This window comes from Streptomyces hygroscopicus subsp. hygroscopicus (genome assembly GCF_030269125.1).
GTDB lineage: Bacteria > Actinomycetota > Actinomycetes > Streptomycetales > Streptomycetaceae > Streptomyces > Streptomyces hygroscopicus_C.
This window is the reverse complement of the sequence record NZ_BSSM01000008.1, coordinates 173014-227405: the sequence shown is the minus strand read 5'-3', so window position 1 is coordinate 227405 and position 54392 is coordinate 173014. Positions and strand designations below refer to the sequence as shown.

At 72.8% G+C, this 54392-nt stretch carries 60 protein-coding genes and 1 pseudogene (2 of these 61 only partly in view); 21 read left to right on the top strand and 40 right to left on the bottom strand.

Annotation, left to right across the window (positions count from 1 at the left end):
- From QSK45_RS19730 to QSK45_RS19700, 7 genes are all read right to left on the bottom strand, one after another.
- Positions 1-190 carry the start of an SGNH/GDSL hydrolase family protein gene (locus QSK45_RS19730; RefSeq protein WP_285558638.1) on the bottom strand. The gene continues 659 nt to the left of window position 1, outside the view, so only the first 190 of its 849 coding nucleotides appear in the window; it begins with the start codon at positions 188-190; its stop codon lies off the left edge, out of view.
- 92 nt (positions 191-282) lie between these two features.
- Positions 283-1296: a hemolysin family protein gene (locus QSK45_RS19725; RefSeq protein ID WP_285558637.1), complete on the bottom strand. Its 1014-nt coding sequence runs from the start codon at positions 1294-1296 to the stop codon at positions 283-285.
- Positions 1293-2633, bottom strand: coding sequence for a hemolysin family protein (locus QSK45_RS19720; protein WP_285558636.1), 1341 nt, complete (start codon positions 2631-2633; stop codon positions 1293-1295). The genes QSK45_RS19725 and QSK45_RS19720 overlap by 4 nt, the downstream gene beginning before the upstream one ends.
- Positions 2634-2796: 163 nt before the next feature.
- Entirely contained in the window at positions 2797-3231 is a 435-nt protein-coding gene (locus tag QSK45_RS19715; protein ID WP_285558634.1) for a GNAT family N-acetyltransferase, read from the bottom strand.
- Positions 3232-3276: 45 nt separating this feature from the next.
- Positions 3277-4161 (bottom strand): LLM class F420-dependent oxidoreductase, encoded by an 885-nt coding sequence (locus QSK45_RS19710; RefSeq protein WP_285558632.1) that lies wholly within the window; start codon positions 4159-4161, stop codon positions 3277-3279.
- Between the two features lie 74 nt (positions 4162-4235).
- Complete coding sequence (locus tag QSK45_RS19705) at positions 4236-6809, bottom strand: ABC transporter permease (RefSeq protein WP_285558630.1); 2574 nt, start codon at positions 6807-6809, stop codon at positions 4236-4238.
- Positions 6810-6813: 4 nt separating this feature from the next.
- Positions 6814-7617, bottom strand: coding sequence for an ABC transporter ATP-binding protein (locus tag QSK45_RS19700; RefSeq protein WP_285558628.1), 804 nt, complete (start codon positions 7615-7617; stop codon positions 6814-6816).
- Between the two features lie 227 nt (positions 7618-7844).
- Between QSK45_RS19700 and QSK45_RS19695 the strand changes: the two genes are divergently transcribed.
- Together QSK45_RS19695 and QSK45_RS19690 are read left to right on the top strand one after the other, a co-directional pair.
- Positions 7845-8087: a toxin-antitoxin system HicB family antitoxin gene (locus QSK45_RS19695; RefSeq protein WP_285558626.1), complete on the top strand. Its 243-nt coding sequence runs from the start codon at positions 7845-7847 to the stop codon at positions 8085-8087.
- A gap of 52 nt (positions 8088-8139) precedes the next feature.
- Positions 8140-8478: a fic family toxin-antitoxin system, toxin component gene (locus QSK45_RS19690; protein ID WP_285558882.1), complete on the top strand. Its 339-nt coding sequence runs from the start codon at positions 8140-8142 to the stop codon at positions 8476-8478.
- Here the strand turns inward: QSK45_RS19690 and QSK45_RS19685 are convergent, their stop codons facing one another.
- From QSK45_RS19685 to bioB, 4 genes are read right to left on the bottom strand one after another with little or no spacing between them, the layout of a single operon-like run.
- Positions 8479-9153 (bottom strand): class I SAM-dependent methyltransferase, encoded by a 675-nt coding sequence (locus tag QSK45_RS19685; protein ID WP_285558624.1) that lies wholly within the window; start codon positions 9151-9153, stop codon positions 8479-8481.
- Between the two features lie 43 nt (positions 9154-9196).
- A complete protein-coding gene (gene bioD, locus QSK45_RS19680) occupies positions 9197-9925 on the bottom strand; it encodes a dethiobiotin synthase (RefSeq protein ID WP_285558621.1) in 729 nt (242 codons plus the stop codon).
- 1 nt (position 9926) lies between these two features.
- Positions 9927-11216 (bottom strand): adenosylmethionine--8-amino-7-oxononanoate transaminase, encoded by a 1290-nt coding sequence (locus QSK45_RS19675; RefSeq protein ID WP_285558619.1) that lies wholly within the window; start codon positions 11214-11216, stop codon positions 9927-9929.
- Entirely contained in the window at positions 11209-12408 is a 1200-nt protein-coding gene (gene bioB / locus QSK45_RS19670; protein WP_285558618.1) for a biotin synthase BioB, read from the bottom strand. Before bioB ends, QSK45_RS19675 begins: the two co-directional genes overlap by 8 nt.
- Positions 12409-12555: 147 nt before the next feature.
- Between bioB and QSK45_RS19665 the strand changes: the two genes are divergently transcribed.
- The gene (locus QSK45_RS19665; protein ID WP_285558616.1) at positions 12556-13683 is read left to right on the top strand and encodes an 8-amino-7-oxononanoate synthase; all 1128 of its coding nucleotides are present in this window, start codon (positions 12556-12558) and stop codon (positions 13681-13683) included.
- A gap of 39 nt (positions 13684-13722) precedes the next feature.
- Here QSK45_RS19665 and QSK45_RS19660 read toward each other — a convergent pair whose 3' ends face one another.
- Both QSK45_RS19660 and QSK45_RS19655 read right to left on the bottom strand, forming a co-directional pair.
- Positions 13723-13947 carry a DUF397 domain-containing protein gene (locus QSK45_RS19660; protein WP_285558614.1) on the bottom strand — a complete coding sequence of 75 codons (225 nt, stop codon included), beginning with the start codon at positions 13945-13947 and terminating at the stop codon, positions 13723-13725.
- A 10-nt stretch (positions 13948-13957) separates the two neighbouring features.
- On the bottom strand, positions 13958-14821 hold the full coding sequence (locus tag QSK45_RS19655; RefSeq protein WP_285558612.1) for a helix-turn-helix domain-containing protein: 864 nt from the start codon (positions 14819-14821) through the stop codon (positions 13958-13960).
- 212 nt (positions 14822-15033) lie between these two features.
- Here QSK45_RS19655 and QSK45_RS19650 point away from each other — a divergent pair, with 212 nt between their 5' ends.
- Positions 15034-15492, top strand: a complete 459-nt coding sequence (locus QSK45_RS19650) for an ATP-binding protein (protein ID WP_285558610.1) — start codon at positions 15034-15036, stop codon at positions 15490-15492.
- A 137-nt stretch (positions 15493-15629) separates the two neighbouring features.
- On the opposite strand, the gene QSK45_RS19645 is transcribed toward QSK45_RS19650, so the two are convergent.
- The 6 genes and pseudogenes from QSK45_RS19645 to QSK45_RS19620 form a co-directional block, all read right to left on the bottom strand.
- Entirely contained in the window at positions 15630-16103 is a 474-nt protein-coding gene (locus tag QSK45_RS19645; protein ID WP_285558608.1) for a C40 family peptidase, read from the bottom strand.
- Between the two features lie 574 nt (positions 16104-16677).
- Positions 16678-16986, bottom strand: coding sequence for a hypothetical protein (locus tag QSK45_RS19640; protein ID WP_285558607.1), 309 nt, complete (start codon positions 16984-16986; stop codon positions 16678-16680).
- Between the two features lie 7 nt (positions 16987-16993).
- Positions 16994-17620, bottom strand: coding sequence for an ATP-dependent Clp protease proteolytic subunit (locus QSK45_RS19635; protein WP_285558606.1), 627 nt, complete (start codon positions 17618-17620; stop codon positions 16994-16996).
- A gap of 394 nt (positions 17621-18014) precedes the next feature.
- A pseudogene (locus tag QSK45_RS38560) lies at positions 18015-18107 on the bottom strand (IS5/IS1182 family transposase); the annotation flags it as partial.
- A gap of 54 nt (positions 18108-18161) precedes the next feature.
- A complete protein-coding gene (locus QSK45_RS38555) occupies positions 18162-19283 on the bottom strand; it encodes an epoxide hydrolase family protein (RefSeq protein ID WP_490993589.1) in 1122 nt (373 codons plus the stop codon).
- A 52-nt stretch (positions 19284-19335) separates the two neighbouring features.
- Entirely contained in the window at positions 19336-20781 is a 1446-nt protein-coding gene (locus QSK45_RS19620) for an MFS transporter (RefSeq protein WP_285558605.1), read from the bottom strand.
- A gap of 51 nt (positions 20782-20832) precedes the next feature.
- On the opposite strand from QSK45_RS19620, the gene QSK45_RS19615 reads away from it, so the two are divergent.
- From QSK45_RS19615 to QSK45_RS19580, 8 genes are all read left to right on the top strand, one after another.
- Complete coding sequence (locus tag QSK45_RS19615) at positions 20833-21417, top strand: CGNR zinc finger domain-containing protein (RefSeq protein WP_285558603.1); 585 nt, start codon at positions 20833-20835, stop codon at positions 21415-21417.
- Between the two features lie 358 nt (positions 21418-21775).
- Complete coding sequence (locus tag QSK45_RS19610) at positions 21776-22063, top strand: type II toxin-antitoxin system Phd/YefM family antitoxin (RefSeq protein WP_285558601.1); 288 nt, start codon at positions 21776-21778, stop codon at positions 22061-22063.
- A 255-nt stretch (positions 22064-22318) separates the two neighbouring features.
- Positions 22319-22621, top strand: a complete 303-nt coding sequence (locus QSK45_RS19605) for an urease subunit gamma (RefSeq protein ID WP_285558599.1) — start codon at positions 22319-22321, stop codon at positions 22619-22621.
- An 11-nt stretch (positions 22622-22632) separates the two neighbouring features.
- Positions 22633-22944: an urease subunit beta gene (locus QSK45_RS19600; RefSeq protein ID WP_285558597.1), complete on the top strand. Its 312-nt coding sequence runs from the start codon at positions 22633-22635 to the stop codon at positions 22942-22944.
- Positions 22937-24658, top strand: coding sequence for an urease subunit alpha (locus tag QSK45_RS19595; protein ID WP_285558595.1), 1722 nt, complete (start codon positions 22937-22939; stop codon positions 24656-24658). Before QSK45_RS19600 ends, QSK45_RS19595 begins: the two co-directional genes overlap by 8 nt.
- Positions 24659-24669: 11 nt before the next feature.
- Complete coding sequence (locus QSK45_RS19590; RefSeq protein ID WP_285558593.1) at positions 24670-25344, top strand: urease accessory protein UreF; 675 nt, start codon at positions 24670-24672, stop codon at positions 25342-25344.
- 85 nt (positions 25345-25429) lie between these two features.
- Entirely contained in the window at positions 25430-26107 is a 678-nt protein-coding gene (gene ureG / locus QSK45_RS19585; RefSeq protein ID WP_285558592.1) for an urease accessory protein UreG, read from the top strand.
- On the top strand, positions 26104-26958 hold the full coding sequence (locus tag QSK45_RS19580) for an urease accessory protein UreD (protein WP_490993591.1): 855 nt from the start codon (positions 26104-26106) through the stop codon (positions 26956-26958). The genes ureG and QSK45_RS19580 overlap by 4 nt, the downstream gene beginning before the upstream one ends.
- A 26-nt stretch (positions 26959-26984) precedes the next feature.
- On the opposite strand, the gene QSK45_RS19575 is transcribed toward QSK45_RS19580, so the two are convergent.
- The 10 genes from QSK45_RS19575 to QSK45_RS19530 form a co-directional block, all read right to left on the bottom strand.
- A complete protein-coding gene (locus QSK45_RS19575) occupies positions 26985-27713 on the bottom strand; it encodes a lysophospholipid acyltransferase family protein (protein ID WP_285558588.1) in 729 nt (242 codons plus the stop codon).
- A 127-nt stretch (positions 27714-27840) separates the two neighbouring features.
- Positions 27841-28476 carry a methyltransferase family protein gene (locus QSK45_RS19570; RefSeq protein WP_285558587.1) on the bottom strand — a complete coding sequence of 212 codons (636 nt, stop codon included), beginning with the start codon at positions 28474-28476 and terminating at the stop codon, positions 27841-27843.
- 94 nt (positions 28477-28570) lie between these two features.
- Positions 28571-29788 carry an ornithine--oxo-acid transaminase gene (gene rocD / locus QSK45_RS19565; RefSeq protein ID WP_285558586.1) on the bottom strand — a complete coding sequence of 406 codons (1218 nt, stop codon included), beginning with the start codon at positions 29786-29788 and terminating at the stop codon, positions 28571-28573.
- Entirely contained in the window at positions 29788-30597 is an 810-nt protein-coding gene (ddaH, locus tag QSK45_RS19560; RefSeq protein ID WP_285558584.1) for a dimethylargininase, read from the bottom strand. Before ddaH ends, rocD begins: the two co-directional genes overlap by 1 nt.
- A gap of 176 nt (positions 30598-30773) precedes the next feature.
- A complete protein-coding gene (locus QSK45_RS19555) occupies positions 30774-31259 on the bottom strand; it encodes an Lrp/AsnC family transcriptional regulator (protein WP_285558583.1) in 486 nt (161 codons plus the stop codon).
- A gap of 45 nt (positions 31260-31304) precedes the next feature.
- Positions 31305-31496 (bottom strand): hypothetical protein, encoded by a 192-nt coding sequence (locus QSK45_RS19550; protein WP_285558582.1) that lies wholly within the window; start codon positions 31494-31496, stop codon positions 31305-31307.
- 66 nt (positions 31497-31562) lie between these two features.
- A complete protein-coding gene (locus QSK45_RS19545) occupies positions 31563-32513 on the bottom strand; it encodes a cytochrome c oxidase assembly protein (RefSeq protein ID WP_285558880.1) in 951 nt (316 codons plus the stop codon).
- Positions 32514-32635: 122 nt separating this feature from the next.
- A complete protein-coding gene (locus tag QSK45_RS19540) occupies positions 32636-33661 on the bottom strand; it encodes a 6-phosphofructokinase (RefSeq protein WP_285558580.1) in 1026 nt (341 codons plus the stop codon).
- Between the two features lie 201 nt (positions 33662-33862).
- Positions 33863-34591, bottom strand: coding sequence for a type 1 glutamine amidotransferase (locus tag QSK45_RS19535; RefSeq protein WP_285558578.1), 729 nt, complete (start codon positions 34589-34591; stop codon positions 33863-33865).
- 21 nt (positions 34592-34612) lie between these two features.
- Positions 34613-35851 (bottom strand): MurT ligase domain-containing protein, encoded by a 1239-nt coding sequence (locus tag QSK45_RS19530; RefSeq protein WP_285558577.1) that lies wholly within the window; start codon positions 35849-35851, stop codon positions 34613-34615.
- A 153-nt stretch (positions 35852-36004) separates the two neighbouring features.
- Here QSK45_RS19530 and def point away from each other — a divergent pair, with 153 nt between their 5' ends.
- Positions 36005-36544: a peptide deformylase gene (gene def, locus QSK45_RS19525; RefSeq protein ID WP_285558576.1), complete on the top strand. Its 540-nt coding sequence runs from the start codon at positions 36005-36007 to the stop codon at positions 36542-36544.
- A 1-nt stretch (position 36545) separates the two neighbouring features.
- Here the strand turns inward: def and QSK45_RS19520 are convergent, their stop codons facing one another.
- The gene (locus QSK45_RS19520; protein WP_285558575.1) at positions 36546-37187 is read right to left on the bottom strand and encodes a TetR/AcrR family transcriptional regulator; all 642 of its coding nucleotides are present in this window, start codon (positions 37185-37187) and stop codon (positions 36546-36548) included.
- A gap of 170 nt (positions 37188-37357) precedes the next feature.
- On the opposite strand from QSK45_RS19520, the gene QSK45_RS19515 reads away from it, so the two are divergent.
- Positions 37358-38587 carry an acyl-CoA dehydrogenase family protein gene (locus QSK45_RS19515; RefSeq protein ID WP_285558574.1) on the top strand — a complete coding sequence of 410 codons (1230 nt, stop codon included), beginning with the start codon at positions 37358-37360 and terminating at the stop codon, positions 38585-38587.
- An 83-nt stretch (positions 38588-38670) separates the two neighbouring features.
- Here the strand turns inward: QSK45_RS19515 and QSK45_RS19510 are convergent, their stop codons facing one another.
- The 7 genes from QSK45_RS19510 to QSK45_RS19480 all read right to left on the bottom strand — a co-directional run bounded on the left by QSK45_RS19510 (position 38671) and on the right by QSK45_RS19480 (position 45604).
- The gene (locus tag QSK45_RS19510) at positions 38671-39216 is read right to left on the bottom strand and encodes a cupin domain-containing protein (RefSeq protein ID WP_285558573.1); all 546 of its coding nucleotides are present in this window, start codon (positions 39214-39216) and stop codon (positions 38671-38673) included.
- A gap of 7 nt (positions 39217-39223) precedes the next feature.
- The gene (locus tag QSK45_RS19505; protein ID WP_285558571.1) at positions 39224-40447 is read right to left on the bottom strand and encodes a cytochrome P450; all 1224 of its coding nucleotides are present in this window, start codon (positions 40445-40447) and stop codon (positions 39224-39226) included.
- On the bottom strand, positions 40444-41508 hold the full coding sequence (locus tag QSK45_RS19500) for a type III polyketide synthase (protein ID WP_285558570.1): 1065 nt from the start codon (positions 41506-41508) through the stop codon (positions 40444-40446). The genes QSK45_RS19505 and QSK45_RS19500 overlap by 4 nt, the downstream gene beginning before the upstream one ends.
- A gap of 364 nt (positions 41509-41872) precedes the next feature.
- Positions 41873-42106, bottom strand: coding sequence for a DUF6213 family protein (locus QSK45_RS19495; RefSeq protein ID WP_285558568.1), 234 nt, complete (start codon positions 42104-42106; stop codon positions 41873-41875).
- Between the two features lie 26 nt (positions 42107-42132).
- Positions 42133-43518, bottom strand: coding sequence for an NADP-dependent succinic semialdehyde dehydrogenase (locus tag QSK45_RS19490; protein WP_285558565.1), 1386 nt, complete (start codon positions 43516-43518; stop codon positions 42133-42135).
- Positions 43519-43595: 77 nt separating this feature from the next.
- Positions 43596-44069: an NUDIX hydrolase gene (locus tag QSK45_RS19485; protein WP_285558563.1), complete on the bottom strand. Its 474-nt coding sequence runs from the start codon at positions 44067-44069 to the stop codon at positions 43596-43598.
- A complete protein-coding gene (locus QSK45_RS19480; RefSeq protein ID WP_285558561.1) occupies positions 44066-45604 on the bottom strand; it encodes an ATP-dependent DNA ligase in 1539 nt (512 codons plus the stop codon). The genes QSK45_RS19485 and QSK45_RS19480 overlap by 4 nt, the downstream gene beginning before the upstream one ends.
- A 122-nt stretch (positions 45605-45726) precedes the next feature.
- Here QSK45_RS19480 and QSK45_RS19475 point away from each other — a divergent pair, with 122 nt between their 5' ends.
- From QSK45_RS19475 to QSK45_RS19455, 5 genes are all read left to right on the top strand, one after another.
- Positions 45727-46302 carry a helix-turn-helix domain-containing protein gene (locus QSK45_RS19475; RefSeq protein WP_285558559.1) on the top strand — a complete coding sequence of 192 codons (576 nt, stop codon included), beginning with the start codon at positions 45727-45729 and terminating at the stop codon, positions 46300-46302.
- A gap of 88 nt (positions 46303-46390) precedes the next feature.
- On the top strand, positions 46391-47356 hold the full coding sequence (locus QSK45_RS19470) for an NADPH:quinone oxidoreductase family protein (RefSeq protein ID WP_285558556.1): 966 nt from the start codon (positions 46391-46393) through the stop codon (positions 47354-47356).
- Complete coding sequence (locus QSK45_RS19465; RefSeq protein ID WP_285558554.1) at positions 47353-48534, top strand: acyl-CoA dehydrogenase family protein; 1182 nt, start codon at positions 47353-47355, stop codon at positions 48532-48534. Before QSK45_RS19470 ends, QSK45_RS19465 begins: the two co-directional genes overlap by 4 nt.
- Entirely contained in the window at positions 48531-49604 is a 1074-nt protein-coding gene (locus QSK45_RS19460; protein WP_285558552.1) for an acyl-CoA dehydrogenase family protein, read from the top strand. The genes QSK45_RS19465 and QSK45_RS19460 overlap by 4 nt, the downstream gene beginning before the upstream one ends.
- Positions 49605-49723: 119 nt before the next feature.
- Complete coding sequence (locus QSK45_RS19455) at positions 49724-49918, top strand: hypothetical protein (RefSeq protein WP_285558550.1); 195 nt, start codon at positions 49724-49726, stop codon at positions 49916-49918.
- Between the two features lie 10 nt (positions 49919-49928).
- On the opposite strand, the gene QSK45_RS19450 is transcribed toward QSK45_RS19455, so the two are convergent.
- The 3 genes from QSK45_RS19450 to QSK45_RS19440 all read right to left on the bottom strand — a co-directional run bounded on the left by QSK45_RS19450 (position 49929) and on the right by QSK45_RS19440 (position 52850).
- Complete coding sequence (locus QSK45_RS19450) at positions 49929-51167, bottom strand: phosphodiester glycosidase family protein (RefSeq protein WP_285558547.1); 1239 nt, start codon at positions 51165-51167, stop codon at positions 49929-49931.
- 75 nt (positions 51168-51242) lie between these two features.
- The gene (locus tag QSK45_RS19445; RefSeq protein WP_285558545.1) at positions 51243-51602 is read right to left on the bottom strand and encodes a DUF779 domain-containing protein; all 360 of its coding nucleotides are present in this window, start codon (positions 51600-51602) and stop codon (positions 51243-51245) included.
- A gap of 615 nt (positions 51603-52217) precedes the next feature.
- Positions 52218-52850: a DedA family protein gene (locus tag QSK45_RS19440; RefSeq protein ID WP_285558543.1), complete on the bottom strand. Its 633-nt coding sequence runs from the start codon at positions 52848-52850 to the stop codon at positions 52218-52220.
- A gap of 222 nt (positions 52851-53072) precedes the next feature.
- On the opposite strand from QSK45_RS19440, the gene QSK45_RS19435 reads away from it, so the two are divergent.
- The gene (locus tag QSK45_RS19435; RefSeq protein WP_285558542.1) at positions 53073-53654 is read left to right on the top strand and encodes an HD domain-containing protein; all 582 of its coding nucleotides are present in this window, start codon (positions 53073-53075) and stop codon (positions 53652-53654) included.
- 147 nt (positions 53655-53801) lie between these two features.
- Positions 53802-54392, top strand: partial view of a SpoIIE family protein phosphatase gene (locus QSK45_RS19430; RefSeq protein ID WP_285558540.1) — the 5' portion only. It continues 573 nt past the right edge of the window; the window shows 591 of its 1164 coding nt (coding positions 1-591); the start codon lies at positions 53802-53804; the stop codon falls past the right edge of the window.

The window sequence follows — 54392 nt, the reverse complement described above, 5'->3', positions numbered from 1 at the left end:
CGATCAGCTTGCCGCGCACGGCGAGATTGGCGTACCGGAAGCCCGGGGTGCTCGTCGCCATCCGCGCGGCGAGCACGTCCGCCCAGCCCCGGTAGGAGCCGTCGGGCAGCAGGTCCGACATGCCCTCGGTGAAGGAGTCGCCGACCGCGACCAGGCTGGTGTATGGGGGAGAAGTGGGATTCGTCTGCATGGCGGAAGCGATGGTATCCCGGCTCCATACCCGTCGGTCGGTCGGTGTGGACAACAGGGGGGAGCGCGGGAGAACCCGGGGACACGCGATGCTCAGGCCGGCTGTCCGAACAGCTCCCGCAGCACGTCCTCCATGGTCACGAGTCCCGCCAGCCGCCCGTCGTCGCCCAGCACGGCGGCCACATGGGTGCGGCTGCCGCGCATCGCCGTGAGCACGTCGTCCAGCGGCGTGCCCGCCCGCACCCGCGCGATGGGCCGCATGTCCCGCAGCTCGAACGGCGCCTGCCGCGGGGCGGCGTCCAGCGCGTCCTTGACGTGCAGATACCCGACGAGCCTGCGGCCCTCGTCGACCACCGGGAACCGCGAGAACCCCGACTCCGCCGACAGCCGCTCCAGCCGCTCGGGGGTCACGCCCACCTGCGCGTACACCACCCGCTCCAACGGCACCACCACGTCCTGCACCGGGCGGCTGCCCAGCTCCAGGGCGTCGTGCAGCCGCTCCTGCGCCCGGTCGTCGATCAGGCCCGCCTCGCTCGCGTCCTTGACGATCTCGGCGAGCTGGGCGTCCGTGAAGGTCGCCGCGACCTCGTTCCTGGCCTCCACCCGCAGCAGCTTCAGCAGCCCGTTGGCGAAGGCGTTCACCGTGAAGATCACCGGGCGCAGCGCCCGGGAGAGCGCGACCAGCGGCGGTCCCAGCAGCAGCGCCGCGCGCACCGGCTCCGCGAGCGAGATGTTCTTGGGCACCATCTCGCCCAGCAGCATGTGCAGATACGTCGCGAGGGCCAGCGCGATCACGAACGACACCGCATGGCCCACGCCCAGCGGCACGCCCACGGCGTGGAACACCGGCTCCAGCAGATGCGCGATGGCCGGCTCGGCGACCACACCGAGGACCAGTGTGCACAGCGTGATGCCGAGCTGGGCGGTGGCCAGCAGCGCGGAGACGTGCTCCAGGCCCCACAGCACGCTCCTCGCCCGCCGGTCGCCCTCCTGCGCGAGCGGCTCGATCTGCGAGCGGCGCACCGAGATCAGCGCGAACTCACCGGCCACGAAGAAGGCGTTGACCACGAGGGTGGCCAGACCGATCAGCAGCTGTACGGCGGTCATCGCGCCCCCTCCGTCGTCTCGTCGCGCTCGTCGTCCAGGGGCGCGTGCAGCAGCACCCGGGCGGCGCGGTGGCCCGAGGCGTCCACCACGTCAAGGCGCCAGCCCGCGATCTCGATCCGGTCGCCCACCTCGGGTATCCGGCCCAGCTCGGTCGCGACGAGCCCGGCCAGGGTCTCGTACGGCCCGTCGGGCACCCGCAGCCCGACGCGCGCGAGCTGGTCGGTGCGGGCGGCGCCGTCGGCCGAGTACAGGGCCCGGCCGCTCTCGTCCGCACCGGCCGGGGCGAGGTCGGGCGTCTCGTGCGGGTCGTGTTCGTCGCGCACCTCGCCGACGACCTCCTCGACGATGTCCTCCAGGGTCGCCACGCCCGCCGTGCCGCCGTACTCGTCTATGACGACGGCCATGGTCCGGCGGCCCGACAGCCGGTCGAGGAGCCGGTCGACGGTGAGGGACTCGGGCACCAGCAGCGGATCCCGCATCAGGTGCGAGACGCGGCGGTGGCGGCGGTGCTCGGCGGGCACCGCCAGGACGTCCTTGATGTGGACGGTGCCGACGACCGAGTCCAGGTTGCCCCGGTAGACCGGGAAGCGGGACAGGCCCGTCGCCCGGGTCGCGTTGGCCACGTCCTCGCAGGTCGCCTGCTCGTCGAGGGCGATGACCTGCACGCGCGGGGTCATCACGTTCTCCGCCGTCAGGTCGGCCAGGTTCAGCGTCCGCACGAACAGCTCGGCGGTGTCCGCCTCCAGCGCGCCCTCCTTGGCGGAGTGCCGGGCGAGCGCGGCCAGCTCCTGCGGTCCGCGCGCGGAGGCCAGCTCCTCGGCCGGCTCGAAGCCGAGCCGGCGCACGACATGGTTGGCCGTGTTGTTCAGCTGCGCGATGAAGGGCCGGAAGGCGGCGCTGAACAAGCGCTGCGGGGTGCCCACCTTCTTGGCCACGGCCAGCGGCGAGGAGATCGCCCAGTTCTTGGGCACCAGCTCGCCGACGACCATCAGGAACACGGTGGACAGCGCGGTGCCGAGCACCAGCGCGGCCGAACGCGCCGCGCCGCCGGACAGGCCCAGGGCCCGGAACGGACCGGCGAGCAGCCCGGCGATCGAGGGTTCGGCGAGCATACCGACGACCAGGTTGGTGACCGTGATGCCGAGCTGGGCGCCGGAGAGCTGGAAGGTCAGGTTCCGTACCGCCTTCAGGGCGCCTGCGGCGCCGCGCTCGCCGCGCCGGGCGGCCCGCTCCAGCTCGCCGCGCTCGACCGTGGTCAGCGAGAACTCCGCCGCCACGAACGCCCCGCAGGCCAGCGACAGCAGGATCGCCACCAGAAGGAGCAGCACTTCGGTCATCGGGTCACCCCCGTCCCATGATCGGACAGGGGACGACGGGACGCGCGGTGTCGCGGGCCGGGGGGCTCGCCCATGGGCGGACGCTCACTACCTCTCACGGAGAACCGAGTGCTCCCTCCAGGGTAAAGGATGGGCAAAGCAACCCCCGATTCCTGTGGACGACTCAGCCGACCCGGTCGGTGAGCGGCTTGACCCAGCGCCGCCACTGCTCCTCGGGCCCGTACCCGGCGGCGCTCCACGCGTGCTTCGCCCGCTCGTTGCGCACCAGCACCATCGCGTCGGCGCGCCGTCCGCCGAGGCGTCCGAAGCGCTCCTCGGCGGCGGCCAGCAGGGCCTTCGCGATGCCCTGCCGCCGCCGCTCGGGAGCCACCGCGAGCCGGTAGAGATGGCAGCGCCAGCCGTCGAAACCCGCGATCACCGTGCCGACCAGTTCGCCGTCCCGCTCGGCCACGATCAGCGCCTCCGGGTCGCGCGCCAGCAGGCCCTCCACGCCGGCGCTGTCGTCGCTGATGCTCGTGCCCTCGGCGGCCGTCCGCCAGAACGCGAGCACGGCGTCGAGGTCAGCGGGGGCGGCGGGGCGTACGCGCAACTCGTTCATGCCGCCACCCTGACCGCGGCCGTGCCCCGCGCGCCGGGGTTTCCATCATGCGGACTCGGCGCGCAGCCGTTCGATCACCGGCGCGAACGCCTCCATCTGGGGCTCCAGGACGGTGAGGTTGGTGAAGCCGTACCGCGCGCGCTGCGCTCTGACCTTCGCCACGACGTCCTCCAGCGGACCCACGAGCATGACGGGCAGCGCCGGCATGGTCTCCAGGGTCAGGTCCGGCCGCCGCTCCAGCACCGGCCTCAGCGCCGACTCGGGGTCGTCGGTGACGGCGACCTGCTGGATCAGCAGGCTCAGCTCGGCGGGCTCCGCCCGCCCGCCCGCCAACTCCTTGTAGCGGCCCACCCGTTCGTCCAACTCGTCGGCGGTGAGCGGTTCGAGCGCCCCCGTGTCCCCCGTCCGGGCGCCCGGGAAGGCGGCGATGTCGGCGTGCTCGGCGGTCAGCCGCAGCATCCGGTCGCCGTTGCCGGCGATCAGCAGCGGCACCCGGGTCTGCTCCGGGCGCGGCCGGTACTCCGGGGAGCCGAGCAGCCGGTCCAACTCCTCGACGGTGCGCCGCAGGTGGTCCACCCGCTCACCCGGGGAGCCGAAGGGCAGCCCGGCCGCCTCGTGTTCCTCCTGCACATAGCCGGTACCGAGGCCGAGTTCGAGGCGTCCGCCGGTGAGCGCGTCCGTGGTCGCCACCTCGCGGGCCAGCAGCGCCGGGTTGTAGAAGCCCGCGTTGAGCACGAGCGTGCCGACCCGGACCCGCTCGGTCGCCTGCGCCGCCGCGACCAGCGCGGGGAAGGGCGCCACCCAGCCGAGATGGTCGGGGACGAGGATCACGTCGTAGCCCAGCTCCTCGGCGCGACGGCACTTGGCCCGCCACTCGGCCGCGGACGCGGGCCTGAGCATGTTGACCCCGAAGCGGAACGGACGCGGCATGAAGTCTCCTCAACCAGAAGCGAATTGACCTTCAGCTGACATTGCATCACGTCCGGTCCTGCGTGCGCGCGCCGTCACTCGTGGGCGATCGCCGCCAGCACGTTCATGCGCGACGCCCGCAACGCCGGCAGCAGGGCGGCCACGACACCCACCACCGCGGAGCCGATCACCACCGCCACGATGGTGCCCCAGGGGATCGCGAACGCCGTCAGCCCGCGCAGCGCCAGCACCTGTTGCATGCACACGCCCCACACCAGGCCGAGGGCGAGCCCGAGCACCGCGCCGAACACCGCGATCACCACCGACTCCAGCCGGATCATCCGCCGCAACTGCCGCCGCCCCAGACCGATCGCGCGCAGCAGCCCGATCTCCCGGGTGCGCTCCACCACCGAGAGGGCGAGGGTGTTGACCACACCGAGCACCGCGATGACGATCGCCAGGCCCAGCAGCGCGTACACCAGGTACAGCAGCACGCTGATCTGGTCGTGCACCAGCTTCTTGTAGTCGCTCTGGTTGCGCACCTGCACCTGCGGGAACGGCTTGAGCGCCTGCTCCAGCCGGGGGCGCAGGTCCTGCGGCCGCGTGCCGGGCGCGGCGTTCACGTACAGCGCGGAGTCCTGCCCGCCGGGCGCGTACCGCTCCAGCGTGCCGAGGCCGAAGAAGACGCCGCCCTGGTTGCCGAAGCCGTCGGTCGTGGACTGCTCGGTGAGCGCGCCGACCGTCAGCTCGGCCCGGCGGCCCCCCGGGAACCGCACCGGGAGCACGCTGCCGAGCCGCACCCCGTGGTCCTCGGCGAAGCTCGCGTCCAGGGCGAGGTGCCCGTCCGCCAGCGCGGCCGCCGAGCCGCCCTTCGCGTAGGAGAGGTGCACGACGTCGTCCAGCCCCGGGCCGTAACCGGCCGCGCCCGTCTCGACCCGGCCGCCGTCGGGCAGCCCTACCGCGATCCGCGTCAGCCGCTGCGCCACGACGAGCCCCGCCCCCCTGGTCGCGGCCACGCGGTCGGCGACCTGCCGGGTGAACGGGGTGAAGTTGGCGTTCTGGACCGTGAAGTCGGCGCCGAGGCGCCGGTCGATCTGCTGGTCGAACGACGCCGACATGGACGCGCTCGCCACCGACATCCCGCCCACCAGGGCCAGGCCCACCATCAGCGCGGCGGCCGTGGCACCGGTACGGCGGGGATTGCGCAGGGCGTTGCGCTGGCTCATCCGGCCGACCGTGCCGAACAGCGCGGGGAAGCCCGCGCCCAGCACCCGGATCACCGGCCGCACCAGCAGCGGCCCGGCGACGACGGTCGCGATCAGCGTCAGCGCCACGCCGATGCCCAGCAGTACGGCGGCGGTCCCGGTCTTCGTGGCCGCCGCGCACCCGGCCAGCGCCGCCGCGCCCACGGCCCCGACCGCAGCGCCGGCGATCGCCCGCGCCCGCAGCGGCCTGCCCACACCGGCGACCTCGGCGTCCGCGAGCGCAGCCATGGGGGAGACGGCCGCCGCGCGCCGGGCGGGCAGGTAGGCCGCCACGAAGGTCACACCGAGCCCGACGAGGTACGCGGCGGCGGGCGTGCCCCAGCCGATCACCATCTGCGCGGCGCTCAGGTTCATCCCGAGCGCCCCCATGAGGCCGATCAGCCCGTACGCCAGCCCGATCCCGGCCGCGAGGCCGAGCGTCGAGCCGACCAGGCCCAGCAGCAGCGCCTCCGTCAGCACCGAGCGCCGTACCTGCTTCCGGTCGGCGCCCAGCGCGCGCAGCAGGCCCAGCTCCCGGGTGCGCTGGGCGATCAGCATGGAGAAGGTGTTGACGATCAGGAAGACGCCGACCAGGAGAGCGACCCCGGCGAAGCCCAGCATGACGTACTTGACGACGTCCAGGAACGTGCCGAGGCTGGCCGCCGCCGACTTGGCCTGCTCGTCCGCGGTCCGCACGTCGTAGGCGGCCGCGGCCGCGCCGAGCGCCGCGACGACCCGGTGCTTGAGCTGCGCGTCGGAGACGCCCGGGGCCGCGTCCACCGAGATGCCGGTGGCCCGCGCGTCCGAGCCGAGGAGGCGGTGCCCGGCCACCGCCGGGTCCAGGAAGAGCAGGGCCGCGCCCGTGTTGGTCGTGGTGAACGTGGCGATCCCGACGACCCGCACCGGGAAGGTCCCGGGCTGCGCCTGCACGGTCAGCGTGTCGCCGATCCGCACGTGCCTCCTGCCGGCCGTGTCGGCGTCGAGCAGTGCCTCGCCGGGACCACGCGGGGCGTGCCCGGAGGTCAGCTCCACCGGACTGTGCCGGGTCGGGTACCAGGAGCCGGCGAGGGTGGGCGCGCCGTTGGTCGGGCTGATGGAGCGGTCGCGGTGGTCGACCACCACGATGTTCTGCACCTGCACGTCGGCGCGTGCCGCCGCCACCCCGTCGGCGCGTGCCACCTTCTCCCGCAGCGCGGCGGGCAGGGTTCCCACCGCGCCGCTCGCCCGCGCGGACATCAGGTCACGCTTCGGCTGCACGGTCACGTCGGCGGCGGTGGAGGCGAACAGCCGGTCGAACGTGCGGGTGACGGTGTCGGAGAAGATCAGGCTGCCCGCGACGAACGCCACGGACAGGACCACGGCCAGCGCCGACAGCGCGAGCCGCCCCTTGTGCGCGAGGAAGCTTCTCAGGGTCGCCTTGAGCACCGGGTCAGTCCTCCCGTGCGGCGCCCGTGCCGCGGGCGCCGTCGAACCGCTTCATCCGCTCCAGCACCCGCTCCGCCGTCGGCCGGGCCAACTCGTCCACGATCCGCCCGTCGGCGAGGAAGAGCACCAGGTCGGAGTGGGCGGCGGCGCCCGGGTCGTGGGTGACCATGACGACGGTCTGTCCCAGGTCGTCCACCGCGCCGCGCAGAAAGCCCAGCACTTCGAGGCCGGCCCGCGAGTCGAGGTTTCCGGTCGGTTCGTCGGCGAAGATCAGCTCGGGCCGGGAGGCCAGTGCCCGCGCGCACGCCACGCGCTGCTGCTGGCCGCCGGACAACTGGCTGGGCCGGTGCGTGAGCCTTCCGCGCAACCCGAGGGTGTCGATCACCTGATCGAGCCACGCCTGATCGGGTTTCCGGCCCGCGATGTCCATCGGCAGGGTGATGTTCTCGGCGGCGGTCAGCGTCGGGATGAGATTGAACGACTGGAACATGAACCCGATCCGGTCCCGCCGCAGCCGGGTCAGCTCCCGCTCCCGCAGCCCCGTGATCTCGGTGTCGCCCAGCCACACCTGCCCGGCCGACACCGTGTCGAGCCCGGCCAGGCAGTGCATCAGCGTGGACTTGCCGGACCCCGAGGGCCCCATCACGGCGGTGAACCGGCCCCGCGCGATGTCCACGTCCACCGAGTCCAGCGCGAGTACGGCGGTCTCGCCCGCGCCGTAGGCCTTGGTCAGCCCGCGGGCGCGGGCCGCGGTCCCCTCGCCCGGCACGCGGCCGGGGGCGTGCCGTGCGGCAGCGGATGTGGACAAGACCGCCTCCCGGTCACCGGTTCGAGCTGTCCTGGGTGAGCCTAATGTGACCGGGGGCACGGGGGAATCGGGGGCCGCGCCGACGCGCGGGCCGGCGGGGTGACCTGCGGAACCCTGCCGGCGCGGCGCGGGCGGCGCTCCGGCGGGCCCGCGGGACGCGCCCGTGCGCCCCCTGGTGCCCCCGTCGGAGCTTGCCCCTGCTAGCACCCTGGCGCTAGCGTCGAGACATGGCGAAGACCCAGCTGAACGTGCGCGTGGACGAGGGCACCGCCCGCGCGGCGCGGGAGCGCGCGCTGGCCCGCGGGATGAGTGTCAACCGCTACATCGAGGAACTGGTCAGACAGGACACCGGCGAGGCGGGCCGCACGTTCGTGGAGGCCGCCGCCGACTTCATGAAGCAGTACGAGTCCGTGTTCGCCGAGGAGTTCACCGAGTCGCGCGGCCCCGCTCCGCGCGAAGGACGCAGCTGATCCCTTGAGCGATTCCCCGAACGGGCTGAGCATCGACCTCGCCTGGCTGCTCATGCTCGCCGAACAGAAGACCCCCGGGGACCCGCAGGTCACCGACTGGGGCGCGCTGATCGCCGCCGTCGCCCGGCACCGGGCGGAGATATTCGGCGTACCGGTGTACGAGACGCCGTACGCGCGCGCCGCCGCCCTCCTCCAGCTGCTCATCCACGTGCCGGCGCTGGAGCGCTCCAACGCGTTGTTCGCCTCCGCCGTCGCCTACGCCTATCTGATCGCCAGCGGCGCGAAGGTCGTCACCACGCCGGAGCAGGTGCGCGACCTCGCCCGGTTGGTGAAGGACGGCGCGGCCAGCGTGGACGACATCGCCCGGGAGCTGCGCCGCTGGAGCCTGTGATCAACCGCCGTCCGGACGCCAGGCGGTCCCGAGCACGCAGTACGAGGCGGGCAGCCTCGGCCCGTGCTCGGGCAGCAGCAGGCTGCGGTACGGCCCGAGTTCGAAGCCGGCGGAGCGCAGCGCGGCCACCGGGTCCCGGGCCAGGTGGCAGCCCCCGGCGAGCGCGGGCCACACCGTGCGGTCGAGGGCGTGCTGGGTCAGCCTCATCGCCCGGCCCCCGCCCCGCCCGTGCTCGAAGAACCGCACCTGCCCGCCCGGCCGGAGCACCCGCCGTACCTCACCCAGTGCCCGCGCCACGTCGTGCACGCTGCACAAGACCAGGGACAGCACGACCGCGTCGAACGCCTCGCTCCCGACGGGCAGCGCCTCCGCCGCGCCGGGCACGACGTCGACCGGCACCGACGCGCGCCGTGCCGCCTCCCGCGCCAGCCGCCCGAGCAGCGGCTCCGGCTCGACGGCGACGACCTCCGTGACGGTGGCCGGATAGCGGGCGAAGTTCAGCCCGTTTCCCGCGCCGACCTCGATCACCCGGCCCGTCAGCCCCGCGAGCAGCCGCCCCCGCACCCCGGCGAAGCCGAGCCGCGTCTCCGCCCCGACACTGCATCGCGCGTAGTACCGCGCGAACACCGGATGCCGCACGGACTCCCGCCCCGCCGCCTCGGACCTCAGCCGCACACCGACCTCCCGGACATCCCGAACCTGGGGGAAGTGTGCGCCCTCAGGCCCCCTGCCATGCCCCTTCCCGCGCTCTGAACGCCTCCGCGTCCCACGTTCCGTCCAGACGCGGGGAAAGCCAACCGGGGGCCGACGCCCTGAAGCCGGCCGGCGGCAGCGCGCCCGCGCCCGCCGGGAGGGCGCCCAGCAGGGGCGTGGCGGAGACCTCGGGGAGGTCGGCGAGGTTGCAGCGGGTGGCCAGGTCGGGGGCGGCGGGCCAGCTGCCGATCACCACGCCGAACGGCTCCAGGCCACGGCGGCGCAGCTCGCGTGCCGTCAGCTCCGTGGCGTTCAGCGTGCCGAGGCCCGCCTGCGCCACGATCAGCACCGGCGCGCCCAGCAGCCGCGCCGCGTCCGCCAGCGTGCCGCCCGCCGCGTCGAACCGTACGAGCAGGCCGCCCGCCCCCTCGACCAGCACCAGATCGTGCTCGGTGGCCAGCTTGGCGGCCCGCTCGGCCACCTCCTGCGGATGCACCGGAGCCATGCCGGCCCGCCGCGCCGCCGTACCCGGGGCCAACGGCTCGGGATAGCGCGCGAGCTCGTCCGCCGTGACACCGCCCGCGAGCCGCGCCACCTCGTCGGCGTCCCCGCGCTCGTCCGGCCGTACCCCCGTCTGGGCGGCCTTGAGCACGGCCACCGAACGCCCGGCCGCGAGCGCCGCCGCGGCGACGGCGGCCGTGGTGACGGTCTTGCCGACCTCCGTGCCCGTCCCCGTGATCACCAGTACCGGCATCTCAACCCTCCCGCGCCGCGGCGCACACCGCGCGCGCGATCCTCGCCACGTCCTCGTCCGACGTGACGTACGGCGGCATCGTGTACACGAGATCGCGGAACGGGCGCAGCCACACGCCCTCCCGTACGGCCGCACGGGTGGCCGCGGCCATGTCGATCTCGTGGTCCAGCTGGACGACCCCGATCGCGCCCAGCACCCGCACGTCCCGCACCCCGGGCAGCCCGGCCGCCGGTGCGAGACCTGCGGTGAGGCCCGCCTCGATCCGCTTGACCTCGGCCTGCCAGTCCCGGCCCCTGAGCAGCTCCAGCGAGGCGCAGGCCACGGCCGCCGCCAGCGGATTGCCCATGAACGTCGGCCCGTGCGCCAGCACCGGCACCTCGCCCCGCGAGATCCCCGTCGCCACCCGCGCCGTGCACAGTGTGGCCGCCATCGTCAGGTAGCCGCCGGTCAGCGCCTTGCCCACGCACATCACATCCGGGGTGACGGCCGCGTGGTCCGCCGCGAACAGGGCCCCGGTACGCCCGAAACCGGTCGCGATCTCGTCGAACACCAGGAGCACGTCGTGCGCGTCGCACGCCTCGCGCAGCACCCGCAGATACGCGGGGGAGTGGAAGCGCATGCCCCCGGCGCCCTGCACCACCGGCTCCACGATCACCGCGGCCAGCTCGTCCGCGTGCTCTCCGATCAGCTCGCGCAAGTGCTCCGCGTACGACTCCTCGTACCCGGCCGGCGGCGCGTCCGCGAAGATCTGGCGCGGCAGCGCGCCGGACCACAGCTCGTGCATCCCGCCCTCGGGGTCGCACACCGACATCGGATGCCAGGTGTCCCCGTGGTAGCCGCCCCGCCAGGTCAGCATCCGCCGCTTGCCGGGCCGGCCGAGCGAACGCCAGTACTGGAGGCACATCTTGACGGCGACCTCGACCGACACCGAGCCGGAGTCGGCCAGGAACACATGCTCCAGACCCTCCGGCGACATGTCGACGAGGAGCTTCGCGAGCCGGACCGCGGGCTCATGGGTGAGCCCGCCGAACATCACATGGCTCATGCGCTCCAGCTGCCCCCGCGCCGCCTCGTTGAGGACCGGGTGGTTGTAGCCGTGGATCGCCGACCACCACGACGACATGCCGTCCACCAGCTCGCCCGAGCCGTCCGCGAGCCGCAGCCGGACCCCGCTCGCCGACTCCACGACGAGCGGTTCGGCCCGTCCGGGCATCGGACCGTACGGATGCCAGACGTGCCGCCGGTCCAGCTCCAGCAGCTCGGGGACGCTGAGGCGGGGCAGGTCAGGCATTGGGCGCGAGATCCGTTCCGGCGCCCCGGCGGCGGACGGCGACCAGGTCGGTGCGCGGCTCGTTCGCGGCCACCGGCTCCCCGGCCGGCTCCGCGGGAGCCGAACCGCAGACCCCCGCGCCGTCGTGGCAGCCGCCCGTGCCGCCCTCATGGCAGCCGGCGGCGGCGCCCTCGTGGCAGCCCCCGCCCGCGCGGTGCTCCGGCAGGGTCACCTGTCCGGCGCCCTCCACCTCGAAGCCGGCGTCGGCGATCATCTCCAGGTCGGCCTTGCCCGCCTGGCCCTCGCTGGTCAGGTAGTCGCCGAGGAAGATGGAGTTGGCCAGGTTCAGCGCGAGCGGCTGCATCGTGCGCAGGTGCACCTCACGGCCGCCCGCGATGCGCACCTCCACGTCCGGGCAGACGAAGCGGACCATCGCCAGGATCCGCAGACAGCGCTGCGGGGTGAGGTTCCACTCCTTGGCCAGCGGGGTGCCCTCGAACGGGATCAGGAAGTTCACCGGAACGGAGTCGGGGTCCAGCTCGCGCAGCGAGAAGACGACGTCCACCAGGTCCTCGTCGCTCTCGCCCATGCCGGCGATCAGCCCGGAGCACGGCGACAGCCCGGCCGCGTGCGCCTTCTGCACCGTGTCCACCCGATCGGCGTAGGTGTGGGTGGTGGTGATGTCCCCGTAGGTGGACTCGGAGGTGTTCAGGTTGTGGTTGTAGGCGTCCGCGCCGGCCTCGCGCAGCCGTTCGGCCTGGCCGTCCGAGAGCAGCCCTAGGCACGCGCACACCTCGACGCCCTCGTTCTCCTCCTTGATGGCCTTGATGGTCTGCGAGACCCGGTCCACGTCCCGGTCGGTCGGGCCGCGTCCGCTCGCCACCAGGCAGACGCGCTTGGCGCCGCCCGCGAGCCCCGCGGCGGCGGCCTGGGATGCCTCGTCGGGCTTGAGCCAGGTGTACTTGAGGATGCCCGCCTCGGAGCCGAGCCGCTGGGAGCAGTAGGAGCAGTCCTCGGGGCACAGGCCCGACTTGAGGTTGACCAGGTAGTTGAGTTTCACGCGCCGGCCGAACCAGTGCCGGCGCACCTTGCCGGCCGCGGCCACCACATCGAGCAGGTCGTCGTCGGAGGTGGCCAGCACGGCGAGTGCTTCCTCGCGGGTCGGCAGCTCGCGCCGAAGCCCCTTGTCCACCAGCGTGTTCAGCAGGTCCATGAGGCCCGATCCTGTCTTACGGGACCGCCCCGGGCCAAGGAGACTTCGCACAACGAAGCCGGTTCACCGTGTGGGTATTGCCACACGGTGGGCGCGCGGTCGGCCCGCTAGGGTCTGTGCGCTACCTACAAAACCTCCGGAGGACTCATGGCGTTCGGCTGGATCGAGGAGCAGGCCGGGGCGCGCCGCCGGGCCGGGCTCGTACGGCGCCTCAGCCCGCGCCCCGCCGACTCCCCGCTGCTGGACCTGGCGAGCAACGACTACCTGGGCCTCGCCCGGCACCCCGAGGTGACCGAGGGCGCGGCGCGGGCGGCCCGCACCTGGGGCGGCGGCGCCACCGGCTCCCGGCTGGTCACCGGCACCACCGCGCTGCACGCCGAACTCGAGCGCGAGCTGGCCGCGTTCTGCGGCTTCGAGGCGGCCCTGGTCTTCTCCTCCGGCTACGCCGCCAACCTGGCCGCGGTCACCGCGCTCGGCCCGCACGGCTCGCTCGTCGTCTCCGACGCGGGCAACCACGCCTCGCTCATCGACGGCTGCCGGCTCGCCCGGGGCGAGACCCAGGTCGTCGGGCACGCCGACCCGCAGGCGGTGCGCAAGGCCCTCGCCACGCACGCCGGACCGGCCATCGTGGTCTCGGACACCGTGTTCTCGGTCGACGGGGACCGGGCGCCGCTGGCCGCGCTGGCCGAGGCGTGCCGGGAGCGCGGCGCGGGACTCGTGGTGGACGACGCCCACGGCCTCGGCGTGCTGGGCGACGGCGGCCGCGGGGCGCCGCACGCGACCGGGCTCGCGGGCGCACCGGACGTGGTGGTCACGGCGACCCTGTCCAAGTCGCTCGGCAGCCAGGGCGGGGTGGTACTGGGTACCGCGCGGGTGATCGACCACCTGGTCAACGCGGCCCGGACCTTCATCTTCGACACCGGCCTCGCGCCGGCGGCGGCCGGTGCGGCCCTCGCGGCCCTGCGGCTGCTCGTCCGGGAGCCCGAGCGTGCGGCACGGTCCCGGGCGGTGGCGGGGGAGCTGCACGAACGGCTGACCGCCGCGGGTCTGGAGTCGGTGCGTCCGGACGCCGCGGTGGTCTCCGTACGGGCCCCGTCCCCGGAGCAGGCGGTGCGCTGGGCGGCCGACTGCCGTACCGCGGGCCTGGCCGTGGGCTGTTTCCGTCCTCCCTCCGTGCCCGACGGCATCTCACGGCTGCGGCTGACCGCCCGCGCGGACCTCTCCGGGGCCGAGATCGCGCAGGCGGTGCGGGTGATCGGCGAGACGCGACCATGAGTCGGCGGAACACGGCCGTGCTTCGCGGGTGAGCGGGTCTCAGCGGAGCGCGGCCACGAAGCCGGCCCAGCTGGCGGCGGAGAAGAGCAGCGCGGGGCCGGCGGGGTCCTTCGAGTCGCGCACGGCGAGCAGTCCGGACCAGGGTCCGGAGCGCGGCCGTGCCGTCTCCACGCAGTTGTTGGCTCCCGTGCTGTAACTGCTGCGCGACCAGCGCGCGTCGTACAGGTCGGTACTGGCAGGGACGTTCCGAGGCAGGGCGGACAATGGTGCCTCCTTACGCGCCGTCACCTATCCCGGCGATGTAGTCGAGCGAATCGTGGGGGGAGAGAGCGTGGCTCTGAAGGGTGCGGAAGGCCTCCGAGTACGCCCGGAGGTCTTCTTTCCGTTCCAGATAGAGGCTACTCGTCAACTGGTCTAGAACAACCACATCGAGATCAGAAGTGCTCGGAAATGAGAAGATAACGAAAGGGCCGGTAAGGCCCACGTGCGCTCCCGCCCCGAACGGCAGCACCTGGAGCCGCACTTGGGGCAGCCGGGCGGCGTCCATCAGCCGCTCCAGCTGGCGCGCCATCACCTCGGGGCCTCCGACCTCGCGGCGCAGCACCGCCTCGTCCAGGACCGCGCACAGCTCCAGCGGCGGGTTCGAGCGCAGCACGTCCTGCCGGGCCAGGCGCACCTCCACCAGCGCGTCCAAGCGCTCCTCGGTCACGTCATTGACGGCCGCCCGGGTCACCGCGCGCGCGTACTCGGCCGTCTGGAGCAGACCGGGCACGACGGTGGTCTCCAGGGTGCGCATCGCGCTGGCCTGCGACTCCAGGCTGATGAAGTCCCGGTAGGTGGGCGGGAGCACCCCGCGGTAGGCGTGCCACCAGCGGTTGCGATCGCCGTCGCCGTCCCCGGAGCCGGCCAGCATCAGCAGCAGCTCGCACAGCTGGGCGTCCCGCACGGCGTAGGCGTCCAGAAGTAAGCGCAGATCGGCCGGTTTCACACCACTGGCGCCCGTCTCGATGCGGCTCACCTTCGACTGGTGCCAGCCGACCAGGCGGGCCGCCTCCCCACTGGTGAGCCCCGCGCCGGTGCGCAGCGTGCGCAGTTCGGCACCCAATTTGCGGCGGCGCACTGCCGGCCCGTTCTGCATGGGCTCCTCCTTACTCCTTACGGGCCGCCCCCATACGGTCTCCCGTCGCAGAGTTCACCGCATCGAGCGACAGATATATGCATATCTTGGTGGATCGCTCCCCGTGACGGTCCGCTGATGGCAGTCTGGCGAGGAAGCACCAGTCCGGGACCGTACTCGAACCATCCGCTCCATGTCGGACTTCGGTCCCGTGGGAAAGGGACGACGTCGCCATGGCAGACCACCTGGAAGCATCCGTCACCCTGCCCAGCGATCCCGCCTCGGTCGCCGCCGCGCGGTCGTACGTGCTGGGCACCCTGGCGGAGTGGGGCCTGCCGGCGGACACCGAGGCGGCGGACACCGTGCGGCTCATCGTCTCCGAACTGGCCACGAACGCCGTCCAGCACACCTTCGGGCAGTCCCCGACCTTCACGGTCGACATCGCGCTGGACCGCGACGAACGGCTGCGCATCGGCGTCACGGACAGTCATCCGCGCTTCCCGAAGAGACTGCCCGCGGCCGTGCAGCAGGACAACGGCCGCGGCATGGTCATCATCCGCTGGCTCACCGCCGAGTGCGGTGGCAGGCTCCGTGTCCGCCCCACCCGCGAGGGCGGCAAGACGGTCTCCATCGAACTGCCCTGGACCGTCCCGGCGGAGCCGGTGGCGGCGGCGGGCCGGCAGGAGCCGTAGCACGGAGCCGTGAAACGTTCACCCGGCGGGCGAGCGTGACCCGTCCCGGCCGCCCGTGGGCTTGAGGCGGTACCGGAGACGGGGGAAGGCACAAGGAGCGGCCCGGTGGCTGGAGTCGCTCCCCGCGTGAAGGCGGGTCAGCTGACCCGGCCGTACCAGACGCTCTTGGACCAGATCTTCTCCAGCCTGACCACGGCGCCGCTCTTCGGCGCGTGCCAGATCTTGCCGTGACCGGCGTAGATGCCGACGTGGTAGACGTACGAGCCGGAGTGGAAGAACACAAGGTCACCGGCTCTGCGGCTGCCGGCGGAGATGTGGTGGGTCTTGTTGTACTGCTGGGCGGCGGTCCGCGGCAGCGTCTTGCCGGCCTTCTTGAACGAGTAGAGCGTCAGCCCCGAGCAGTCGAAGCGGCGCGGTCCGGTGGCCCCCCACTGGTACGGGGCGCCCTTCTTGGACGCCGCGATGTTCAGGGCCTTCGTCGCCAGTGTCGCGGCCGAGGCGTCGGTGGCGAGGCCCGGGACCGCGATCGAGCCGCCCACGGCGGCGAGGGTGAGGGCCGAGGCCGTACCGGCACGGGCCATCAGCGACGGGACACGATTGAGCGCAGTCATGCGCAACCCTTCGTCAGCCGCCTGTGAAGGATGACCTGTCGGATTCGGGCTGGCGAAGTAGCCCGGCCGCGTTGCCACGGCTTCACCCCAAGGGCCGCCCGGAGCGTCCGCCCGTCCGTGTCCACGGACGGTCCTCCGCTTCGGCGACCCGCCTTGCCTGGGTCCTCCACTCCTGCCGATCCACTCCTGTCGACCGGTCATCCGGGCGGCGGCAGGATTCGGCGTCCGCCCGGATCGCCCCGCCGCGGCGGCGGGGTCTTGTCGTCAGACAGGGATCTTCACCCACAGCTGTCCGAAAATCCCAATGGAACCGGGGATTTGTGGCGTTACTCACCACTCGCCCACTCGGGTGGACGGCGAGGTGTGCGACGCACCGTCAGTTCCCGTGCGTAGCCCCGGACCTGGGAAAAGGCGGCCGTCTGCGGAGCATGGGCACGGCGCGCGCGCAACTCGGGAGAGCGGGAAACCGGTCCGGATATACACCGGTCGGCGGTACGTCGTTCGGACCGTGTCGCGTCGGGACCCGGCGGGCGCGCGGACGCCCCGCACCCGCCGGACCCGGCGACCGTCCGGATCAGCCCACGGCGTCCGGCGGGAGCGCGACGCGAGCGGCCCGGCGCTCGCCGTCCAGCACCCGAAGGGCCCGTGCCAGCGTGCCCCCGTGCAGCTCCCGTTCGCCCCGTTCGTGCATCAGCTCCAGCGCGGCGCGCAGTTCTTCGGCCTTGCGTACCAGCGCCTGCGCGGCGCGCAGCCCGCGATAGGTGTCCCCGTCGCGCGCCGGGTTGATCCTGCCCAGCAGGTCGACCACGGCCAGATAGTGGTCGACCAGCTCGCCCTCCGCCTGCGTCAGCGCGGGCAGCGGCGGCAGTTCCTCGGGCAGCACGACCGGCTCACCGCTCGCCGGGCAGGTCGCGGCGGCTGGGCACCACGCCGTCCACCAGGCCGTACGACAGCGCGCCCGGCGCGTCCAGCATCAGGTCCCGCTCCAGGTCCTGGTGGACCTGCTCCCCGGTGCGCCCGGTGTGCCGGACCAGCATCTCCTCCATCAGGGTGCGCAGCCTGACCAGCTCCTCCGCCTGGATCAGCAGGTCGCTCGGCTGGCCCTGGGCCGGCTCGGGCAGCGCGGGCTGGGAGAGCACCACCCGGGCGCCGGGCAGGGTGAACCGCTTGCCGGGGGTGCCGGCGGCCAGCAGCAGGGCAGCGACCGAGGCGGCCTGGCCCAGGCAGTACGTCTGCACGTCGCAGGTGACGTACCGCATCGTGTCGTAGACCGCCGTCATGGCGTGGAACGAGCCGCCCGGACAGTTCAGATACAGCGTGATGTCCCGGTCCGGGGCCAGGTGTTCGAGGTGCATGAACTGGGTGATCACATCGCCGGCCGCCGCCTGGTCCAGGGGTGTGCCGAGGAAGACGACCCGGTTCTCGAACAGCTTCGAGTACGGATCGAGCCGCTGCTCCCCGAAGGTCGTGCGCTCGGTGAACTCGGGCAGGACGTAACGGGCGGACGGTCGGGACATCTGGGCACACCCCTCCTCACGGCGGAGACCGGTGATCTCCGACTTCTGTACAGAATGTACAGGACGTACTTGCCGTTATGGTGGGACCGGATTCTGGTGATCACGTCAAAAGCTCAGGTCAGATGGCCTTTTTGCGCCTCGCTGGTCGCAGATGTCTCACAACTGTTCCTGGAACTGCGGCAACAAAGGCCGAGATCCATCGGATGACCGGGCGGGTCGTCGAGTGCCTGATCGACGAGATGAACCGGCCGCGGGGATCCAAGGACGCCGCCCTGCGGATCCCGCCGGCCTGGGGTTCCGCGTGGAGGGGGTGACGAGAGTCGAACTCGCGCTCTCCTGGTTCCACTTGCGCTGAGAGGGCATTTGATCTAGGCGTATCGCCCTGTACACCCTGGTAGTTTCCTCGCCAGGTTGGTGTGGTCTCGTCCGTTATGCGCTCGGAGAGGTTGTCGATCGAGGCGATGTGGATCACCGCCTCGGAGCTGGTTCACGCAGTTCGGCGATCATGTGGATAAGGTCCTGGAGGCTGTGGCACGGACAGTCAGCGGAACAGGCGGAAGAACCCGCGCACCTGCTCGACCAGCGACTCCGGCTGCTCCAGCGCGGCGAAGTGGCCACCGTGCGGCAGCTCCTCGAACCAGCGCAGGTCGGTGAACCGCAGCTCGGCCTCCCGTCTCGACGGGCGGGTTATGTCGCGTGGGTAGACCGACAGCCCGGATGGCGCGGTCACCTTGTCGCGGAAGTCGGCGAAGCTCTCCCAGTACAGGCGCGCCGACGACGTGGCCGACGCGGTGAACCAATAGACCGAGATCTCGTCGAGGATCGTCTGCCGCGACAACGCGTCCTCGGGATGGCCGTCGTTGTCCGTCCACGCCCAGAACTTCTCGGCGATCCAGGCGGCCTGCCCCGCCGGGGAGTCGGTGAGGCCGTAGCCGAGCGTCTGCGGCCGGGTCGCCTGGATCGCCGAGTACCCCCGGCCGGTGCGCTGCATCTCCTTCTCGGCCTCGAGATTCGCCAGCTCCGCGGGCGTCGGGTCGTCGAACGTGCCCGCCGCCACGGATCCCAGGTTCAGGTGCACGCCGGCGACCCGCTCGGGCGCCACCCCGCCCAGCACCGCGGACACCGCCGAGCCCCAGTCACCGCCCTGCGCGCCGTACCGTTCATAACCCAGCGAGACCATCAACGTGTCCCAGGCGCGCGCGGTGCGAGTGACGTCCCACCCGGTCGTCGACGGCTTGTCACTCCAGCCGTACCCGGGCAACGACGGCGCGACCACGTGGAACGCGTCCGCCGGGTCACCGCCGTGCGCGCGCGGGTCGGTCAGCGGGCCGAGGACCTCCAGGAACTCGAGCACCGAACCCGGCCACCCGTGCGTGAGCACGAGCGGGAACGCGTCCGGCTCCGGCGAGCGGACGTGCAGGAAGTGGATGCCCAGCCCGTCGATCGTGTCGCGGTACTGCGGGAACACGTTCAGCCGCTCGGCGAACCCGAAGTCGTAGTCCTCGGCCCAGCTGCGACAAAGCTCCTGCGCATACGCCAGTGGCAAACCCTGTGACCAGTCGTCCACCGGCTCGCGCTCGGGCCACCGTGTCCGTCGCAATCGTTCACGCAGGTCCGCGATCTCGGCTTCGGTGATGCTGACCTCGAATGGCTCGGCGGGCATGGCAGGGCTCCTCACTGGTCACGGCGTTATCGGATCAGATGCAGGTGGACCGTCATCGCGGGCTCCCCCGCGTGGCGTCGGGTTCGGGGCGGCGGTCGGAGGTAGGGCGCCGGGTCAGGCCGAGGACGAGTCCGGCCAGGGGGAGTGCCGCGAGCACGGCGAGGGCCACCGGCCCCGGCACGATGCCGGACAGACCCGCGACAGCGGCCGGACCGATCCCGCCACCCAAGGCGTTCATGAAGTTGAGCAGGCCCTGTGCGGTATGGCGGTCGTCCACGGCGACCAGGTCCGGCGCGAGGCTCACCAGTACGGCTTGGGCGCCGGCGAACCCGCACACGGTCAACGCCGTGCCGACGACAATCGGGACCGGCCCGGTGAAGATCGCGTCCACGAGCACGCCGACGACGGTGAGTGCCGCAAGCCCGGCCGACATCTGCCAGCCGGTGAACCGGTCGGTCAAGGTGCCGACCAGCCGCCCGGCCGGCACCGAGCAGGCGGCGGCCGGGACCAGGAGCACGCCGGCTTCCAGGGGGCCACCGCCCGTGGCCTGCTCGATCAGGGACGGGGCGCGGAACAGCACCCCGTAATAGCCGGCGAAGACGGTCCCGCCGATCAGCCCGGCCGCCAGGAAGCCGCGGGAGGCGATCACCCGCCGAGGCACGAACCCGTCGGGCGTGCTTCGCACGCGCCACCACAGCCCCACGGCGGCGAGCGCCCCGGCGACAGCCACGACGAGCGTGACCGGAGCGGGCAGGCCGACCGAGTGTGCCTGCAGCAACGTGATCAAGGAGCCGGCGAGTACCGACAGCACGGCCGCGCCGACGATATCGAGTCGCCCGGTCGAGCCGTTTCGCTCGCCGCTACCGCTCCGCGTCAGCGCGCGCCTACTCGGCAATGAGGCCGGCAGGAGGGGCAGCGCGAGGGCCGGGATCGCGAGCACGGCACGCCACCCGAGCCATGCGGTCACCGCCCCGCCCAACAGTGTCCCGCACCCCGACGCCGTCGCGCTGGCGGCCGCGATGATTCCCAGGGCGCGGATCCGTTGCCGCCCGGGAAGGGCGGTGGCCGCGGCAAAGACGGCGATCACGGTCGCGCCCGCCCCGGCGCCGCCGATCAGTCGGCCGACGATCACGACGAACAGTGTCGGCCCGGCTCCGGCGAGCACGGAGCCCGCGGCGAGCGCCACGACCCCGGCGACGAGGACCTGGAAGGGGCCCCAGCGGACCAGCAGCCGCCCCGCGACCGGCATCGCGAGCGCGGAGGTCAGCGACCACGCGGCGAGAATCCACGCGGTGGCCCCGAACGGCACCGCGAGTGCGCGGCCGATGGCCGGCAGGGCCACCGACGGCGCTCCCAGTGCCACGTACATCGGCAGCACCAGCATCCCCAAAGCCAGGCCCAGCCGACGCCCGTCCGGGGCGTCGGCTCGCTCCGGTGCCGGGGCCCCTCCGGACGGGGTCGTCTGCGGCGTCGTCCCCCGCCGAGTATGTTGTGACATGCGAAAGCTCCTTTGCGTGTAACGTTACGGAGCGGTGAGGAGACACGTCAAATGCGGGATGCGTATTACAGCCCCTTGGTGGTCCAGACGGCCGTCGACCTGGCCAACACCTTGAGGCCGGTCAAGGGAGAGGACGCTCTCGAGACCGTGGAGCAGCTCCGGGACTTCCTCGACGACCATCCCGCGGCCGCGCCTCCGGGTTCGGCCGCGAACCAAGGGACCGGTCCGCGACATCTCACCCTCGCCGACCTGGAGGAAGTCCGCGCGTTGCGCGAGACGGTGCGTGAGGTGCTCGAACGGGCCAACGCGGACGCGGTCGAAGCTGCGGCTCTGATCAACGACGGTCTGCGTCGCAGCCGCGCCACCCCGGTACTGCGCCACGAGGGCGACCGCTGGTGGACCGAGGTGACTTCCGACACCGACCGCTGCTCGGCGTACCTTGCCGCGACTACGCTCAGCGCACTGGCCGCCGTGATCGCCACGCTCGGTCCCGCTCGTCTCGGCGTATGTGCCGGGCCGACCTGCCGGGCCACCTTCGTGGACCTCTCGCGCAACGGCTCGAAGCAGTACTGCACACGAACCTGCTCACACCGGGCCAGCGTCGCGGCCTACCGGAGCCGTCGCAGCCCGCGTTGAGCGCCAGACCGGCGCCGGGGTTTCGTCCGAGCCTGCCTTCGGCGAACTCGTCCGGGCCTCCGAGGGCGTTCCTCGCGATGCGAGATGGCTTCGAAGACGGCCGCGAGCAGCGAGCGCAACTCGTGCGAGTGCTCGGGGCGTGGATGGGGATAGCGTCGTCCACGGGTCTGGCTCCCTTGATCGTGAAGGGTTCTGGACCAAGGCGCCGCTCGGCGGGTGACAGCCGCTGGGCGCCGCCGCCGTCTCACGGATCTCTCGCAGACACTGCGTGGGACGGTGCATTTGGGGCCTCTGACCTGGACTTTTTCGTTCCTGCTGGACTCACGTGGAACGCCTGGACGACCCGTAAACTAGGGGTATGGCCTACGAGATTCCGGTGACGCAAGCCAGGGCTGAGCTCGCCGACCTGATCAACCGGGTGGTGTACGGCGGCGAGCGCGTCGTCGTGACCCGGCACGGCAAGCCGCTGGCCGCACTGGTCTCGGCCGCCGACCTGGCGCGCCTGGACGCCCTCGACGCCGCCGACGAGCCCGGTGAGGAACAGATCGCCAGCTCCCTGTCCCACGTCCACGAGGTGCCCTCCGCGCCGCGCGAACGCCAGCGCTTCGGTATCGCGGCGGAGTACCGGGGGCCGGGCGTGTCCTGACCCGCCCCGACCCGCCCCTAGGCGGGTCACGCGGTCGTCGTCGGCTCCGTGCGGCGGTCATGGGCTGCCCAAAGGCTGGTTAACGTCGTTGAAACTCCGGCGAACTAGCCTGCGGATCCATGCCACCGGAGGGTTTTTGTGCCCCCCTTGAGCACGGTCGGTCCTCTTTCGTCCGTGTGTTACACCTGACTTCCGTCGCGGTGGCTGCGGCACCCGGACCCCGCACGGTCCGGAGCGAGGACTGTGAGGTGGGACGTGCAACTGACCCCGCACGAGCAAGAGCGGCTGTTGATCCATGTGGCGGCCGACGTGGCCGAGAAGCGCAGGGCCCGCGGCCTGCGGCTCAACCACCCCGAGGCGGTCGCCCTCATCACCTCGCACATCCTGGAGGGCGCGCGCGACGGCCGCACCGTCGCCGAACTGATGTCCAGCGGCCGCGAGATCCTCACCCGGGACGACGTCATGGACGGCGTCGCGGAGATGATCCACGACGTGCAGGTCGAGGCGACCTTCCCGGACGGCACCAAGCTCGTCACCGTGCACGAGCCGATCGTCTGAGGGGGCCCGCGATGATTCCCGGAGAGATCCTGTTCGCGGACGGCCCGGTGCGTGTCAACGAAGGACGCGACATCATCCGGCTCACCGTCCTCAACGCCGCCGACCGGCCCGTCCAGGTCGGCTCCCACTACCACTTCGCCGAGGCCAACCCCGGCCTGGAGTTCGACCGCGACGCCGCGCACGGCAGGCGCCTGAACGTCGCCGCCGGCACCGCCGTGCGCTTCGAGCCCGGCATCCCCGTCGACGTCGAACTCGTGCCCCTCGCCGGCGCCCGGATCGTGCCGGGGCTGCGCGGGCGGACCGGGGGTGCCCTCGATGCCTGAGATCTCCCGCGCCGCCTACGCCGACCTGTTCGGACCCACCACCGGCGACCGCATCCGGCTCGCCGACACCGATCTGCTGATCGAGATCGAGGAGGACCGCTCCGGCGGGCCCGGCCGCGCCGGGGACGAGGCGGTCTTCGGCGGCGGCAAGGTCATCCGCGAGTCCATGGGCCAGTCCCGGGCCACCCGGGCCGACGGCACGCCCGACACCGTGATCACCGGGGCCGTCGTGGTGGACCACTGGGGCATCGTCAAGGCCGATGTCGGCATCCGCGACGGCCGGATCACCGCCCTCGGCAAGGCCGGGAACCCCGACACCATGGACGGCGTCCACCCCGACCTGGTGATCGGCCCCGAGACCGAGATCATCGCGGGCAACGGGCGGATCCTCACGGCCGGTGCCATCGACGCGCACGTCCACTTCATCTGTCCCCGGATCGCCGACGAGGCCCTGGCCTCCGGCATCACCACCCTGGTCGGCGGCGGCACCGGACCCGCCGAGGGTTCCAAGGCGACCACCGTCACCCCCGGCCCCTGGCACCTGGCCCGGATGCTGGAGGCGATGGAGGCGTACCCGCTCAACATCGGCTTCCTCGGCAAGGGCAACACCGTCAGCCACGAGGCGATGCTCTCCCAGATCCGCGGCGGCGCCGTCGGCCTGAAGCTGCACGAGGACTGGGGCTCCACCCCCGCAGTCATCGACGCCGCGCTCACCGTCGCCGACCGCACCGGCATCCAGGTGGCCATCCACACCGACACGTTGAACGAGGCAGGGTTCGTCGACGACACCCTCGCCGCGATCGCGGGCCGGGGCATCCACTCGTACCACACCGAGGGCGCGGGCGGCGGGCACGCGCCCGACATCATGACCGTGGTCTCCCAGCCCCATGTGCTGCCCAGCTCCACCAACCCGACCCGGCCGTTCACCGTCAACACCGCCGAGGAACACCTCGACATGCTGATGGTCTGCCACCACCTCAACGCGGCCGTCCCCGAGGACCTGGCCTTCGCCGAGTCCCGGATCCGGCCCTCGACCATCGGCGCGGAGGACATCCTCCACGACCTCGGCGCGATCTCGATCATCTCCTCCGACTCCCAGGCCATGGGCCGCGTCGGCGAGGTGGTCCTGCGGACCTGGCAGACCGCCCACGTCATGAAGCGGCGGCGCGGCGCCCTGCCCGGCGACGGCCCGGCGGACAACCACCGGGTACGGCGCTACGTCGCCAAGTACACGATCAACCCGGCGCTCGCCCAGGGCCTCGCCACCGAGACCGGGTCCGTGGAGCCGGGGAAGCTCGCCGACCTGGTGCTGTGGGAACCCGCGTTCTTCGGTGTGAAGCCGCTCCTCGTGCTCAAGGGCGGCCAGATCGCCTACGCGCAGATGGGCGACGCCAACGCCTCCATCCCCACCCCGCAGCCGATCCTGCCCCGCCCGATGTACGGCGCGATCGGCCGCTCCCCGGCCGCCAACTCCGTCAACTTCGTCTCCGGCCTCGCCCTGGAGGACGGGCTGCCGGAGCGGCTCGGGCTCGGCAAGCGGTTCGTGGCGATCGACTCCACGCGCTCGGTGACGAAGGCCGACATGCGCGAGAACGACGCCCGGCCCGACGTCCGGATCGACCCCGACAGCTTCGCCGTGCACATCGACGGCGAGCTGGTCGAGGCGACCCCGGCCGCCGAACTGCCCATGGCCCAGCGCTACTTCCTCTTCTGACGGCACCGGCGATGACACGCGCGGCACTGCTCGTCCTGGCCGACGGCCGCTTCCCCGCCGGAGGGCACGCCCACTCCGGCGGGGCGGAGGCCGCGGTCAAGGCGGGGCGCATCACCGGCGCCGGGGACCTGGAGGACTTCTGCCGGGGCCGGCTGCACACGGCGGGGCTGGTCGCGGGGGCGCTCGCGGCGGCGGCCGTGCTCGGTGTGGACCCCCGGGAGCTGGACGCGGCGGCGGACGCCCGGACGCCGTCCCCGGCGCTGCGGCTCGCCGCCCGGAGGCTCGGCCGGCAGCTGCTGCGGGCCGCGCGGGCGAGCTGGCCGTGCGCGGAACTCGACCGGGTCGCGGGGTGGTTCCCCAAGGGGGCCCACCAACCCGTGGTGCTCGGACTCGCCGCGCGGGCGGCCGGGCTCGGGCCCTCGGACGCGGCGTACTGCGCGCTGTACGAGAGCGTCAGCGGACCGGCGACGGCGACCGTACGACTGCTCAGCCTCGACCCCTTCGACGCGACGGGGGTGCTGGCGCGGCTGGCGCCGGAGCTGGACGCGGTCGCGGAGTCGGCGGTGGGAGCGGCGGGGAGAGCGGCCGCGCGGGGGGTCGCCGCGCTGCCGGCGGCGTCCGGCCCGCTGCTGGAGATCATGGCCGAGGCCCACGCGTCATGGCCGGCCCGGCTGTTCGCGTCCTGATCTCCCCGCCCCGCAGCCGTCGGCCGACGAGCGCCCGTCCCGCACCACCCCTTTTGAACAAGCCCCCGGCCTCCAGGAGCCGTACATGCACCTCGACCACCTCCCCCACGGTCCCGCCGCCGTCAGCGCCGACGCGCACCGCCCGGACGGGACGCGCCGTGCCCTGCGCATCGGGCTCGGCGGGCCCGTCGGGTCCGGGAAGACCGCCACGGTCGCCGCGCTCTGCCGGGAGCTGCGGGACGAGCTGTCGCTCGCCGTCGTCACCAACGACATCTACACCCGTGAGGACGCCGAGTTCCTGCTGCGGGAGGCCGTGCTGCCGCCCGAGCGGATCACCGCCGTGGAGACGGGCGCCTGTCCGCACACCGCGATCCGGGACGACATCTCCGCCAACCTGGAGGCCGTCGAGGACCTGGAGGAGACCGTCGGCCCGCTGGATCTGATCCTGGTGGAGTCCGGCGGCGACAACCTCACCGCGACCTTCTCCAAGGGGCTGGTGGACGCCCAGATCTTCGTGATCGACGTGGCCGGCGGCGACGACATCCCGCGCAAGGGCGGCCCCGGCGTCACGACCGCCGACCTGCTGGTCGTCAACAAGACCGACCTCGCCCCCTACGTCGGCTCCGACCTCGCCCGGATGGCCGCCGACGCCAAGACCCAGCGGGCCGAGCTCCCCGTCGTCCTCCAGTCCCTGCGCGGCGGCAGCGGTGTCGCCGACGTCGCCGCCTGGGTCCGGGAACGGCTCGCCGCGTGGACGGCATGACCCTGGCCGGTGTCCGTGCGGACGCCCCGGGCCCGGCCACGGCCGGCGTCCGTGGGGATGCCCCCGGCACCGCCCTGACCGGCGCCCGTGCCGATCTGCCGGGCGGTGTCCGCGCCGACGCCCGGATCGTGGCCCGCGCCGACGGCCGCGGCGGTACCGCGCTGCCCGTGCTGGACGGCTCGGGGCCGCTGGCGCCGCGCCGCACACGGGGGAGCGGCGGGGAGGCCAGGGTGATGGTCGTCGGCGCGATGAGCGGCCCCCTCGGCGGTGACCGATTCACCCTGCACGCCCGGGTCGAGGAGGACGCCCGGCTGCACCTCGGCTCCTCCGCCGCCACCCTCGCCCTGCCGGGCCAGGCCCCGGGCGAGGCCCGCTACGACGTCCGGCTCGACGTGGCCGACGGCGCCGAACTGCGCTGGCTGCCCGAACAGTTGATCTCCGCCACCGGCAGCGACCTGCGGGTCACCACCCTGGCCGAACTCGCCGCAGGCGCCCGGCTGGTGCTCCGCGAGGAGCAGGTGCTCGGCCGCGCGGGGGAGACACCCGGCCTGCTCACCAGCCGCCTCACCCTGCGTGTCGCGGGCCGCACCGTCCTGGACCAGGAACTGTCCTGCGGTCCTGGCGCGCCGGGCGGCTGGGACGGCCCCGCCGCCCTCGCGGGCCACCGGGCGGTGGGCCAACTGCTGGTCGTCCGACCGGAGTTCGCCGAGCGGCCGCCGGGGGCGCGCATGCTGGGGGAGTGCGCCGCCCTGATGCCGCTGCCCGGCCCGGCCGCGCTGGTCACCGCGCTGGCCCCGGACGCGCTCCGGCTGCGCCGCGTGCTGGACGAAGCACGGGAGCTGCTCGGCTGAGGCAGGCCGGCCCACCGGGGCGGGCGTCAGGAAAGGGGTGCCCGGGGGAACCGGCGCTCCTTCCGGCCCGCGGCGGCCGGGGACTGCTCCGCCTTGGCGACGGCCGCGTACTGGTCGACGTACTCCTGCTCGGACAGGGCCAGGACGGCGTACATGATCTCGTCGGTGACGGCCCGCAGGACCGCCTTCTGCCGCTCCATGCCCGCATGGCGCGAGAAGTCGAGGGGCTTGCCGAAGCGGATGGTGACCGGGCGGATCCTCGGGATCACCTTGCCGGGTGGTTGGGCCTCGAAGGTGCCGATCATGGCGCAGGGAACCACCTCGACGCCCGCCGTCAGCGCCATCACGGCCACTCCGACCTTCCCCTTGTACAGCCGGCCGTCGTGCGAGCGCGTCCCCTCCGGGTAGATGCCGAGCAGCTCCCCCCGGCGCAGCACGCCGAGGCCCTCGCGGATCGCGGCCCGGCCGGCCTCCTGACCCGAGCGGTCCACGGGGATCTGGCCGGCGCTGCGGAAGAAGAACGCGGTGAGCCGGCCCTTGAGGCCGGGCCCGGTGAAGTACTCCGCCTTGGCGAGGAAGGTGATGCGGCGCCTGAGGATCGCGGGCATCAGGAAGTGGTCGGAGAAGGAGAGATGGTTCCCGGCGACGATCGCCGGGCCCGTCGCCGGCACGTTCTCCAGGCCCTCGACGCGGGGCCGGAAGGCCAGTCTGAGCAGGGGACCCAGCAGCACGTACTTGAGCAGGTAGTAGAACAAGGGGTCGCTCCTCACTCCGGCGGCGCGGCTCGGCCGCGAGGACAGCGTGCTGCCACTCGCCCCCGAGGACAACCGGGCCAGGCGCCTTCGGGGGAGCGGCTCGGGCCGGCCGGCGCGACCGCCCCGCCTACGGCCGCCCGGCGCCGACGCCCTGCGGACGCGCGGGGCGCATCCGGGGTATGAGGGCCGGGACGCGGTCCCGGTACGCGTCGTACGCGGGTCCGAACGCGCCTGCCATGAGAGCGTCCTCGATGCGGACCCGGCGCGGCAGCCAGGGGATCGAGACGGCCAGGAAGGCGGTCAGGACACCGAAGCCGCAGGCCGGCGTCGCGCCGGTGGGCAGGCCGAGGACGCCGGTGCAGATGGGGTGGCGGACCAGCCCGTACGGGCCGCCGGTGCGCAGCTCGTGGTGCTGCTGGACCGAGGGGACGCTGTCCCACATCGCGCCCAGTACCCAGCGGGACCAGAGCAGCAGGGCCGTGGACGCCACGGCGAGCAGGGCGCCGAGCAGCGCCGGTACGGGCTGCCAGAACCGCAGATGCTCCCAGAACCCCCGGGTGTGCCGCACCGCCAGGAGGAACACGGCCACGCCCGCGATCAGTCCGATCCGGCGGGCCGCGGAGGTCCGTGACGCACGGAGCTGGCCGCGGACGCCACCGTGGCTCCTGATGCCGAAGTGGACCGCGCCGAGCGACCAGGCGACGGCGACGACCAGAAAACAGGCACTGGTGAGGACGGCGAGTGCCGGACGCAGCGAGTTCATGCCTCAAGGCTGCGTCCGGCCCCCCACCGTTCACCAGCACCCATGGGTCGATGGAGGGATCTCCACCCAGGGATGGAGATCCCCCGCCCGAGCCTCAGCCCAGCACCCGCTCCAGCGTGCCGAGCGCGGAGCGCAGTTCCTCCGCCGTGATCGTCAGCGGCGGTGCGAGGCGGATCGTGGAGCCATGGGTGTCCTTGGCCAGGACCCCCTGCCGCATCAGGCGCTCGCTGATCTCGCGCCCGGTGCCGATCGCCGGGTCGATGTCGACGCCCGCCCACAGTCCCCGGGCGCGGAAGCCGAGCACGCCCCTGCCCACCAGCTCGGTCAGCCCGTCCCGCAGGATCACGCCCAGCTCGGCGGCCCGCTGCTGGAACTCACCGGTCTCCAGCAGCTCGATCACCGCGATGCCGACCGCCGCCGCGAGCGGGTTGCCACCGAACGTCGAGCCGTGCTCGCCCGGGTGCAGGACGCTCATCACCTCGCGCCGGGCTACCACCGCCGACACCGGCACGATGCCGCCGCCGAGCGCCTTGCCGAGCAGCAGCACGTCCGGCACCACGGCCTCGTGCTCGACGGCGAGCGTACGGCCCGTACGGCCGAGGCCCGACTGGATCTCGTCCGCGATGAACAGGCAGCCCTTGCGCCGGGTCAGCTCGCGCACGCCCGTCAGGTAGCCGTCGTCCGGGATGACCACCCCGGCCTCGCCCTGGATGGGCTCGATCAGCACCGCCGCCGTGTTCTCGTCGACGGCCTCCTCCAGCGCGGCCATGTCGTTGTACGGCACGATCGTGAAGCCGGGCGTGAACGGGCCGAAGCCCGCCCGTGCCGTCTCGTCGGTGGAGAAGCTCACGATCGTCGTCGTACGGCCGTGGAAGTTGTCCGCCGCGACCACGATCGTGGCCTGGTCGGCGGGTACGCCCTTGACGTCGTACGCCCACTTGCGGGCCACCTTGATGCCGCTCTCCACCGCCTCGGCACCGGTGTTCATCGGCAGCACCATGTCCAGGCCGGTCAGGGCCGCGAGCCGCTCGGCGAACTCCGCCAGCCGGTCGTTGTGGAACGCGCGGGAGGTGAGGGTGAGCTGGTCCAGCTGGCGGTGGGCGGCCTCGATCAGGGCCGGGTGCCGGTGGCCGAAGTTGAGCGCCGAGTACCCGGAGAGCATGTCCAGGTAGCGACGGCCCTCGACGTCCTCCACCCAGGCGCCCTCGGCCCGTGCCACGACCACCGGCAGCGGGTGGTAGTTGTGCGCCAGGACCGGCTCCTCCGCACGGATCAGGTCGTCGGACGTACGGGTGCGCGCGGGTGCGGTCATCAGCGGATCTCCTGGGTGCAGCACTTGATGCCACCGCCGGCCTTGTGGAACTCCGACAGGTCGACGGGGACGGGAACGTAACCATGGCCGGCGAGGCGCTCGGACAGCGCCTCCGCCTGGGGCGCGATGAACACGTGCCGGCCGTCGGACACCGAGTTCAGGCCCCAGGCCATCGCGTCCTCGCGGGTGGCCTCCACCGCGTCCGGGAACAGGCGCCGCAGCACCTCGCGGCTGCCCGGCGAGAACGCCTCCGGGTAGTAGCAGACGTTGGCGTCGTCCAGCACGAACAGCGCCGTGTCCAGATGGTAGAAGTACGGATCCACCAGTGTCAGGCCGATCACCGGGTGCCCCAGGAACTCCTGCGCTTCACGATGGGCCTCCCGGGTGGTGCGGAACCCGGTGCCGGCCAGGACGTACCGGCCCGTCCACACCAGGTCGCCCTCGCCCTCGGACACCGCCTCGGGGCGGTACACGGTGTATCCCGCCGCCTTGAACCAGGTGTCGTAGTGCAGCGACTCGGGGCGCCGCTCCGGGGCGTGGAACAGGGAGCCGAAGACCCGGCCGCCGACCACGCACGCCGCGTTGGCCGCGAACACCATGTCCGGCAGGCCCGGCACCGGCTCGACGGCGTCGACGGTGTGGCCGTGGGCGCGGTAGGTGCGGATCAGCTCCTGCCACTGCTCCCGCGCGAGATCCACGTCAACCGGCCGGTCGGGGTTCATCCAGGGGTTGATCGCGTACTGCACCGCGAAGTGTCTGGGTTCACAGACGAGGAAGCGCCGAGGGCGCGATTCACGGCTGTCGGACACAGAGGGTTCCCTCCGGTTTCCGTCTGTCACTGTTGGATGACACCACGGTAGGAAGGAACGAGGACGCCCGACAAGCGCAGAAAGCTGCGTGGACCTGCAACATCGCTGCGTTGTCGGCCGCGCTCACGCAGCCCTGCTGCGCATACTTCTGATCATCAGCCGCAGACCGTCCCCGGTCATTCGGGGGCCGCCTGGGTGGCGCCCGCCTCCGGGCTGTCGGGGAGGAGGTGCGAGAGCACCATCACGCTGATCGTCTTGCGGATGAAGGGCACGGTGCGGATCCGCTCCAGCACCTCCTCGAAGTGGTCCACGTCCCGCGCCCGTACGTGCAGCAGCGCGTCCGCGCCGCCGGTCACCGTCATGGCCGCCGTGATCTCCGGATGGTTGCGGACGACCTCCGCGAGGCGCCGGGGCGGGGCCGCGCCCTCGCAGTAGACCTCGACGTAGGCTTCCGTGCGCCAGCCGAGCGCCGAGGGTTCCACCGTCGCGGTGAACCCGGTGATCACCCCGGTCTCGCGCAGCCGGTCCACGCGCCGCTTGACCGCCGTCGCGGACAGCCCGATCGCCGCGCCGATCTCGGCGAAGCTGGTCCTGGCGTTCGCCATCAGCGCGGTGATGATCTTGCGGTCGAGTTCGTCGAAGGACGCGGTCCTGCTGCTCATGCGGGCACTGTAATCAGCGAGGGCCGACCAGGACGCCGGGGGCGGCTACGACCGGGTGACGGCCGTGACGAGGGTCAGCAGGCCCGGCACCGCCCCGCCGGACCGGAGCCGGCCGTCGCCGCCGAGCGTCACCGTGTGGGCGGTCACGGCGACGAGGGTGCTCGCCGTGAGCGCGTCCATCACCCGGACGGAGCCGTCGGCGAAACGGTGCGGGGGACCCTTCCGGGGACCCGGCAACGCGACACCCTCCTCATGGGTCCCCCATGGTGCCCCGGGCACCGCCCCGCAGGGGATGCCCCGGACTCAGCCCTGACGCGCGTTCAGCGACGCCAGGTAGGCGTTGTACGCCGCCAGCTCCTGGTCGCCGTCCCGGTCCGCCTGCCGGTCCTTGCGCTTGGCCTGCCGCTGCTCGGAGCCGTGCCACTGGAACAGCAGCGCGATCAGCACCAGCACGGACGGGACCTCGCTGAACGCCCAGGCGATGCCGCCGGCGTTGTTCTGGTCGGAGAGGGCGTCGATGCCGAGCGAGGCGGGCGGGTGCAGGAAGGTGGTGACCATCGGCGTCGACGCCATCATCAGCGCGATGCCGAAGAACGCGTGGAACGGCATGCCCGCGAACAGCTCCAGCATCCGCATCAGGTGACCGGGCCGGTGCGGACCCGGGTCCACGCCGATGATCGGCCAGAAGAAGACGACACCGACCGCGAGGAAGTGCACCATCATCGCGATGTGCCCGGTCTTCGAGCCCATCAGGAAGTCGAACAGCGGGGTGAAGTACAGCACGTACAGGCTCGCGATGAACATCGGGATGGTGAACAGCGGGTGGGTGATGACCCGCATGTACCGGCTGTGCAGCAGCATCAGCAGCAGCTCGCGCGGGCCCTTGCGGCCCCGACCCGCGGTCGGCAGCGCGCGCAGCGCCAGGGTGACCGGGGCGCCGAGCAGGATCAGGATGGGCGACAGCATGCTGATCACCATGTGCTGCACCATGTGCACGCTGAACATGACCATCCCGTAGTCGTTCAGCCTGGTGCACATCACCAGCATGATGGTCAGCACGCCGAGGACGTACGACACGGTGCGGGCGACCGGCCACGCGTCGCCGCGCCGTCGCAGTCGTACGACCCCCCACGCGTACAGGCCCAGCCCGAGCAGGCAGGTGACGAGGAAGAAGGGTTCGGCCGAGAACTGGAGTCCGCGCCCCAGCGTGAACGGCGGCAGATCCATCACCATGCCGTGTCCGCTGTGATCCATGTGTCCCATGTGATCCATGCGGCGGCTCCTGATTCATGGGGGTTGTGCGATTCTGTCCGCCCACCAGAGTAGAGCCGCCCCCGATCATGCCGATGACCGGGGGCGGGTAGTTCAGAGGTGGACTACAGCACGCACTCCGCCTCGTCGTACCGCTCCACCGGAACCGTCTTCAGCGTCTCCACGGCCTCGGCCAGCGACACCATCACGATGTCGGTGCCGCGCAGCGCCGTCATCATCCCGAACTCGCCCCGGTGCACCGCCTCCACGGCGTGCCAGCCGAAGCGGGTGGCCAGCACCCTGTCGTAGGCGGTCGGCGTGCCGCCGCGCTGCACATGCCCGAGGATGACCGGCCGGGCCTCCTTGCCGAGCCGCTGCTCCAGCTCGATCGACAGCTGGCGGGCGACGCCGGCGAAGCGCTCGTGGCCGTAGACGTCCTTGCCGCCCTCGTCGAACTCCATGGAGCCGGCGCGGGGCTTGGCGCCCTCGGCGGCGACCACGATGGCGAAGCGCTTGCCCGCCGCGAACCGCGCGCCGACCTTGCGGGCCAACTCCTCGATGTCGAAGGGCCGTTCCGGTACGACGACGGCGTGAGCGCCGGCCGCCATGCCGGAGTGCAGGGCGATCCAGCCGGTGTGCCGGCCCATGACCTCCACGATCAGCACCCGCTGGTGGGACTCGGCGGTGGTCTTCAGCCGGTCCAGCGCCTCGGTCGCCACGGTCACGGCGGTGTCGAAGCCGAAGGTGACATCGGTGACAGCGATGTCATTGTCGATCGTCTTGGGCACGCCCACGATGGGCAGTCCGTTGTCCGACAGCAGCCGGGCCGCCTTGAGGGTGCCCTCGCCGCCGATCGGGATGATCGCGTCCAGGCCCAGCTCCGCGACATGGCCCCTGGCCCGCTCGACGCCGTCGCGCAGGTGCTCGGGACGGACCCGGGAGGAGCCGAGGATGGTGCCGCCGAGGGCCAGGATGCCGCCGACCGCGTCGAGGTCGAGCTTCACGGAGTCGCACTCCAGGAGGCCCTTCCAGCCGTCCCGGAAACCGATGACCTCGTCGCCGTGGTCGGCGACCGCACGGTGCACGACGGACCGGATGACGGCGTTCAGGCCGGGGCAGTCGCCGCCGGACGTGAGGACACCAATGCGCATAGCCCGAATTACCTTCTCGACGTGGGCCGGGAGACCGGACCACGTTGTCCGGCGGATTCCCGGCCACCCTACCGGCGTGAGGGGGTGGCTCCGTAGCGGGCGTCCGCCTGCTGGACGCGCCCGCCCAGATGAGCGGACGAGCCGTCAGGCGGGCCCGCCACGAGCCTGCCGATACGCGCTGAGAAGCCCCTGACGCGGCGCTTACGCGGGCTGCTGCGCGGCGGCGATCCGCTCCTCGCGCAGCGCGTCGTACCACCGGTCGTCGATCGGCGGCAGCGCGTTGACGTCGAGCGCCAGCTTCAGCAGCAGGTCGGCGATCAGCGGGTTGCGGGCGAGGACCGGCCCGTGCATGTACGTGCCGAAGACGGTCCCGTTGTACGCGCCCTCCGTGCCGTCCCCGGTGCCGTTGCCCTTGCCGATCCGGGTCCGGGCGAAGGGGCGTGCGGTCGGGCCGAGGTGGGTGACGCCCTGGTGGTTCTCGAAGCCGGTCAGCGGGGGCAGGCCGAGCTGCGGGTCGATGTCGCCGAGCACGTCGCCGACGCACCGCTCGCCCTCGCCGCGCACCGAGACCACGTCGAGCAGGCCGAGGCCCGGCTCGCGCTGGCCGAGGTCGTTGATGAACTCGTGGCCGAGGATCTGGTAGCCGGCGCAGACGGAGAAGACGATGGCGCCGTTCTGCACCGCCCGCTGCAGATGGCCGTCACGGCGCAGCCGCTCGGCCGCCAGCCGCTGCGGACGGTCCTCGCCGCCGCCGATCAGGTAGATGTCGCCGGAGGTAGGCACCGGCTGGTCGCTGCGCACGTCGAGCCGGGCCACGTCGAGGCCGCGCTGCCGGGCCCGGCGCTCCACGACGAGCGCGTTGCCCTGGTCGCCGTAGGTGCTCAGCAGGTCCGGGTAGATCCACACCAGCCGCAGTTGGTTGTCGCTCATGAGGTGATCGCCCTTCGAAGATCAGTTGCCGACGCGGCGGCGCAGGTCCTGGAACGCGGTGTAGTTCGCGATGACCTCGATCCGTCCGGGCGGGCACAGCTGCACGGCCTGGTCGAGGTTCTCGCAGACCTGGAAGTGCTGGTTCGCGACCTCCAGGCGCACGGCGAGGTCCAGCTTCCGGTCGCCGAGCACGAAGATCGGGTGACCGGTGAGCCGGGTGTAGTCGACGTCCCACAGCCAGGAGGTGTCGGTGCCGTCGGCTCCGCGGGCGTTCACGGAGAGGATCACCGGGGCCGGCGGCGGGTCGATCAGGGAGAAGGTCTCCAGCCAGCCGGCCGGGTTCTTCGCCAGCAGCAGGCGCAGGTCGCGGTTCTGGAACTGCACGACGTCGTACCGGCCGGCGACCGCCTGCACCTGGTACATCCGCTCCAGGGCGACCTGCGGCGGCACCCCGAAGACGGCGGCGACGGCCGCGGAGCTGGCCGCGTTGGCCTTGTTGGCGCGGCCCGGCAGCTGGAGGTGGATCGGCCAGGCGGAGCCGTGCGGGTCGAGGACGTGGTCCCCGGACAGCGCCCAGGTGGGCGTGGGCCGGCGGAAGCCGCACTCGCCGCAGTACCAGTCGTCGCCGGGGCGCTGCATCACGCCGCCGCAGGACGGGCAGGACCAGGCGTCGTCCTTCCACATCTGCCCGGCCGCGACCCAGACCACGTTCGGCGACGAGGAGGCGGCCCACACCACCAGCGGGTCGTCGCAGTTGGCGACGACGACCGCCTTGGAGCCGGCCAGGCCCTCGCGCCAGTTCTCGGCGAGCATCCGGGTCTCGGCGGCGCGGTCGAGCTGGTCGCGGGAGAGGTTGAGCAGCGCGATGCACTTCGGGTCGGTGTCCCGGGCCACTCCGGCCAGGTACTTCTCGTCGACCTCTATGACGCCGTACTTGGCCTCGGAGCCGCCCGCGAGGGCGGAGGTGATGCCGGCCGGCATGTTGGCGCCGAGCGCGTTCGAGACGACCGGGCCCGCGGCGCGCAGCGCCTCCGCGATGAGCCGGGTGGTGGTGGTCTTGCCGTTGGTGGCGGACACCAGGACGACGTCCAGGTTCTGGGCGAGCCGCGCCAGGAGGTCGGGGTCCAGTCTCAGCGCGACCCGGCCCCCGATCACCGACCCGCTGCCCCGTCCGGCGGCCCGCGATGCCGCCGCGACCGCCTTGCCCGCGGTCACGGCCAGCTTGGCCCGCGGCGTGAGCGGGTCCGAGTTGCCTGCCATCAGTTCTCGATCCTCCTTGCGTACGCGCCGCGCCTGGGGCCATCCGGCAACGTGGTGTGAACCCTCAGCCTATCGAGATCCATTCCCACACCCGAATTCCGGTCCGCACCCAGGGCGGCGGGCATGGGCTGAACGAACCGTACCCTTGCCGCCATGCGACACGGTTCCATTCCGGGCGTCCACGGGCGCGTCCGGCCCCTCACCCTGCTCGGCGACCCCGTACTGCGCGAACGGTGCGGGGACGTCACCGACTTCGGCCCCGGGCTGGCGGCGCTCGTGGAGGACCTGTTCGCCACGATGTACGCGGCCCGGGGGGTGGGCCTGGCCGCGAATCAGATCGGGGTGCCGCTGCGGGTGTTCGTGTACGACTGCCCGGACGACGACGACGTCCGGCATCTCGGTCATGTGGTGAACCCGCGGCTGGTGGAGACGGACGGCATCGTGCTGCGGGGCCCGGAGGGCTGCCTGTCCCTGCCGGGCCTGGAGGCGGGCACGGAGCGGTACGACCACGCGGTGGTCGAGGGGCGCACGGTCACCGGCGAGCCCGTCACCGTCCACGGCACGGGCTTCTTCGCCCGCTGTCTCCAGCACGAGTGCGACCACCTGGAGGGCCGGGTGTACGCGGACCGCGTGACGGGGTGGCGCGGACGCAGGCTGGAGCGGCGGATCGGGCGGGCCTCCTGGAACCGGTGACTCAGAACCCCGGGCCGCCCACCTTGTCCCCGGCGGCCGCGAGGCGGCCCCACAGCAGGTCGGCCAGGGAGCGCACCAGTTCGGCGCGGGAGCAGGGGCGTTCGCCGAGCCACCAGTCGCCGGCCGCGTGCATCATCCCGACGATCCCGTGCCCCCACACCCGGGCGAGCTGCTGGCTGCCGGGGCCGAGGTCCACCCGCTCCTCGATGACCTGGGCGAGGTCCTCGCCCATCCGCCGCAGCAGGGGGGCGCTGTGCTTGCCGACGTCGAACCCCTGGTCGGTCCCGGTGCTCTCGGCCGGGTGCATCAGGAACCGGTACACCTGCGGCCGTGCCTCGATGGCGGCGAGATAGGTGTCCAGCGTGGACTCCACCCGCTCGCGGCGGGCCGCCGGGGCGTCCAGCGCGGCCCGCAGGGAGGAGAGGAGGGCGTCGGTGTGCCGTTTGGCGAGCGCGGCGTAGAGTCCGCCCTTGTCGCCGAAGTGCCGGTAGAGGATCGGCTTGGTGATCCCCGCCTCGGCGGCGATCGCGTTCATCGACGCCTGCGGGCCGTCGCGGAGCACCACCCGGTCGGCGGCCTCCAGCAGCTCGCGCCGTCGGCGTTCGGCGGACCGCTGCTGATCGGTCCGCTGTGTGGTGTCCATGTGTGCTCTCCCACCCGTGCTGATTCGGTGACGCCTGCGCAAACTAACACTGGCCAGGCCCCTGACATCGAACGGGCTACCGAGGCGTGGTCGCCGGTTGACTTTTCCTACCCGTCGGTAACAGACTCCTGTTACCGCAAGTAACACATCGTACCGCCGCTGGAGGGGACATGGCCGAGTTCACCATGGAGCTGAACGACGAACAGAAGGAAGTCCGGGACTGGCTCCATGGCTTCGCCGCCGACGTGATCCGGCCCGCGGCCGCCGAGTGGGACGAGCGCGAGGAGACCCCCTGGCCGGTCATCCAGGAGGCCGCGAAGGTCGGAATCTACTCCCTGGACTTCTACGCGCAGCAGTACTTCGACCCCACCGGTCTCGGCATCCCCGTGGCCATGGAGGAGTTGTTCTGGGGCGACGCGGGCATCGCCCTGTCCATCGTGGGCACCGGCCTGGCCGCCGTGGGCGTCCTCGCCAACGGCACCGAGGAGCAGATCGGCACCTGGATCCCGCAGATGTACGGCGACGCCAACGACGTCAAGGTCGCCGCGTTCTGCTCCTCCGAGCCCGACGCCGGCTCCGACGTGGCCTCCATGCGCACCCGCGCGGTGTACGACGAGGCCAAGGACGAGTGGGTGATCAACGGCACGAAGACCTGGGCGACCAACGGCGGCATCGCCAACGTCCACGTCGTCGTCGCCAGCGTCGACGCGGAACTCGGCTCCAAGGGCCACGCCTCCTTCATCATCCCGCCGGGCACCGAGGGGCTCGCACAGGGGCAGAAGTTCAAGAAGCACGGCATCCGCGCCTCGCACACCGCCGAGGTCGTCCTCGACGACGTGCGCGTTCCCGGCTCCTGCCTGCTCGGCGGCAAGGAGAAGCTGGACGAGCGGCTGGCGCGGGCGCGCGAGAAGGCGAAGGCGTCCGGCGGGGAGCGGGTGAAGAACGCGGCGATGGCCACGTTCGAGGCCTCGCGGCCGGCGGTCGGGGCGATGGCCGTCGGCACCGCTCGGGCGGCCTACGAGGTCGCCCTCGACTACGCCAGGACGCGGGAGCAGTTCGGGCGGCCCATCATCGACAACCAGGGCGTCGCCTTCCAGCTCGCGGACATGCGGACGCAGATCGACGCGGCGCGGCTGCTGGTGTGGCGGGCGTCGTGGATGGCGATCAACGGGAAGCCGTTCACCGCGGCCGAGGGCTCGATGTCGAAGCTGTTCGCCAGCGAGACCGCGAAGAAGGTCAGCGCGCAGGCGATCCAGATCCTGGGCGGGAACGGGTACACCCGGGAGTACCCGGTGGAGCGGATGCACCGGGATGCCGCGATCTACACCATTTTCGAGGGGACGAGCGAGATCCAGCGGCTCGTCATCGCACGGACGTTGTCGGGGATGCCGATCCGGTAGCGCGTCGGGGAACCGCGCGGTGCCGGCGACCGGTCGATCGCGGCTTGCCGCGTGGTTCCCCGCGCCCTCCCGGGACGGCGCGGTCACCGGTGTCGCAGAGGGGTGAGCTGCTCGATGTCGTACTTGAGCCGCAGCGCCTCTATCGCTTCCTGGTCGGGTGGGCCGCCGTCGCGGAGGATCTCGAGGAGTTCCTCGAAGTAGCGTTCGTGGTCCGGGGGCGGGCTCGCCTGGAAGAACATCTTGGCGGGCGCGTCCGTGGGATTCGCGAACGCGTGGGGGCAGCCGGGGGGTACGACGATGACGGTGCCCGGGGTCGCCCGGACCACCCGGTTGCCCGAACTCGACTCCCACCTCTTCCAGTTGTCGGGGGTGCGGATGCGGGGCTCGAAGGCGAGCACGTCCAGCTCGCCCTCCAGGACGTAGAACAGCTCCTCGCTGCGGGTGTGCACATGGGCACCGACGTCGAAGCCCGGCGGGACTTCCACCTCGAAGGTGGAGGCCATCCGCGAGTGCATGCCGGTGACCTTGAACGTGACCCGCTGGGCGGGCGTCTCCACCACCCGGCCCTGGCCCGGCGGTACGAGCAGCCCGTCGACCGACGCGGACGTCAGCCCTTCGATGGTCGTCATCGCCGGCTCACCACATCACGGGCAGGGCCGCGGGACCGCGGATCAGCGCGCCCTTCCTGAAGGGCACCTCCTCGGGCGGCACCGCCAGCTTCAGGCCCGGGATCCGGTCCAGCAGCGCGTCGACCAGCAGCTCCGACTCCAGCCGGGCGAGCTGACCACCCGGGCAGTAGTGCGGCCCGAAGCCGAACGACACGTGCGGGTTGGGACTGCGGGAGAAGTCGATCTCCTCCGGGTCCGGGAAGACCTCCGGGTCGCGGTTCGCGGCCAGGTACGACACGTAGACCGCGTCGCCCGCGCGGATGCGCACACCCCGGATCTCGACGTCCTCCAGGGCGATCCGCGAGAGGCCGACCGCGTTGCGGTGCGGGATGTACCGCAGGAGTTCGTCGATGGCCCGCGGGCGGATCTCCGGTGCGGAGCGCAGCCGTTCGGCCAGGTCGGGGCGGGTCAGCAGCAGATAGAACATCTGCCCGCTGTTGTTGGTGACCGCCTCGCCGCCGATCTGCAGGAGGACGGCGAGGCCGACGGCCTCCTCCAGGGTGACCTCGCCCCGGCCCACGGCGGCGCCCAGCAGCGAGGTGACGTCCTCGGCCGTGCTGCGCCCGCGCGCCCCGACGAGGTCGGAGAAGTACGCGCTCATCTCGCGCTTGGCCCGCTCGCTGACCTCCCTGCCGTGCGCGGAGGACAGGATCAGCTGGGTCCACTCGTGCATGTCGTGCCGGTCGGCGGCCGGGACGCCCATCAGCTCGCAGATCACCGCGATGGGGAACGGGCTGAGGACCGTCGCCGTCAGGTCGGCCGGCGGGCCGTCGTCCAGGAGCCGGTCGATCAGCTCGTCCAGCATCCCGCGCGCCTTCTTCCGCACCCGTTCCACGCCCTTGGCGGTGAAGGCCGCGGTGACCGAGCGGCGCAGCCGGGTGTGGTCGGGCGGATCCAGGAAGCCGACCGCGCCGCGGTCCGGTATGAAGTGCGGGGCGAGCCGGGTGACCGGCTTGTCCATGACCGCCTCGCGGCCGAAGCGGGGGTCGTTGGTCACCATGCGCACGTCGTCGTACCGGGTGACCAGCCACGCCCAGCCCTCGCCGTTGGGCAGCTGGATGCGGGTGACCGGGCCCTCGCGCATCAGCTCGGTGAGCACCGGGTCGAAGTCCGTCCCGGTGAGGTCGAGCGCCGGCCAGTGGCGGACCGGCGGCACGGTCTCGACGAGGGTCGCCTCCTCGGTCTCCGTCATCGCCCGCCCCCGTTCCCGTCGACCCAGCGGCCGACCGTCATCTCCGCGGTGATGCCGGGTCCGAAGCCGGCGAGCAGTCCGCGCGCCCGCTCCGCTGCGCCGCCCTCGTCGAACAGCCGGCGCAGCGCGTCCAGGACGACGGCGCTCGCGATGTTGCCGTACTCGGTGAGCGTGGACCGGCTGAACCGGAACGCGTTCGGCTCGACCTCCAGGAACTTGCTGAGGTCGTCGAGGATGCGGGGGCCGCCGGCGTGGATGATGTAGAAGTCCAGGTCGGAGGCGTCCCAGCCGTGGTTGCCCGCCAGGTCCTTGAGCGCCGGGGCGAGCGGCTCCATGGTGGTGGGCACCCGCTTGTCCAGCAGGAAGTGGAAGCCGGTGGCCCGGACGTCGTAGGCGATCCAGTCCTCGGTCTTCGGGATCAGGTAGGAGCCGTTGCGCTCCAGCTGGACGCCCCTGCCGCCGCGTCCGCGCACCACGGCGGCGGCGATGCCGTCACCGAACAGGCCGTTGGACAGCAGCGAGCCGACGCCGAGGTCGGTGGGCTGGTAGCACAGCGAGCAGAACTCGCAGGCCACGATCAGCGCGTTGGCGTTCGGGTACGCCGTGCAGAAGTCGTGGGCGCGGTTGATCGCCGCGCCGCCGGCCGCGCAGCCGAGCTGGGCGATGGGGAGCTGACGGGTGGTGCTGTCGAAGTCCATCTCGTTGATCAGCCACGCCGTGAGCGAGGGCATCATGAAGCCCGTGCACGACACGTAGATGATCACGTCGATGTCCGTGGTCAGGAGTTCGGCGTCGTCCAGCGCCTGCTGGATCACCGCGGGGACCCGGGCCTTGGCCTCGGCCTCGTAGAGCTTGTTGCGGTCCTCGAAGCCGGGGTGCTTGAGGGTCTCCTCGATGGGCTGCACGATGTGCCGGGTCTTCACGCCGGTGTTCTCGATCAGCCTCAGTGCCAGCGCCAGTTGAGGGTGGTCCGCGTGGCGGGAGCGCGCCAGCTCCAGCGTCTCCTCCATCGTGATCACGTGCTCCGGGACCGACACCGAGGGTCTGCACAAAGTCGCCATGAACCGTCCCTGCTTTCCGCGTGTCCGGCGGGCCTTCACCCACCGGTCAGAAGGTGGTTCACCTCAGGAGGTGCTCCACCCACCGTCACCCGGGAGGACCACGATCTCGCGCTGGGTTACTCCGAATCGGGGATGCCGCGTCAGGCTCGAAGGGGGACTTGCGACGCCGGACGAGGGAAAAAACCGGGCCGGCCGTTAACGCGAAAGCCCTGCTGGGGACGGCCGTCGACAGGCTCGCCCGGCCCGGGAACGGTGAGGGGTGACCGCACGGCCCCGCAAGGGCGCAGGGCGGTCTCGCCGCGCGGCCCGGCCGCGCGGGCGCGGGACACCGCTTTGCACCCGCACCCGGAGAACGGCCGGAAAGCTACGGCGCCCCGCTGCTGTGCGCGATGCACGCCACGTCGATGCGGTCCGCCAGTTTCGCCAGCTCGATCGTCAGCGCGGCGACCGTGTCCTCGTCCAGCCGCTGGTCCCCGGTCTCGACCAACCGCAGCCAGCGTCCGCCCACGGTCCGCAGCAGCTTGCTCACATCGGCGGCAGCCACCTGCAAGGTCCCGCGGGCGTCGACGATCAGAGGCAGAGTCACTTCGCGGTTCACAAAAGAAGATGGTAGCCGCGCATACCTCACGCACTCTGCCAAACCGTGGTGATGTTGCAGAACTCCCGCATTCCGTGCCCGGACAGCTCACGCCCGTACCCCGAGCGCTTCACCCCGCCGAAGGGGAACGCCGGGTGGGACGCGGTCATCCCGTTGACGTACACCGCCCCGGCCTCCAGGTCCCGCGCGAACCGCTCGACTTCGCTCTCCTCCCGCGTCCAGACGTTCGAACTCAGCCCGAACGGCGTGTCGTTGGCGATGAGCAGGGCCTCGTCCAGATCCTCCGCCCGGTACAGCGTGGCGACCGGTCCGAACGCCTCCTCGCGGTGGATGCGCATCTCCCGGGTGATCCCGGCGAGCACGGTCGGCGGGTAGTACCAGCCGGGGCCGTCCGGGCGGGCTCCGCCGCACAGCACCTCGGCCCCGCTGCGCCGCGCGTCGTCGACCAGCTCCTCCAGGTCCTCGCGCCCCTGCTCGCTGGAGAGCGGCCCGACCTCGGTGTCCTCCTCCAGCGGGTCGCCGAGCCTGAGCGCCTTCATGCCGGCGACGAACCGCTCGGCGAAGGCGTCGTAGACGTCGCTGTGCACGATGAACCGCTTGGCGGCGATGCAGGACTGCCCGTTGTTCTGCACCCGCGCGGTCACCGCCACCTCGGCGGCACGGTCGACGTCGGCGGAGGGCATGACCACGAACGGGTCGCTGCCTCCCAGCTCCAGGACCGTCTTCTTGATCATCTCCCCGGCGGTGGACGCGACGGCCCGCCCGGCCGGTTCGCTGCCCGTCAGGGTGGCCGCCTTGACCCGCTCGTCGCGCAGGATGTCGTCCACCGCGGCGGAGCCGATCAGCAGCGTCTGGAAGCAGCCCTCCGGGAAGCCCGCCCGGTGGAACAGGTCCTCCAGGTACAAGGCGGTCTGCGGGACGTTCGAGGCGTGCTTGAGCAGCCCCACGTTGCCCGCCATCAGCGCGGGCGCGGCGAACCGCACCACCTGCCAGAGCGGGAAGTTCCACGGCATCACCGCGAGCACCGGGCCGAGCGGCCGGTAGCGCACCCGCACCCGCGTCGCCCCGGAGTCGCGGACGTCCGCCTCGGCGGGCTCCTCGTCGGCGAGCAGGGCCTCGGCGTGCTCGGCGTACCAGCGCATGGCCTTGGCGCACTTGGCGGCCTCCGCGCGGGACTGCTTGACCGGCTTGCCCATCTCGGTGGTCATGATCCTGCCGATCTCCTGCCGGTCCTCGTCCAGCAGATCGGCGGCCCTGTCCAGCAGCCGGGCGCGCTCGGCGAACGGGGTCGTCCGGTACGTGCGGAACGTGGCCTCGGCGAGCTGGAGCCGGCGTTCCAGCTCCTCCTCGCCCATGGGCTCGTACGTCTTGAGCGTCTCGCCGTTCGCCGGGTTCACCGTCGCGATGGGCATGGCCGACCTCCCCTGGAAGCGGGTTGTGATTCGACCTTCGCGCGCGGCCCGCCGGGACGCAACGCCAGGTCGCCTGTTCAGCCCGAGTGCTCCGTCAGCCGGTCGAGAAACGCGGCCTGCGCCGTGACGATCACCTCGCGGGCCCGGTCCAGGCCGAGCCAGGCCACCCGGTCCAGCTCGGGGAACTCCGCCCGCCGTCCCGAGCGCGGGGGCCACTCCATGCTGAAGGTGCCGGGACTGAAGGCGGTCAGGTCCGGGTCCCCGCGCAGCGCCCAGGCCGTGACGACCTTGCCGTTGCGCTGGACGACCTCGCCGAGCGGTACGGCCTCCCCGTCGGGCGGCGTGAGGCCCAGCTCCTCCTGGAACTCCCGCCGGGCCGCCTCCCACGCGGGTTCGTCGCCCTCGTACTCGCCCTTGGGGACCGTCCAGGCGCCGGCCTCCTTCCTCGCCCAGAGCGGGCCGCCCATATGGCCGAGCAGGACTTCCAGGCCCTCGCCGGTGTGCCGGTACACCAGCAGTCCCGCGCTGCGCTTCGTCGTACGCACCGTCACGGTGTGACCTCCGGGTGGGCGGCGAGCAGGGCCTCCACCGTATCGGCCTCCCCCGGGGCCTTGTCCTCGCGGTAGCGGACCACGCGGGCGAAGCGCAGGGTGACCCCGGCCGGGTAGCGGGAGGAGCGCTGGAGGCCGTCGTAGGCGATCTCCACGACGAGTTCGGGGCGCACCCGTACCACCCGGCCGTCGTCCTCGACCGCCAGCCGCCGGAGGCGCTCGGTCTGCCAGGCGAGCATCGCGTCCGTCATGCCCTTGAAGGTCTTGCCGAGCATCGCGAAGCCGCCGTCCGCCGTGCGGGCGCCGAGGTGGAGGTTGGACAGGCGGCCGGTGCGCCTGCCGTGGCCCCACTCGGCGGCCAGCACCACCAGGTCGAGGGTGTGCACCGGCTTGACCTTGAGCCAGGCGGCGCCACGCCGGCCCGCGCTGTAGGGGGCGGCCAGCGACTTCACCACCACGCCCTCGTGGCCGCGGGCCAGGGTGTCGGCGAGGAAGCGTTCCGCCGCCGGGATGTCCGCGGCGCCCTCGGCCAGCGTCCGCCGTACCCGCATCGGCTCGGGCACCAGCCGGGCCAGCTCCGCGTGCCGCTCGGCGAAGGGCAGGTCGAGCAGATCGCGGCCGTCGGCGGCGAGGACGTCGAAGAAGACGGGGGAGACCGGGACCTGTCCGGCCGCCCGCGCCACGTCCGTGCGGGAGCCGACCCGGCCCGCCGTCTCCTGGAAGGAGCGGGGCCGCCCGGCCGCGTCGAAGGAGATCACCTCGCCGTCCAGGATGAACCGTTCACCCCCCAACTCCAGCGCGGCGGCCGTCACCTCGGGCAGCCGGGCGGTGATGTCGTCCAGGGTGCGGGTGTGCACGCGGACCGTGTCGCCGTCCCGGTGCACCTGCACCCGGATGCCGTCCAGCTTCTCCTCCACCGCGCAGGCGCCCAGTTTCCCGACCGCCTCGGCGACGGAGGAGGCGCTGTGCGCCAGCATCGGCAGCACCGGGCGGCCGACCGTGAGCCGGAACCGGTCGAGCGCGGCGGGTCCCTCGCCCAGCAGGGCCCGCGCGACCGTCTGGAGCGAGCCCGACAGCATCACCGCCCGCCGTACGTCCTCCGCCGGCGCGCCGGTCGCCCGCGCGAGGCCCTCCACCGCGACCGCGTCCAGGGCGCCCTGGCGGACCTCGCCGGTCAGCAGGCCGAGCAGGAAGCGCTGCTCGTCCTCGGTGGCCGCGCCCATCAGCGCGCCCACGAGCCGGGCGCGCTCGCCCTGGGAGCCGGCCCCGGAGACCTCGCCCAGGCCGGTGAGGGCCGCGTCGACCGCCCGGACGGTGAGGGTGGGCTCGGCGGCGGGCGGGACCCGGCGGCCCAGCACCTTCCAGCCGACGCCCAGCCGGCCCTGCGGCAGCCGTCCGGCGAGGTACGGGATGACGATCGGCACGTCGTCCGCGTCCGCCTCCCGGAACAGCTCCGCGAGCAGCGCGATCTTGCGGGACCGAGCCGCCGTCGCGGCCACCTCCCGGGACACCTGGGCGAGCCGGGACAGCAGCATGCCCTCAGAGTGCACCGGAGGCGGGGGGTCCACACCCGGACGTGCCGTGCCGAGGGGTGCGCGCACGGAGGCCCCGGCGTCGTGGGATTGACAAACACCGTTGCCGAAACTGCAATGCGCGCATGAGTACCGAAGACGTCCTGGCGGAGGTGGGTCCCCGGCTGCGGCGGATCCGCAGGGAACGGCAGGTGACCCTGGCGGCGCTGTCCCAGGCCACCGGCATCTCCGTGAGCACCCTGTCGCGGCTGGAGTCCGGGCTGCGCAGGCCCAGCCTGGAGCTGCTGCTGCCGATCGCCCAGGCCCACCAGGTCCCGCTGGACGAACTGGTCGGCGCGCCGCCGGTCGGCGACCCCCGGGTGCGGGCGGAGCCCCTGCGGCGGCACGGCCGCACCTTCTGGCCGCTGACCCGCCAGCCCGGCGGCCTCCAGGCCTTCAAGGTGCTCGAACCGAGGCGCACGGAGGAGCCGGAGCCGCGCAGCCACGAGGGGTACGAGTGGCTGTACGTGCTGTCCGGGCGGCTGCGGCTGGTGCTCGGCGAGCACGACGTGGTGCTGGCGGCCGGGGAGGCGGCCGAGTTCGACACCCGGGTGCCGCACTGGTTCGGGTCGGCGGGCGAGGGGCCGGTGGAGTTCCTGAGCCTGTTCGGGCCGCAGGGGGAGCGGATGCATGTGCGGGCGCGCCCGGCGGCGCGCAAGTGAGCCGCCCGTGAGGTGTTCCCTCCCGGGCAAGCGACCGCTTAGTATGCGAACGATCCGGTCGGACGATGCGGTCGCGTGGAGGCCCCGTATGCAGGCATGGCAGGTGCACGAGAACGGTGAGCCGAGCGAGGTGATGCGGCTCGCGGAGACGGAGCGGCCCGTCCCGGGCGACGGCCAGGTGCTGCTGCGGGTGCGGGCGGCCAACGTCAACTTCCCGGACGCGCTGCTGTGCCGGGGCCAGTACCAGGTGCGCCCGCCGCTGCCGTTCACGCCGGGCGTGGAGATCTGCGGCGAGACCGAGGACGGCCGCCGGGTGATCGCCACCCCCGCGCTCCCGTACGGCGGTTTCGCCGAGTACGCCGTCGCCGACGCGGCGGCCCTGCTGCCCGCGCCCGGGGCGCTGGACGACGCCGAGGCCGCCGCGCTGCACATCGGCTACCAGACCGGCTGGTTCGGGCTGCACCGCCGGGCCCGCATCGAAGCGGGGGAGACCCTGCTGGTGCATGCCGCGGCCGGGGGCGTGGGCAGCGCGGCCGTGCAGCTCGGCAAGGCGGCCGGCGCCACCGTGATCGGTGTGGTCGGCGGGGCCGAGAAGGCCGCCGTCGCCCGGGAGCTGGGCTGCGACGTGGTCGTGGACCGGCGCGCCGAGGACGTCGTCGCCACCGTGAAGGAGGCCACCGGCGGGCGCGGCGCCGATGTGATCTACGACCCCGTCGGCGGCGAGTCCTACGCCCAGTCCGCCAAGCTGGCCGCCTTCGAGGGCCGGATCGTGGTCGTCGGCTTCGCGAGCGGCACCATCCCCACCCCGGCGCTCAACCACGCCCTGGTGAAGAACTACTCGATCCTGGGCCTCCACTGGGGCCTGTACAACACCAAGGACCCCGAGCTGGTCCGGCAGTGCCACGAGCAGCTGACCGAGCTGGCCGCGCGCGGTGCGATCAAACCGCTGGTGAGCGAGCGGGTACCGCTCGGCGGCGCCGCGGGCGCCGTGCAGAAGGTGGCGGACGGCCGCAGCACCGGCCGGATCGCCGTGGTGACGGAGGGGGCAGCGTGAGCGACGCCGACGAACTGCGCGACCGTACCAGGGAGTTCCTGGCGGCCAACCCACCCGGACGGACCGAGCGGCTCGACTTCCTGCGCGCCCGCTTCGACGCGGGCCTCGCCTGGGTGCACTACCCGCAGGGACTGGGCGGACTCGGCGCGCCGCGTTCCCTCCAAGTCGTCGTCGACGCCGAGTTGGAGGCGGCGGGAGCCCCCGACAACGACCCCCGGCGGATCGGCATCGGCCTCGGCATGGCCGCGCCGACGATCCTCAAGTACGGCACCGAGGAGCAGAAGCGCCGCTATCTGCGCCCCCTCTGGACGGGCGAGGAGGTCTGGTGCCAGCTGTTCAGCGAGCCCGGCGCCGGGTCCGACCTGGCCGCGCTCGGCACCCGGGCCGTCCGCGAGGGCGACGCCTGGGTGGTCAACGGGCAGAAGGTGTGGACCTCCAGCGCCCATCTCGCCCGCTGGGCCATCCTGATCGCCCGCACCGACCCGGACGTGCCCAAGCACCAGGGCATCACCTACTTCGTCTGCGACATGACCGACCCCGGCGTCGAGGTCCGGCCGCTGCGGCAGATCACCGGCGAGGCCGAGTTCAACGAGGTCTTCCTCACCGACGTGCGCATCCCCGACTCCCGTCGGCTCGGCGACGTCGGCGACGGCTGGCGGGTCGCGCAGACCACGCTGAACAACGAACGCGTCGCCATCGGCGGCATGCGGCTGCCCCGCGAGGGCGGCATGATCGGCCCGGTGTCGAAGACCTGGCGGGAACGCCCGGACCTGCGCACCCACGACCTGCACCAGCGCCTGCTGAAGCTCTGGGTGGAGGCCGAGGTCGCCCGCCTCACCGGCGAACGCCTGCGCCAGCAGCTCGTCGTCGGCCAGCCCGGCCCCGAAGGCGCCGGCATGAAACTCGCGTTCGCCCGCCTCAACCAGGAGATCAGCGGCCTGGAGGTCGAACTCCTCGGCGAGGAGGGACTGTTGTACGACGACTGGACCATGCGCCGACCGGAGCTGGTCGACTTCACCGGCCGCGACGCCGGTTACCGCTACCTGCGGTCCAAGGGCAACAGCATCGAGGGCGGGACCAGCGAGGTCCTGCTGAACATCGTCGCCGAGCGCGTACTCGGGCTGCCCGCCGAGCCGCGCACCGACAAGGACGTCGCCTGGAAGGACCTGGCCCGATGACCGACCTGCTGTACTCGGAGGAGGAAGAGGCGCTGCGGGCGGCCGTACGGGACCTGCTCACCGACCACTGCGCCGCGGCCGAGGTCATCGCGCGCGCCGAGTCGGCGGCCCCGCACGACCTCGACCTGTGGAAGTCCCTCGCCGTGAGCATGGGCCTCGCCGGGCTCCTGATCCCCGAGGCGTTGGGCGGCCAGGGTGCCTCGCACCGCGAAGCCGCCGTCGTGCTGGAGGAGTTGGGCCGGGCGGTCGCGCCGGTGCCCTATCTCACCAGCGCGGTCGTGGCCACCGAGGCGCTGCTCGCCTGCGGCGACGAGGAACTGCTCGGCGAACTCGCGACCGGGCGCACCATCGGCGTGCTCGCCGTCGGTCTGCACCTGGGTCCCGGCGCCGCCGCGCGGGCCGTACGACTCAGGGACGGCACCCTGCACGGCGAGTTGACCGGCATCGCGGACGCGGCCGCCGCGGACGTGCTGCTCGTCCCGGCCGACGACGGCGGCCTGTACGCCGTGGCCGCCGACGCCGTCACCCGCACCCCGCAGACCTCGCTGGACCTCACCCGGCCGCTCGCCACCGTCACCCTCGACGGCGCCACCGGCCGGCGCCTCGGCGACGCCGAGCCCGCCGTGCGACGGGCCCTGCGCGCCGCCGCCGGACTGCTCGCCTCCGAGCAACTGGGTCTCGCCGACTGGGCCTTGACCGAGACGGTGCGCTATCTCAAGGAGCGCAAGCAGTTCAACCGGCCGGTCGGCGGTTTCCAGGCGCTCAAGCACCGGCTCGCCCAGCTGTGGCTGGAGGTGGTCAGCCTGCGGGCCGCCGCACGCGCCGCCGCCGACGCACTGGCCACGGGCGAGGACGCCGACATCACGGTGGCCGTCGCCCAGGCATACGCCGCGCCCGTCGCCGTCCGCGCCGCCGAGGAGGCGCTCCAGCTGCACGGCGGGATCGGTATGACCTGGGAGCACCCCGTGCACCTGTGCCTGAAGCGGGCCAAGGCCGGCTCCCTCGCCTTCGGCAGCGCGGGCGCCCATCGCCAGGCCCTGGCCGAACTCGTCGATCTGCGGGCCCCGTAGGCCCCGTACCGCCCGAGACACCACACGATCGGAGGACACGTCAGCCGCCCGGCGGAACCCTCCGCTACGCCACACTTGCGGCCGAACGCCGCTTCTGGGCGTGGCGGAGGAGGTTCCCGATGGCGATTTCCATCTCTGTGGTGCTGCTGCTCCTGATCCTGGCCGTGATCTTCATGCGCAATGGTTCGCTGAAGGTCTCCCACGGTCTGGTCTGCATGCTGCTCGGCTTCTACCTGGCGTGTACGAGCATGGCGCCCACCATCCACAACGGGCTCGACGCGACGGCCGCCCTGGTGAGCAGCCTGCGGCCGTGAGCCGAGCGGGTCAGCCCGTGGCGAAGACACCGACCCCGTTCGCCACGGGCCGCTCGGCGCCGCCGCTCGGATGGTTGCGGACCGTCACCGCGGCCCCGCCCGCGTCCCGGGTGACCATCTCGCTGGAGCCTCCGCCGTCCAGGTTGAACGCGTCGGACGCGCCCAACGACCGCATGGTGGTGGCCTCTTCGGCGACCGTCAGGCCGGACCGGTAGGCCGCGGCGCCGTCGAGGGCCAGGAGCAGCAGTCGCCGTCCGCCGTCGTCGAAGCCCACGATCGTGCGCACCGCGGAGGCGGTGTCGTCCAGTCCGGACAGCGGCTTGCCGTCGCGCAGCACCGGGAAGCCGCCGAGCGCGAAGGCGTAGGCGACCCTGGAGGCCGCCGCGACCAGCGCGTGGGTGACCGACACCGCGTCCCCGACCGCCAGTCTCCGCAGTTCCCGGGCGCCCTTCTCACGGCCCACGAGGACCGTGGTGTCCGCCGGGATGGCGCCGCTGCCCGGCGTGTTCGCGACGGAGACCACCCGGCCGCCGCGCACCCTCACCTCGTACGTGTCGGAGCCGCAGCCCGCCCCCCGGTCCGTGTCGGTGCCGCAGACGGCCCGCTCGCGCGAGGCGCTGCCCCAGCGGGAGGTGTACGCGCCGACCGAGTTCTCCGCCAGGGCGTACTGGTTGAGGCCCTTCAGCGGCAGCTCGCCCTCCGGAGTGCGCACCGAGCCGGTCAGGGACAGGCGGTCCATGCGGGCGCGGCGGTCGGTGCCGACACCGAGGACGTCCTCGGTGGTCGCGCCCGGCGGCAGCGCGGGACCGAACCGCTGCCCTTTCGGCACCGCCGACTTGAGCACCTGCCCGTTCGCGACGGCCGGGCCCACGCTCGCGCCGGTGGGGTCCACCCCCGGGTGCTGGGTCTCGGTGATGTCGAAGAAGTCCCCGTTGACGCCCGCGACCGCCTTCGCCGAGTTCGCCATCGCGGAGACCGTGGCACGGGACGCGACCGCGCCCGGGTGCAGCAGGTCGACGCGCACGTGCGGATTGCCGAGGTCGACCGTGAGCAGGTGGGCGTGTGTGGTGCCCGCGGCCGCGTGGACGTCGAACTGCCGGTAGGTGACGCCCGGCACGATGGTCCTGCCCGCCGGCACGGCACCGGCCGGCGCCGCCCCCGCGAGGGCCGCGCCGGCCAGTACGCCGAGCGCCGTGACAACCGTGAGAACCGCTCTGCCCGCTGCCGAACGCCCGCGACGTCTGGTCACCGTGCCCCCTGATGCCTCGTCAACCGTCCCTGTCTCAGGGGGCAGTGCACCAGACGGCGGCGGACGGCGGGCGGACTAGGCGTCGACTACGCGAGAACGGGTGAGAAAACGCACCCCCTCGGGTGCCTCCAGGGAGAAACCGCTGCCGCGTCCCGGGACGACGTCCACGACGAGCCGGGTGTGACTCCATGCCTCGAACTGGGCGCGCGACATCCAGAAGGTGACCGGCTCCGCCACCCCCGAGACGTCCAGCTCCGCCAGCAGCACGTCCGAGCCGCCGGTGCGGAACTCGCCGTCCGGGTAGCACATCGGCGCGCTGCCGTCGCAGCAGCCGCCCGACTGGTGGAACATCAGCGGCCCGTGCAGGGCGCGCAGCCGACGTACCAGTTCTTCGGCGCGCGGGGTGAGTTGCACGCGCGGGACTTCCTCTTCCATGGCACCGTCCTGGGAACCGGGGCGTCCGTCCCGGCCAGTCTCACGGATGCTCAGGAGGCCGTCCAGAGCGCGGTACCACTCCGACGGGGCGCATCGAGCAGCGCGGCCTCGACCGGCTCGGGCGTGGGGGCCTCGACCGGCTCGCGGGCGGCATCCTCCAGCAGCCGTCCGGTGGGCCGTAGGGGGCGGGGCGAGGGGCGGGCGGCCCCGGGCCGGCACGGTGAGTCGGCCCGCGCCTTCCGGCCGACCGGCAGCGCTCCCCGAGGTGATCGCCGCCTCGCGCCGCGCCGGTGTGCCGACGGCCACCCGCGCCATCGGCGACGCGGCGTACGGCAGGACCTCGACTCCGTGGGGGAAGGCCCAGGCCGCTCCGAGCGGACTCCGGCCGGCCTGTCGCGCCGCATCCCCGCTTCGGGGCATGGCGGGCGCCCGGCACCGCCGCCGCACGGCCCCGAGGCGGGCCTCACGGGGAGGAGTACACCGGGCGGCTCGCCGTCGGGCAGCGCGCCGATCTCACGCTGCTCGCCGAGCCCCCTCTGGCGGCGGAACCGCGGCCCGCGCGGTCCGGGACGGCGGGGCGGGCGCTCCCAGGCGGCCGGGGCGGGGGCCGCCCCCTCAGGAGTCCCGCCGGTCGCGGCGCGTCCTGTACGCCTCCACCAGCAGCGGCAGCATGGACAGGACGACGACCACCGCGACCAGCAGCAGCAGATAGTCGTCGATCCGCGGGACCGACGCGCCGAGGGTGAAGCCCGCCAGGACCAGGGCCTGCGACCAGAGCACCCCGCCCACCGTCTGCCACACGGTGAACGGCCGGGCGGGCACCCCGAGCGCCCCCGCCACCGGATGCAGCACCGTGCGCAGCAGCGGCACGAACCGGCCGATCACCAGCGCCTTGCCGTAGCCGTACCGGGCCAGCAGCTCCTCGGCGCGGGTGGCCGCGCCCTTCACCCGCCGGCTGGAGGCGCGGGCGAGCAGCGCCCGGCCGCCGTGCCGCCCGATCAGATAGCCGACCTGGCCCCCGGCCACCGCGCCGACCGCCGCGCACAGCAGCACCTGCCACAGCGCGAGCCGCGGCGGCTGCTCGGCGCTGCCCGCGCACAGGACACCGGCCGGGAACAGCAGCGTGTCTCCCGGCAGGAAGAAGCCGAAGACCAGCAGACCCGACTCCGCGAAGATCACCGCCAGGACCCCGAGCGCGCCGAAGGCGGCCAGCACCGAGGCGCTGTCCAACGGGTTGACGGCGATCACCGGCCGCGCCTCCTGGCCTTCTCGCAGGGCTCCACGCTCACCAGCATCGCGTTCCCGCCGAGGCGCCGCCCGCCTCGCTGGACGGGAGATATCGTATGAAAAGACAATTCGCGCCCTCGTGGGGCGAGACCCGTGGTGAAGCTGGCGTGCGAAACCACAGGCCGCCGCGGACCGACATCCCCCGGCCATCCGTCGTACACCCCGCCGAGGCAGCGTGACCCCATGACGCACCACCCGATCTCCTCCGTCGACGCGCTCATGGGCCTGCTCGCCCGCTGCGCCGGCGTCCGGGACACCCCGGACCGCTCCGGCGACCCGGTGGACATCCTCGACCACGGTCTCCAGGTCGCCGCCCTGCTCGCCGTGAGCCACCCCGACGACGAGGAGCTGCAGGCGGCGGGACTCGTCCACGACATCGGCCACCACCTCGTGCCCGGCGACGAGGCCGGCCACGGCACCCACGCGGCGACCGCGGTCGAGGGTCTGCTCGGGCCCCGGGTCGCCCGGCTGGTCGCCCTGCACGTTCCGGCCAAGCGCTACCTCGCCGCCACCGACCCGGACCTCGCGCTGTCCCCGGAGAGCGCCCGCACCCTCGGCCGTCAGGGCGGCCCCATGACCCCCGCCGAGGCCGCCGCCTTCGAAGCCGGTCCCGATCTCGCGGCGGCGGTGGCGCTGCGCCGCGCCGACGACGCCGGAAAGACCGTCGGCCTGCGCGGTCCCGCCCTGGAGACCCTGGAGACCTGGCGGTCGGTGCTGGAACGCGTCGCCGCGGGCCATGCGGGGGCAGGGTCCGGCGGGTGTTGATGTGCTCATGGCGGGACTGGGGCGGCGTCCCCCTCTAAGGTGAATGCTGTGGTGGACTGGTTTCAGCCGTTTCGCCCCTCGGCGGTCGATGCCGTCAAGCGCGGCCACGGCCATGGCCACGGCACACCTGCCCGGGAGGAGTCCCCCGTGCCCGTGGGTCCGGCCGAGTTGCGCGCGGTGGCGGCCGGGATCGGCACGACCCTCGACGAGCACACGACCTGCGCGGAGCTGACCCGTGCCGCCGCCGCCCAGGTCGGCGGCGCCGCGGCCGTGCTGCGCTGGGGCAGCGAGGCGGGCGTCGGCTACGAGGCCGTCGGCGGGGACCGGGCCCTGCTGCCCGATGTCCGGCGGGTCGCCGCGGCCGCCCGGGTCGCCGCCGACCCGGACGAGGACCTGACCGTCGGGGCGGAACCCGGCGACGAGCGGTCCGCGCTCTGCGTGCCGCTGGCCACCGGCGGCCGCCACTACGGCGTGCTGGTCTGCGCCAGGGAAAGCACGCCGTACACACCGCCGGAAGCGGAGTTCCTGCGGTTCCTCACCGAGCGCGCCGCCTCCCACATCCGGCAGGCCCGCGAACACGACGCCGTCGGCACCATCATCGGCAAGCTCCAGCGGGCCCTGCTGGCGGAACCGGGCCGCCCGCACCCGAACCTGGACGTCGCCATCCGCTATCTCCCGGTCGGGCACAGCGCGTTGGTCGGCGGCGACTGGTGCGAGACCGTACGACTGCACTTCGGC

Coding starts and splice junctions, on each gene's coding strand:
- QSK45_RS19725 (WP_285558637.1), bottom strand. CDS start 1,296: ATGACCGCCGTACAGCTGCTGATCGGTCTGGCCACCCTCGTGGTCAAC.
- QSK45_RS19720 (WP_285558636.1), bottom strand. CDS start 2,633: ATGACCGAAGTGCTGCTCCTTCTGGTGGCGATCCTGCTGTCGCTGGCC.
- QSK45_RS19715 (WP_285558634.1), bottom strand. CDS start 3,231: ATGAACGAGTTGCGCGTACGCCCCGCCGCCCCCGCTGACCTCGACGCC.
- QSK45_RS19710 (WP_285558632.1), bottom strand. CDS start 4,161: ATGCCGCGTCCGTTCCGCTTCGGGGTCAACATGCTCAGGCCCGCGTCC.
- QSK45_RS19695 (WP_285558626.1), top strand. CDS start 7,845: ATGGCGAAGACCCAGCTGAACGTGCGCGTGGACGAGGGCACCGCCCGC.
- QSK45_RS19690 (WP_285558882.1), top strand. CDS start 8,140: ATGCTCGCCGAACAGAAGACCCCCGGGGACCCGCAGGTCACCGACTGG.
- bioD (WP_285558621.1), bottom strand. CDS start 9,925: ATGCCGGTACTGGTGATCACGGGGACGGGCACGGAGGTCGGCAAGACC.
- QSK45_RS19675 (WP_285558619.1), bottom strand. CDS start 11,216: ATGCCTGACCTGCCCCGCCTCAGCGTCCCCGAGCTGCTGGAGCTGGAC.
- bioB (WP_285558618.1), bottom strand. CDS start 12,408: ATGGACCTGCTGAACACGCTGGTGGACAAGGGGCTTCGGCGCGAGCTG.
- QSK45_RS19665 (WP_285558616.1), top strand. CDS start 12,556: ATGGCGTTCGGCTGGATCGAGGAGCAGGCCGGGGCGCGCCGCCGGGCC.
- QSK45_RS19655 (WP_285558612.1), bottom strand. CDS start 14,821: ATGCAGAACGGGCCGGCAGTGCGCCGCCGCAAATTGGGTGCCGAACTG.
- QSK45_RS19650 (WP_285558610.1), top strand. CDS start 15,034: ATGGCAGACCACCTGGAAGCATCCGTCACCCTGCCCAGCGATCCCGCC.
- QSK45_RS19645 (WP_285558608.1), bottom strand. CDS start 16,103: ATGACTGCGCTCAATCGTGTCCCGTCGCTGATGGCCCGTGCCGGTACG.
- QSK45_RS19635 (WP_285558606.1), bottom strand. CDS start 17,620: ATGTCCCGACCGTCCGCCCGTTACGTCCTGCCCGAGTTCACCGAGCGC.
- QSK45_RS38555 (WP_490993589.1), bottom strand. CDS start 19,283: ATGCCCGCCGAGCCATTCGAGGTCAGCATCACCGAAGCCGAGATCGCG.
- QSK45_RS19620 (WP_285558605.1), bottom strand. CDS start 20,781: ATGTCACAACATACTCGGCGGGGGACGACGCCGCAGACGACCCCGTCC.
- QSK45_RS19615 (WP_285558603.1), top strand. CDS start 20,833: ATGCGGGATGCGTATTACAGCCCCTTGGTGGTCCAGACGGCCGTCGAC.
- QSK45_RS19610 (WP_285558601.1), top strand. CDS start 21,776: ATGGCCTACGAGATTCCGGTGACGCAAGCCAGGGCTGAGCTCGCCGAC.
- QSK45_RS19600 (WP_285558597.1), top strand. CDS start 22,633: ATGATTCCCGGAGAGATCCTGTTCGCGGACGGCCCGGTGCGTGTCAAC.
- QSK45_RS19595 (WP_285558595.1), top strand. CDS start 22,937: ATGCCTGAGATCTCCCGCGCCGCCTACGCCGACCTGTTCGGACCCACC.
- QSK45_RS19590 (WP_285558593.1), top strand. CDS start 24,670: ATGACACGCGCGGCACTGCTCGTCCTGGCCGACGGCCGCTTCCCCGCC.
- ureG (WP_285558592.1), top strand. CDS start 25,430: ATGCACCTCGACCACCTCCCCCACGGTCCCGCCGCCGTCAGCGCCGAC.
- QSK45_RS19580 (WP_490993591.1), top strand. CDS start 26,104: ATGACCCTGGCCGGTGTCCGTGCGGACGCCCCGGGCCCGGCCACGGCC.
- QSK45_RS19570 (WP_285558587.1), bottom strand. CDS start 28,476: ATGAACTCGCTGCGTCCGGCACTCGCCGTCCTCACCAGTGCCTGTTTT.
- rocD (WP_285558586.1), bottom strand. CDS start 29,788: ATGACCGCACCCGCGCGCACCCGTACGTCCGACGACCTGATCCGTGCG.
- QSK45_RS19555 (WP_285558583.1), bottom strand. CDS start 31,259: ATGAGCAGCAGGACCGCGTCCTTCGACGAACTCGACCGCAAGATCATC.
- QSK45_RS19545 (WP_285558880.1), bottom strand. CDS start 32,513: ATGGATCACAGCGGACACGGCATGGTGATGGATCTGCCGCCGTTCACG.
- QSK45_RS19540 (WP_285558580.1), bottom strand. CDS start 33,661: ATGCGCATTGGTGTCCTCACGTCCGGCGGCGACTGCCCCGGCCTGAAC.
- QSK45_RS19535 (WP_285558578.1), bottom strand. CDS start 34,591: ATGAGCGACAACCAACTGCGGCTGGTGTGGATCTACCCGGACCTGCTG.
- QSK45_RS19530 (WP_285558577.1), bottom strand. CDS start 35,851: ATGGCAGGCAACTCGGACCCGCTCACGCCGCGGGCCAAGCTGGCCGTG.
- def (WP_285558576.1), top strand. CDS start 36,005: ATGCGACACGGTTCCATTCCGGGCGTCCACGGGCGCGTCCGGCCCCTC.
- QSK45_RS19520 (WP_285558575.1), bottom strand. CDS start 37,187: ATGGACACCACACAGCGGACCGATCAGCAGCGGTCCGCCGAACGCCGA.
- QSK45_RS19515 (WP_285558574.1), top strand. CDS start 37,358: ATGGCCGAGTTCACCATGGAGCTGAACGACGAACAGAAGGAAGTCCGG.
- QSK45_RS19510 (WP_285558573.1), bottom strand. CDS start 39,216: ATGACGACCATCGAAGGGCTGACGTCCGCGTCGGTCGACGGGCTGCTC.
- QSK45_RS19505 (WP_285558571.1), bottom strand. CDS start 40,447: ATGACGGAGACCGAGGAGGCGACCCTCGTCGAGACCGTGCCGCCGGTC.
- QSK45_RS19500 (WP_285558570.1), bottom strand. CDS start 41,508: ATGGCGACTTTGTGCAGACCCTCGGTGTCGGTCCCGGAGCACGTGATC.
- QSK45_RS19490 (WP_285558565.1), bottom strand. CDS start 43,518: ATGCCCATCGCGACGGTGAACCCGGCGAACGGCGAGACGCTCAAGACG.
- QSK45_RS19480 (WP_285558561.1), bottom strand. CDS start 45,604: ATGCTGCTGTCCCGGCTCGCCCAGGTGTCCCGGGAGGTGGCCGCGACG.
- QSK45_RS19475 (WP_285558559.1), top strand. CDS start 45,727: ATGAGTACCGAAGACGTCCTGGCGGAGGTGGGTCCCCGGCTGCGGCGG.
- QSK45_RS19470 (WP_285558556.1), top strand. CDS start 46,391: ATGCAGGCATGGCAGGTGCACGAGAACGGTGAGCCGAGCGAGGTGATG.
- QSK45_RS19460 (WP_285558552.1), top strand. CDS start 48,531: ATGACCGACCTGCTGTACTCGGAGGAGGAAGAGGCGCTGCGGGCGGCC.
- QSK45_RS19455 (WP_285558550.1), top strand. CDS start 49,724: ATGGCGATTTCCATCTCTGTGGTGCTGCTGCTCCTGATCCTGGCCGTG.
- QSK45_RS19445 (WP_285558545.1), bottom strand. CDS start 51,602: ATGGAAGAGGAAGTCCCGCGCGTGCAACTCACCCCGCGCGCCGAAGAA.
- QSK45_RS19435 (WP_285558542.1), top strand. CDS start 53,073: ATGACGCACCACCCGATCTCCTCCGTCGACGCGCTCATGGGCCTGCTC.